We start from the raw sequence: 57,671 nt of genomic DNA, 5'->3' as shown, positions 1-57,671 counted from the left end.
TTACTACACGCGATCGAAACCAAAACGTTTCATCCGGTAGGAAGTGATATACCAGTAGGTAGCAATTTTCAACTCATCACAGGGACCAATCGCGATCTCAACCTAGAAGTCAAGCTGGGTACTTTCAGAGAAGACTTGCTGGCACGAATTAATTTATGGACGTACCAATTACCTGCATTAAAAGACAGAAAGGAAGACATCCCAGCAAATATAGACTACGAAATTGAATTATACGCACAAAAATCTGGACTAAGAGTACAATTTAATAAAGAAGCGAAAACGACTTTCGTCAACTTCGCAACGTCTGGTCAAGCTATATGGTCAGGCAATTTTAGAGATTTAAGCTCCTCAATCACACGGCTATGTACTCTTGCCAGTTCATCAAGAATATCTGTTGACGATGTTAATGATGAGATCCAGCGTTTAAAATGTATATGGCGTCAAAAGGAGACAAGTGCAACTCGGGATACTTTAGTCAATTATTTAGCGAGTGAACAAATAGACCATCTTGATCATTTTGATATCAACCAATTAGGTTACGTACTGTCGGTCTGCCAAAAACACTCTAGTATGGCTTCTGCGGGAAGGGAGCTGTTCAATGTAACCCGAACTCTAAAAACTCAAACAAATGATTCGAGTCGACTACAAAAATATTTGGCTAAATTTGGCCTGAAATGGGCTGATATCTCATCCAAATAGTCGCTTAGTGTTTTACACAACCTAGCAAATATATAGGCGCTTTATTGCAATAAAGCGCCACAATGAGAGTAGTTAAGTACGCTTATAGGGACAAAAACTACTTCGCACCGACGATTTCAAATTCGTCAGCCCTTAGCTTAGCTGAGCCGTCATCTTGCACCACCCACAACTCCTTGGTAATAATCCCGTAGGCTTTATTCATCTCCCAAGAAGCAGAGAGCACAGCGGCGTTAGTATCAATCACTTCAATTTGGGTGTTTTTATACTCTACGTTTTTGTAACCGCTGCCAATAATGAAGTCCCATAGTCCTTGCGCAGCATCTTTACCCATATAAATACCAAATGGAATTGCAGTGACAACACTGTTTGTTTCATAGAAACTCGCTGCCGCTTTTGCGTCCCCGCGGTTAAACGCCGCTTTCCAACCTTCACTGGCCTTGCGAACCGCTCGTAATACGTTTTGTTTCTGGCTTTCACTAATCACTCGATCCGCTGGTGCTTTATAAACACTGACGACATTTGCAGGTAAGATTGGTTGAGGATTGGCATCTTCTGTGGTTGCAGCTTGAGGGGCTGCTGACACTAGGGCTAATGACACTAACGCTATTGCTGGCTTAATCTTGATTAAATTCATAATGGCTCTCCAAGTTGAAACGAATGTGTTATCAAGGTAAAGCCAGATTAATCGAATAAATTGAAACGAAAAACAAACATAGTAGAAAACATTGTTCTTTAATACAGAACAATAAACCTCAATACGTCACCGCCTCATAATTATTCAACTAACTCGTAATAACGCTGAACATTTGTGGTGACATTTCCCCATCGAGAAGCTTTGACTCTTTCTTGGTGATAGTCAAAAGCAGCCCTATCGATAAACTCTTCATAAACATCAAAACGCAGTGGATTTTGTGGATCTTCAGTCACCTGAAAAGTGATGCACCCTCCTTCTTCTAACGTTAGACGTTTATGGTTGGTGAGCTCACTTTTAACCAACCCTAATTCTGATTCAAGGACCAAAATAAAGCCCTTTAAAACAACTTTTGACATCAAGATCCTTATTATTTATTTCGAGATTGGCCTATATAAGCTTGGCTCAGTGCTTGCTATCCACCCACTTTATCAGCAAGATCTACAGTTCTACCAGATTACGCATTTTTTGACAGTTTTATACAAATATGTTTTCTCTATTGTTCTTAAATTATTGAGTGACGTGCGAATATGTTAGAAACTGAGTTTTGTTAATAGCCATGCCACATTGTTAAAACGAATCTCCCAATATCCATCATCACCCGGCAAGAAGCCTAAAACTCCAGATATTTTGCCATTTTTTGATTCTCTATAATCTAGAGTTGTAATTTCTAAACAATTTAAAGAGGTACTAGAAAAGCTATTTTCCATACAATAATCAAGCTCCCCATCAAGTTCAAGACGATAACTTTCATACTCCTTAGAGCTTTCATTGAATGGGCATAGCGTAAGTTTTAAGCCTTTTGAACTAAACATGACTTCTTCAACAGAAAGATCATGCCATTCAAATTCACTCAAACTCACATGACCCAAACTACAACTATCATCGCAAGTATGTTCCGTCACTCTATCACCTTATTCCTTAATTGGACGAAACAATATGAGTGGCACACAGCTTATTGCCAGCAGGGTCTCGCAGGTAAGCTAAATATAATGTCCGCCCTCGGCTTTCACGAATACCGGGAGGGGCTTCACACGCTGTGCCGCCATTTTCTAGACCCGCTGCATGCCATGCGTCCACCAAGTCAGGGCTGCTGACTTTAAGCCCGATTGTCATTCCATTACCATGAGTAGCGACTTCACCATTGATAGGTTTAGTGACACCAAGAACACCATCTTTTGTTACATAGAGGCAGCGGCCTTTGTCATCCATCACACCTTCTGAATATCCAAGAACGGCCATCACGGCATCGTAAAAAGTCTTGGATTGATTAATATCATTTGCGCCGACCATAACGTGACTGAACATCGCTATTCCTTTTTTGTCCATTAAAGTAGCACTCACTGTGCAATATTAAACACAGAATGTCGAGTGCTAAAAAGACAACTGAAAGTACCAAGTGTTAGAAATCTTAGACGTTGGTGTGTGCTCTACTCACCCTCTTCGGTGTTCACAGGTAGTTTGGGTGGGGCACAACTTTTCTTAGGGTGCCTGTCCTATTTAAGTACATTGACTTTCAATAATTGGCTGGTTCAAACAAGGCTCTCTGCCAGATGAAACACAGCAAGTACCAGGTTACTAATCAGGGTAATCCCTGATAGGGTTTTAGCAGACCTTTATTACAATGGCTACCATTTTGAACATTACTCATAAAGTTACAGTAAGGTCTTTAGGACAAAAAATGAAAATAGATTTTAATCCCATCAGCATGCTGATTCTTTTTTATGCTATCTCTTTTCCATCACTAGCTGGAAATGACGATAAGAGTCCACCAAAACAACAAAGGGGTGTTGTTACTATCACCCCCTACGTGACGGATGATTACTTAGTGTTAAATGAAACACGGCTTCCTCACCACCAAGCTTTACTGGTCGCTAAATTTGCATATGAAGGAAAAAATAATCCCAAGTTTAATCAAATAGTAAACTATGACGGTGAAGGCGGCACACCCATTAGCTCGATTGATTCTGGATTACTTTTAGAACGTGCGTATAAAAACATAGATGACACAGCCAAAGAATGGGGTATGTCTCGAGAAGAAGTAATGGTGATACTTGGTGGTGACCCAAGTCAACAAGATCCTGTCTGCGGTGTTTCAGCCCAAAATATAATCAGACTTTTTTTAGATACAGTGACTACAGGCAGAGCCAAAGTAGAACTTCCTTTTACTGGAAAAGAGGAACTTTTAAGGCAAGTTGAAAATAGAGACTCCTCAAAAAATTATATTTTAATGATAAACGATCCCAATATGGGGCATGCTTATACCGTCGATATTCCCGCTCAATCAAGTGAGAATACAAGGGTTTACCTTTATCAATCAGATGCAGGTTTTGGTGTAACGAGCGAGTTAAGTTTGTCGGACTGGATGAGCGTGAAAGGTAAGCAAGCGATACCTCTTGACCGTTTAATTGATGCTATTGATGAATTTAGAGCTGGGGTATGTAATCAACAGCTCATCGCCGATGTCTTTGATATAAATTCCGACCCAAATGCTATTCATTCGGAGAAACAAACTAAATTCGGAGAGGAAATTAGATTTTCCATGGATGCGTATGATCCTAGTAATGCAAAACTGAATATGGATATGATAGAAAGTAATCTGTACTAATTCAGACCTGATCTGACAGCTATCCATTTGAACAATGCCCGCTACACTTAAGCGGGCATTTTTACATACCTAGAAAAGGTTTTAATCTTCTTCATCATGCATCTGTGCCCAGACTTGAGCACATTTCACTGCACGCTTCCAACCTTTATATCGACGGCTACGCTTTTCTTCATCATGATGTGGGACAAAGATCTTATCTACTTCTGCTTTATCTTCCAGTTCATCTAGACTATCCCAAAATCCCACCGCTAAGCCAGCAAGATATGCGGCTCCTAAAGCGGTTACCTCGGTTACTTGTGGACGAAGTACTTGAGTATCCAGCACATCAGATTGAAATTGCATAAGAAAGTTATTGGCAACTGCGCCGCCATCGACTCGAAGCGCCTCAAGCTTTATGCCTGAGTCGGCTTGCATTGCATCCAGTACATCACGCGTTTGATAGGCAATTCCTTCTAAGGTAGCGCGAATGATATGATTGGAATTAACACCTCGAGTCAAACCAACAATGGTTCCTCGCGCATACGCATCCCAATACGGAGCGCCAAGGCCCGTGAAAGCTGGTACCACGTACACGCCATTCGATGTCTCTACCTTAGTCGCAAAATACTCTGAGTCTTTTGCATCGGCCAGTAACTTCATTTCATCTCTAAGCCACTGAATAGATGCGCCTCCCATAAACACCGCACCTTCAAGAGCATAAGCAGGAGCGCCAGTTGGCCCACAGGCCAGTGTGGTAAGTAAGCCATTCTTTGACGTTACCTTCTCTTGGCCTGTATTCATTAACAAAAAGCAGCCGGTACCATAGGTATTTTTCGCTTGCCCTGCATGGACACACATTTGACCAAATAAAGCGGCTTGCTGATCTCCTGCGATACCTGAAATAGGAATTCGCGTACCACCTTTACCACCAATATTGGTCTGCCCATACACTTCTGATGATTTCTTAACTTCTGGCATCATGGATAAAGGAATATCCATCTCCTGAAGCAGCTTTTCGTCCCACTGAAGTGTGTTGATGTTAAATAACATAGTTCTAGAAGCATTGGTATAATCGGTGACGTGAACTCGGCCCTGAGTCATTTTCCAAAGCAGCCAAGTGTCAACTGTACCGAAGAGAAGTTTACCTTCGTCTGCTTGTTGTCGGGCGCCGTCAACATTATCGAGAATCCATTTAATTTTTGTACCTGAAAAGTAAGGATCTAAAACAAGCCCTGTATTTTCGCGAACATACTCTTCCAATCCGCGATTTTTAAGCTCCTCACATATTACAGCCGTCCGGCGGCATTGCCATACAATCGCGTTATATACGGGCTTTCCTGTCTCTTTATTCCAAACTATGGTGGTCTCACGTTGGTTGGTTATGCCGATAGCCGCAACTTCGTCACTACGAATACCCGATTTACCCAAGGCTTCTACCAACACTGAGCTTTGGGTAGCATAAATTTCCATTGGATCATGCTCAACCCAGCCCGCCTGAGGATATATTTGCGTAAATTCTCGCTGAGAAACACTGACGATGTTAGCATCATGGTCAAGTACAACTGCGCGGGAGCTGGTCGTTCCCTGATCGAGCGCGACAATATATTTTTGCTCCGTCATGATCATTTCCTTTCTATTTCAATATATAAATCAAAAATTTTTTATTAGCTATGAGCTTCGACGCTCTCTTTAACATCATCACACTGATTAGGAATCGTGCAGCCAGTTCCCGTTGTGGGTAAGTATTGGGCAATGACTTTCGGGTAAACCCATGCGCCGAAGCATGCACCAGCAATAGGCCCCAAGATAGGAACAATGAAATATGGGATATCCTTAGCACCCGTTAGTGCAAACTCCCAACCCGCTAGGTAAGCAAAAAGTTTCGGTCCAAAATCTCGTGCTGGGTTCATAGCAAATCCAGTGAGTGGACCAAGTGAGCTACCAATGACCGCAATCAGTACACCAATCAATAACGGGTTCATTGGCCCTCTTGCTGCTCCATTATTCTCATCACCCAGTGCTAAGATAGCGAACATCAGTACGGCGGTAATAACAAACTCCACGGCCAAAGCACCAGAAAATGACAACGAAGCATTGGGATAAGTTGAAAATATGCCTGCCGTTGCTAACGCCTCTTGACTACTGCGAATAAAACCATGGGTAATTTCATAATCAATAAATAAGTTGCTATATAAGCCATAGACCAAAGCAGCTGAACAAAATGCACCCAGCATTTGCGCTATGATATAAGGAACCACTTTCGCTTTATCAAATCCATGAAAAACTGCCAGCGCTATTGTTACCGCGGGATTAATATGTGCTCCAGAAACGCCTGCGGTACAGTAGATTGCGATTGCCACACCGAAGCCCCACACGATGCTGATTTCCCATTGGCCAAACTGTGCACCAGTTAATACCAACGCTGCTACGCAGCCCACACCAAAGAATATCAGTAATCCAGTCCCTATAAACTCGGCAATACATTCGCCAAGCAAACTGGTTTTTCTGTCCGTCATAGTAAGAGTCCTTGTTTACACTAATGGGTACATTGGTTTTATTAATATTGCGATTGGTATTCTGCACACCTAACCAAGAGATGAAACGTCCACCATTCATTAATGAGCGTTCGAGCGCATTTTGTTGCATTTATGTTCTTTAATTTGTTAATTAACTCCAATTTTACACTTTGTGTTAACAATTAAAATCAAACTAAAGCTAGGGTCACTTATGAGTGAACAGAGTCCCCCCCCCTTAATTCCCCTTACTCTTGGATACGATAAAGCCATAGTTCGCACCGTTAGCAATGAATCGTATATAAGTGCCAGCGACTATGCCAAATCTTCATTGTGTGTCTCACTTTGAACTATTGATGTCGAATTCAAAATGAGCGTTAACGAAAAATATCGAAAGTATTACTGATGTACAGATGGTGATTAGCGGTAGTTAAGGTGAACGTTTAGAATAGATTGCAGAGCGCCATTCGCTTTTATTACTTTTAATCCCTCATTGAATAACACCATATTATATTGGCTTTGAGGATTTGCTTTCGGCATCAGCAAGTGGACGGAGTTGGTAAATAGTGGTTTCGGGTGATAGGTGAACTCAGCTCTTCGATCACCTAAGCCTTGTGTCTTTAAAACATAGTTGAAGCTGGTGATATACAATGGCGCAAGGTCGATTGAGCCGTCGACAAGCTTTTTGACATTTTCTACTTCATCATAAACCCGAACCACCTTTATCTCTTGAGTCTTTTCTGCTGCCTCAAAAGCATCACCATAATAACCACCAGTGAGTGCACTGATGTTGTACCCTTTTAAGTCACTGACCCTGCGCCAATCGAAATCCATTTTCCTGTTGTAAAAGAAATGGGCGCTAATTTTATACACGGGATCACTGATTAAAAAATCTTGCTTATGAGCTTGGTTGTATTCCCACAAAGCGGCTGCGTCTGCCTTTCCTTGCGCTGCATAATCAAACGCTTCCTTCCATGTGCTCATTTGGATGTATTCAATCTCTACGTCTTGGCTTTCAAACGCTGCGGTGACAATTTGAGCGTTAATGCCAAAACTCGGCAAATCTTTCGAATGGTATGGGGGATATTCGCTCACCGTAATGGTCAACGGCTGAGCAGCAACGGCTAAAGGTGATAATAATAGCAATAGATAAAGAAGTATAAATTTTGATGTAGTATCTACACAGTCAGACATTTGCTTTCCACATTAAACCAGACAAACAGCTAAGGCTACAAAGCAAAGTCTAGTTGTGGCTTTATTGAAGTGCGAATTTTATCTTTAATTCGATACGATGAATAATACTTCAACACGGCGATTACACGCTTTTCCAGCACGGGTACCGTTTGAACAGGCAGGGACATATTCACCATACCCACGAGTGAAAATAGAGTCCATAGAAACATTATTACGAACCAATTGCTGTTTTACCGCCTTTGCTCGTTTCATTGATAACACATCATTATTTGAGGGTGCACCTGTGTTATCCGTGTGGCCATCAATCACAATATCAATGCCTGGCTGAGTCGACAAATAACTGCCCATCATATTGAGCCAGTGCGCTGAGTTAGGCTCAACCATCGACGACCCAGTACTAAATTTGATGGTATCTTTAAGTTTGACCATCAGATGATCACCGGGGAGCACTTCATGCTCAACACCGTTTTTCATTAAAAAGTTTTGTAAATCGCTATAATTTGCTTCACGCCCTGATGACCCCATGACACTGGAATACGTGACCATTCTTGGCCCATCTCCCCAAGACGGATGACGAACATCCATATCGGATTTGGGCGCGGTTTCCAACATATCGTCTGACAGATAACGCATTTCTTTCGCAAGGTTGCCACAACCGGTAAGCAACAAAAGAAGCGGTAAAGCAAGGTATTTCATCGTCCCACCATTCTTTTTTGTTTCGATACATCATTTATATCGGCGAACTGGGAAATACTTTAATTATAAATGAAGACTTTGCTTATGACAGAAATACGCCACGTAAAGTGTTTTTTTCGCAGCTATTGCAAGGTAGAATCATCGACTTAACCCTATAGATTTCTCTCGATAGCAAAAAAGTGCTGAATATGAAAACAATACCGGCTTTAATAAGCGCTATTCTGATATCCCTGCTAGCAGCTTGTGGTCAGAGCAACCTTCCTCAAGAGGGCAAACAATTTGAACGCTTACCTACCGATTTGTCCGCTTATCAACTACCCGTCGTCACCGAAGTGTTCTCTCTCAATTGTGGTCACTGCGCGAATATGGAACCAGCCATTCCGCAACTTGAGGCCGCAACCAATCAAACGTTTGGTAAGGTCCATGTAATTTTTAACCAAAGTGCCCAAGTCAGTGCCATGATCTACTACAGCGCACAAACTCAGCTAGGAAAAACGCCGAATAGCGAAATGATGAAAGCCATGTTTGATGCAATACAAATGGGTTACGACTTAGCACCTAAACAGCAAGAGCAAGCGATCAATAATGCGTTTACGGCGCATGCTTTAGCCAGCCCCGATAAATTAACGGAGTCGCAGAAAAAAGCCGTCTTGGATGCAATGGAAAAAGCCGCCGAAATATCACAGAAAGGCCAGATTAATGCGGTTCCTACCTTTATTGTAAACGGTAAGTACATGGTACTCCTTGCCGGACACAAAGATCTTGATGGCATAGCAAACACCATCAACTATCTTATCCAACAACCCTAACAATTACGGAAAGCCTCATGTCTAAAATTATTATTCCCATCGTCATCTTGGTACTCGCAGGTTTTATGATTTATCGTACTCTGGTGTCGAGTAAGGCGGGTGAAGAAAACTTCGCAGCGGGCCAAGCCTTCCTAATGGAAAATGGCAAACAAGAAGGCGTTATTACCACCGAAAGTGGCCTGCAATATAAGGTGCTATCCAAAGGTGAAGGCACAAGCAATCCTAGTCCCAAAAGTAAGGTAAAAGTGCATTACCATGGTACGCTTATCGACGGCACTGTCTTTGATAGCTCGGTCGAACGTGGTGAGCCGATTTCATTTGGTTTAAATCAAGTTATTAAAGGCTGGCAAGAGGGCTTAACTTATATGGTTGAAGGCGACAAATTCCGTCTATTCATTCCGAGCACCTTGGCATATGGAAAAAAAGGCACGGGCCCTATCCCGCCAGCTTCGACCTTGATCTTTGATGTAGAACTACTCGAAATCCAATAACTGGCTTATGACCCTTTCATGGGAAAGTGAAAGGGTCAGATCAAGGATGATCCGATTAGACCATTTCTCCCACTTCTCTTTGTAAATGCTTGGCTAAATGCTTACGAATGAAACTCACATCGGCTTTGTGAAATTCGTCAATGGGTAAATTGTCCAAACTAAGCCAATGAAAAGTCTGCCGGCGGCTTGAGTCGCTTGCGCTTGGTTCATCAGCGTTACTGGCATGTAACACCACATAATAGATACGGCCACCGTACTCATTGATATCGCTATAAGTTGCAGCGTGAGATAAACCACTCATGTGCGTTTCTTCGTATAGCTCGCGGATAGCAGCGTCAGTACCCGACTCATTGGTTTCTACTTCACCACCGGGAAACTCAAACACCATACCTTGGTTAGAGCGATAACGTTCTTGGATCAAAACCTTACCATGTTTGATGACCACCGCCATCGATAAATACTTCATTAAAGACTCCTTGAGAATAAGCAGACATTATCGGCTGAGCGACAAAAATAGGGACAAACGACTAGAAATACACTTCCCTTGCGATGTTACATCTTCGTCCAAAGCGCAAGATTAGCGAAATATGTCGCTGAGTTCTGATACTGCGTTCAAAAAACACGATATCCATAACAAAAACGGCACCTTAAGGTGCCGTTAAATGATGAGTTTTACTTTCAAACTGCCTACTTGTGCTTTTTCTGCACAAACTCTTTACTCACATCGACAATCGCCACGTCGGTGACAAAACTTCTACCCAAAAGTAAGGGGTAGTTAAGATGTGTACGGTCGGCCAAAGTAAACTCGGTTTTTTCTTTTAGATCCCCAAGCTGAACCCAAGATTCGACCACAGCGCGGCGCTGAGACTCTTCAGAACTGGACTGGCGAACCTTAACCCATCGCACCACAGGCAACGCCATCTGTTTGCTCTTTTTGCCGTCATGTTCGATAGTGAACTTGACCCAATCTTGTCCGTCGCGCTCGAATTCGACCACATCTGTTGCACTTATCGAAGAGGTCGTTGCGCCAGTATCAATGCGTGCTTTGAAGTTCTCTTCAAGACCAGGGACATAAACCCATTCCTGCTGGCCTAAAATCAACTTGCCATCCGCGGTTTTCTTCGGTTGAGGTTGAGGTTTGACCGGTTTGGGCTTTTCAGCAGTTTGCTTATCTTTTTCAGCCTCTGGACTTTCAGGCTTATCTTTGGGCTCTTCAATTGCGGGCTTAGGTTGGGGCTCCTCAGGCTTCTGGCTTGTGGTGGAACAAGCCATCAATCCTCCACTGAGTAGCATGGCTATCAAAGCCTTTGACGTTCTATCCATTTGATCACCTACTCTCTAACAAGATGTATCTGACAGAAAGGCCCACTCGAATGTGGGCCTTAGCACAAAACTTAAGAGACTTTCACGATGGCTTCAGCGACATAAGCAATGTCTTTTTCAGTCAAACCAGCGATATTAATTCGCCCGTCACCGACACCATAAATACCATATGTCTCACGAAGTTGCGCCATTTGGTCTTGGCTAAATCCTAGCACAGTGAACATGCCTTTGTGGCTCTCAATAAAATCAAACTGTGACGTGTTATGAGTATTTCGAAACTCTTGGCATAAACTCTTTCTCAAGCTAACCAATCTCTGCTGCATTTCGCTCAGCTCTTGTTTCCATATTCCTGTCAGTTCATGACTTTGCAAAATGGTTTTCACTAAAGCTGCGCCATGATCAGGTGGCATAGTGTAAGTTGAGCGAGCAAGGGTCAGTGCTCTACCTTTTGCATTCGTAACCTCTTGCAAAGATTTGCCCACTACAATAGCAGCACCAGTTCTCTCACGATAGAGACCAAAGTTTTTCGAGCATGAGGTCGTGATCATCATCTCTTCGACATTATCAGCCATAAAGCGTAAGCCTTGAACATCTTGCTCTAAGCCATCGCCAAAACCTTGATAAGCCACATCGACAAACGGCACAAACCCATTTTTTTGTGCCAGCTCAGTGATGGCTTGCCATGCAGCAAAATCAATGTCTGCGCCCGTTGGGTTATGGCAGCAGCCATGCAGTAAAACCACATCATTTGGACCAGCCTGAGCCAACTCTTCCAACATACGAGCTGTGTCTACTTGCTTGGTTTGCGGGCTAAAGTAGGTGTATTGCTTAACTTTTAAACCTGCCGCTTCCATTACCGGCCTGTGGTTGACATAGCTTGGGTTAGATATCCAAACGCAAGTATCAGGCTGCGCAACTTTGATTAAATCGCCTAGCATTCTTAACGCACCACTGGCCCCCGGCGTCTGAATCGCAGCAACTCTCTCCATCGCAGAGGTCCCTGATAGCAGCAGTTCAACCATACTTTGATTAAACTCCTCACAACCGGCTAGGCCCACATAAGATTTTGTTTTTTGGGTCGCCACGACAATATCTTGTGCTTGAGAAATGGCCTTCATAACAGGGGTTTCACCCGCACTGTTTTTATAAACACCTATGCCCAAGTCCACTTTATCGGGTCTGGGGTCATTACGGTAGGCGACGGATAACGAAAGAATAGGATCAAGAACTGGCGTGGGTAGATGAGAAAACATGTGACGAAATAATCCTTTGCTATTTTGATTGCAACGCTCAACTTAGCATTGAACCTAAAAATGTCGAAATAAAATTTTAACCTCGACTCACATTACCGAGCAAAAATCACCGTCAGAATACAATGAAGGTTATCAATTAAGCATTATCTATTTCTACTATTCCAAGTAAAAAGCCCCGCTTGTGCGAGGCTTCGAAATAGGTAGTAACTCTATAGAGCACCCGCTACTGGGTGAATATCGGCAGCTGCTCCTCAGTCAATATGCTGTCTTTAGCAAAATCGGTATGCTCAGTCACTTGGCTAACATTCCAGTTGCTTAAGTCTTGTGAAAAGATGGTGTTACCTTTAAACGTTTTGTTCATATTGGTGACACTAGACGTATCCCAGTAGCCTATATCTTGGTTAAACGCCACAGCATAAGAAAACATGCGCTCCATATTGGTCACATTCGACGTATCCCAATGACTTATATCTTGATTAAAAGCTTTAGCCCAAAGAAACATGTGAGACATATTAGTCACTTTGGAAGTATCCCAATAACCAATATCTTGATTGAAGGTACTTGCTCCACCAAACATATTGAACATATCACCTACTTTTGAAGTATCCCAGTGACCAATGTCTTGGTTAAAGGATTTGGCATTGTTAAACATAGCGCCCATATCATAGACATTCGAGGTATCCCAATGACCTATATCTTGGTTAAAAGCAACAGCGTAATAAAACATGTAAGACATATTAGTCACGTTAGAAGTATCCCAGTGACCGATGTCTTTGTTAAAAACCCATGCTTCATTAAACATGTACGACATGTCAATTACATTAGACGTATCCCAGTGACCGATGTGTTGATTAAAGGCTTTCGCACCACCAAACATTTTGCCCATATACTTCACATTAAAGGTATCCCAATGACCGATATTTTGATTAAAAGCATCAGCCCTATAAAACATGGACCGCATGCTAGTCACATTCGAGGTGTCCCAATCACTGATATCGGCATTGAAGGTGGTTCTTTCAGAGAACACTCCATCCATATTGGTGACTTGGGTAGTACAAAAGCCAATATGGCCTTGCTCTAGGTTATCGAGCAGGGTTTGGTTTCTAATCAAATCGTTGTCGACCACCACATACACTTTACCATTTTCCATTAGCACGGAATTGACAGGCTGATCTGGGCATTTGACTGAAATATCTATGGCGTACGCCTGCTGACTGGCAAGCGCTGCCGCCCCGACAAGCAGTGACAAAAGGTTTTTTTTCATGGTTAGTTCCTAGGTTGAATAGACATTATTAACAGAAATTAGTGTTGAAATTGCGGCAGGTAATAATCAGGCAGGCCGCTTTGCAGGGCGAAATCTTGATGGCGAGTGACCTTTTCCACCGACCAATTGGATAAATCTTGCTTAAAGCGCTTTGCTCCTTTAAACATGCGATCCATATTGGTCACGCGGCGCGTATCCCATTGACTGATGTCGTAATTAAAATACGGTGATTGAGCAAATAAATCGCTCATATCAGTGACATGACTTGTGCATAGCTCTATCTTGCCGTTGATAAAGTTTTGCCAGTAATCTTCTTGGCGCAATAGCCCATTATCGACCACCACATATAAACGCTCATCGATAATCACCACACTGCCCGGAGGATTGGCATCACAACGAATGGTATGATCTTCTTCGGCAAAGCTGGCTGCACTACCCAAAGCCATGCAGGCTAAAATAACAGACGTTAATTTCATGATGTATTATTTCTATATTTTTATTTTAATGAGAGGAAATAATACTAAAACCCGATTTAAAAGTAATCATTAATCAATGACAATCATATATAAAACAAAAACATATCGAGAAAAATCACACATATGTGCGATTTATAATGATAGTTTTAAATTTAAATCCATCATTTATTTAAAACTACGTAATACAAATATTAAAAGTGAGAAAATAAACCGTTTATGAAGAAAATATAATAAAGCCTCGCTATGCGAGGCTCAAAGCTAAGTAATAAATCTAAAAGGATCACCCGCTACTGGGTAAATATAGGCAGCTGCTCCTCAGTCAATACGCTGTCTTTAGCAAAATCGGTATGCTCAGTCACTTGGCTAACATTCCAATTGCTTAGGTCTTGTGAAAAGCGAGTGGCTTGAGAGAACATCTCTTTCATATTAACCACATTGGAGGTATCCCAATGGCCAATATCTTGGTTAAATAGAAGCGCCGCGTTGAAGGCACCTGACATGTCGGTCACCTTGGAGGTATCCCAGTGACCGATATCTTGATTAAACGCATAGCTACCCAGAAACATTCGGCTTATATTACGAACGTTCGACATATCCCAATGACCAATATCTTGGTTAAAGCGATAAGCGACCATAAACATTCCTTGCATACTGGTGACTTGGGAAGTGTTCCAGTGGCCGATATCTTGGTTAAACGCTTCTGCACCATTAAACATGTAGTCCATAGTCGTGACTTTGGAGGTATCCCAACTGCCAATGTCGGTGTTGAATACGCCAGCGCCTTGAAACATGTTATTCATATTCGTTACATTGGCGGTGTCCCAATGACTGATATCTTGATGAAAAGCGTCCGCTTGATAAAACATCCCAAACATGTTGGTCACTTTGGATGTATCCCAATGCCCGATATCTTGATTAAAAGCTTGGGCTTTATGAAACATTGACTGCATGTTTGTGACACTGGCGGTGTCCCAGTGGCCGATATCTTGATTGAATGCTTTGGCGAAAGAAAACATTTGCATCATAGTGGCAACATTGGCCGTGTCCCAAAAGCCAATATCTTGGTTAAAGGCCTCTGCATATAAAAACATCGAGTGCATACTGGTGACATTTGAGGTGTCCCAATCGCTGATATTGGTATTAAAGGTTGCTCTCTCAAAGAACACCATATCCATATTAGTCACTTGGGTAGTGCAAAAACCTATGTGCCCTTGCTCGAGTTTATCCAGCATGGTTTGGTTGCGAATAAGCGCGTTATCCACGACAATATACACTTGCCCCTTTTCTATAAGCACAGAGTTAATTGGCTGTTCTGGGCACTTCACTGAAATATCGATGGCAAATACGCATTGGCTAGCAAGCACGAAGGATCCAGCAAATATGGAGGTGACCTTTTTTATCATTATTATTTCCTAGTTTGAATAGACGCGGTTGGATAAATCCTAATAAAAAGATTTATTTCAGCTTAAGACTCATTTTAGTTTATTATTTTTACGGAGATTATATTGAATCCAAGCCTAAGAAATAAATATATTATTCTAAAATAATCCACTTCTAATAAAACAAATAGAATAAAATCACAATAATGACCAGAATCTATCGATAGTATTAAATTTTATTGGCGAAAGCACTATTGGTTATTTCAATAATCAGATTTATTATGATAAATTAAACCCAATATTAAAGCTCTTGTAATATATCGACTCTCTGAATGATCAACAAACAACAGCAAACTGAACACGTACCGCAGGTTTAGCCATTCAATTGGGCAATAGATTCAACACTGATCGCATCATGACGCCAGTATTCAATATCACAATCAATAAGTTCACCATGTTGATTGTAGTTCAAGCGTTCTATCACCATAGCAGGCGTTCCAGACGTGGCTCTTAATGCCTGCGCAATATCTGCCAGTAAACTACTCGTGCTAATTCGGTATCTGATTTTTTGGTACACAACCCCAAATTTATCACGATAGATATCTGTCAGCGACTGAGACAAATCAAAATCGAGAAGGTTTGGCAACAATTCAGGTCGAATATACTTGGTGACAAATGCCACAGGTCTATTTTCTAAATAGCGTACTCTGTCTACTCTATAGACATCTGAAAATGGTTGTAGCCCTAATAAACTTGCGGCTTGCTTATTTGCCAGTATACCTTTTGCTGCCAATAACTCCGTAAGAGGCGTACGTTTTTGAGCTAAGGCCAGATTGGTGAAATTCAGTGTCTGCGTCGGATCATATTTAAGAGGCTGCGGAGAAATAAACCAACCACGGCGATCTTCTCGATAAATACGACCTTCTGACTCCAGAAGTGACAAAGCTTCACGCAACGTCACTCTGGTTGTATTAAAGGAGTCGGCCAGTTTGCGCTCCGATGGCAATTTTTGTCTAGGCGATAACAAGCCTGACTCTATTTGCTCAACAACCGCATCTTTAATTTTTACGTACTGCACTCGTTGTCCTTATTTTCTGCGCCAAGTTTGTCATTATCTGCATAAGTATCGCCGCTGCACCAACATAACCTACTTTATTTAGGTTATCACCGGAACCGATGCAAGAAGGGTTTATGCTGACTCCCTATGTTACACAGATGAATACTAGCGCAGAAAGGGGAGTCAATGCATTAGTAAACTGGTAAATAGTGCCTTCAAATTGCTCTTTACGTCGCCTAGATAAGGTCAATTTGAAACAAAAACTAACCTGGCTGTGCGGCAACCTCCCCTACCAGCCAGTAACTGGAAAATTGTTACTGGCCGTATGTTAGATAATATTAATACCAGCTAAAGTAACTTAATGGTTATGCGTAAAGTATCTCTGCTGCGCTTGCTTTTTTTCCTCAATAAAGTCAGAGCCAGTGAAATAAGGCTGCTGGACAGACGCCAATGCACTACCAATTGCAAACTCACTGTAGTCCCTTACCTTAGATACGTTCCAACGGCTTAAATCTTGTGAGAAGTTACTCGCATGATCAAACATCTGTGTCATTTGAGAGACGTTTGAAGTATCCCAATCGCCAATATCTTGGTTAAACGATGTCGCGCCGACAAACATCCGATGCATAGATGATACCTTCGACGTATTCCATTGACTGATATCTTGATTGAATTTTTTGGCTTTGTAGAACATCGAGTACATATTCGCCACATTTGAAGTATTCCAACCGCCAATGTCTTGGTTAAATGTCTCTGCTCCGCCAAACATTGACTGCATCCATCTCACTTTAGATGTATTCCAATAACGAATATCTTGGTTAAACCGTTTAGCACCAAAAAACATCCAAGCCATGGTCACTACTTTGGAAGTATTCCAATAACCAATGTCCTGATTGAACGAGCTTGCCCAAAAAAACATGGAATCCATATTCGTTACCTTTGCGGTGTCCCAATAGCCTATTTTCCGGTTAAATGATCGGGCACCATAAAACATTTCCTGCATGGAAGTCACCTTTGACGTATCCCAATGACCGATTTCTTGATTAAAAGACTCAGCCCAATAAAACATCGAGGACATATCGGTCACATTTGACGTATCCCAATTCGCAATGTTGGTATTAAAACCTTTACGCCCTTTAAATAGTGATGCCATGCTGGTGACTTGAGTTGTACAAAAATGGAGGCTACCCTGCTCTAAGCCATCAAGTAAGACTTTGTTGCGAATAAGGTCATTATCAACCACTACGTAAATTTGATCGTTTACCAACTTTAAAGAGTTGATAGGTTCATCTGGGCATTTCACCGCTATATCAATAGAGTAGGCACTATGGCTCGTAAGCGCAGCGGCACCGAATATGACTGACGTTATTGTATTTATCATTTTTTTTCCTAGTACGAATCGACGTTGTTGAGAAAATACGAGGATATGGTTCAGGCAAACCGTCCAATGCACCCATCGATAAACGGCACACGTCGTAAGTTCTGTTCATGCGAGTCACACCAGAGAATGTGCGTTTACTATTGGTCATTCGACGAAAAATGCCCTGACTAAAAACCTGTCTTTGATGAATAAGCCACTTATGTTTGTGACCTGACTGCTCCACGGTAAGTGAAGTCATTGTTATATGTTGGGCAACTTAATGCCCATAGCACCTTGATTCAAACGCAAGTTGTTCTATTCTTTCCAAATCAACTGTTTGAAATTGTGCGCATTTTTTACAAATTTATGCATCTATTAGAACACAACACCAGATAGCAACAATGTAAATAAATGTATTTTTGTTTCATTATTGTTAAATTAACGTGTTTGAATGTGACGTGGATCGGTTATATTTATACCTAGCAAAAATGAAAGCCCTATTTCACATTTGCCAAATCGAAGCATAAAATGTAGGGGGTTAATCACGATCGTAGACTGAAAAGTTTGACAGTGAAAAGCGAACAGAAGTGATGGATTCCGTATCATTAAAAATACGTGGGTCGTTACTCAGGAGATGAATGTTGCGTTGATTTTAATACCATACAACCGAGAGACTCACGTCAGTCGCACAGGCAAAATGTGCTTCACCTTGAGCGACTGAATCGATCATATCAATCTAGACTATGGCGTATACCACCAACGGCTATCAATTTGGCTAAAACTTTCTTTTGTATCAGGGCTGTCGATGTTCACCCTAACCCGATTTGTCAAATCTGCCTTATCAAACGCATCCTGAGAAAAAGGATGTTGCTTGAGTAGCTTAAGCAAGCTACCATCTGCGAGCGCATTTTCCATTCCTGTTGTAATAGCATCAGCAAGTTTAAGATGATTCTGGGTCACATAAAAAAATCGGCCATACGGATAGACAATGGTGACATTAGAATCTACGACTAGGTTTTTGCTATCGGCACCAAATTTTTGCAAAAACTGATAGACTTCCGTTGCCCCCAAAGGAAATAAATCAAAGCGCTGACCATCAACCATTTTTATCAACTTTTCGATCTGGGAGGCGGTCACCACTTTAAAGCCCGCATTCTCTAATATGGGTATATCTCCCCAACCTTGCCCTTGCCCAACACTGAATTGAGTCAGTTGATTGAGATCTTTGACATTCGCAAGCTTCGCTTCTGTATCCTTGTGTACAATCGGAACCCTCCAACCCAACAATCCCATTTCAAGTGGCAAGTAAATCGGCAAAAAGCGTTGTTCAAGCTCTTTTTGAAAGCCGGTGTCGAACACATCCAGCTCACCAGCTTCGACCATACTTCGTGCGCGATTTTGGTTCACACTTCTTTTATCTACGGTGACCGTGTAGTCAGTACCTGATTTACTTAGTGCCAATTCCAGCACCGCCAAACCTATTGATTCTTTGCCTATTCCATCTATATTGGGATATTTAATTTCTTGCCCAAAAGCAAATGTCGTCGTCATACAAACTGCAACCATCAAACCAACTCGAAATACACGCTGTATCATAATATTGCTTCCCTTCTCTTCGATATGCACTGTTAAGTGTAGTCAGCAAATGTCGGCTAACATCCAATTTATAAACACTTAGGTACGGTTATGGTATATTGCACACCATTTCCAATATCAGAACCTAACAATATCTCTCCCTTAAGTTTCTGATTCACTAAGTTATAGACTAAAGTCAGACCCAAACCAGACCCGCCACTGCCACGTTTAGTGGTAAAAAATGGCTCAAACACTTTTTGCTGGTCTTCGCTGGCGATGCCTTGGCCATTATCTCTATAGGTAAAGATAATTTGTTGGTCAGATTGCTCGTAATGAATCACTATGTTGGCTGGTTTTGTACTTTGCTCAAATGCATGATGAATACTATTGAGAACCAAATTAGTCATCACTTGCGTCAACACACCGGGTAAGCTATTCATAGTGAGTTCTTGATCACCGATAAGCTCTATATCAACAGGCACCTTTTTGGTCTCTGCAGTTAGACTAACCAAAAGTGCATTGAGCACACGGCAAATATTGAATTCAGATTGGTTTTCTGAAATCTGATCGACAGCGGTACTTTTGAAGTCTTTGATGAGTAGAGAGGCGCGCTGCAAGTTCGCTTTAAGCATAGAAAGCCCTTTGTCCATCACCTGACTTTCATTGGTAAACTCCGTGCTGGTTAACGTCTGATTGTCAAAGCTGTCACTGAGTTTATTTAAGCTCTCTTCAACTAGCGAAGTCGCGGTAACCGCGATACCAAGAGGCGTATTCACTTCATGTGCCACCCCAGCAACTAAGCCCCCCAAAGCGGCCATTTTTTCCGATTCAACCAATTTCTCTTGGGTGGTTTCAAGTTCCCTTAAACTTTCTTGCAATGCGTGAGTTCGTGCTGCAATCGTAGCTTCTAGCGAGTGATTGAGCTTTTCTAACTCAAATTGAGCTTGCTTGAGCTCAGTAACATTGATCGCTGTCCCTCTATAACCCAAAAAAACACCATCACTATATCTGGCAATCGCCTGAAAAACGAAGTAGTAGTCTTTCCCCTCAAACTCAATCTTATCTTGGCACATGGAAAAGCTCCTCTTTTGTTCTAACTTTTCAAGCAGCTTTGATGATTTTTTTAACCCTTTGATATTGTACACCACAGGCATTTGATCATCAGTAATGCCGAGCGCCGCTTTCATGGGATCAGAGCAAAAGCTTAGCCGATGAGCATGATCGGTTTCCCATAACCAATCCGATGATACGTAAGTGAAGTCTTGTAGCTTTTCTTGTTCTGATTTAATACTCTGGTATAGCTTAGTAAACGTACTCGTCAGCTTATTTATCTCATCAGCGACCCAGCTCAATTCGTCCCTGCTTTCTATGGTCCAATGCTTGTCATTCATTTGCAAACTCGCCGTAGCATAACGAGGAGAATAATGACGCAAGTATTTGACAATGTTGATCACTCGAGTATTTATGCTCTTATGGAACACCCAAAATAATATGCTACACACAAGAAATGTTCTTATTGCGTTGAGTATGAGACTGATAAAAAACTGCTGAAGTAGAAAGTGGTAGATTTTTTCTGAATTTGACGTAACCGCCAGCTCTCCCACTGTCGCTTCGAGATTGGTATTTTGATCATAATACTGAATATTGAATTGACTAGTAACATGGCTGCCTTCTGGCGCGATACCCGCCGAAATTACCTCGCCATCAAGACGCACCTCAAGATAATCCACTTTTGGCAAAGTAGCCAGCTCTTCAAGTCTCTTTTGCAGTGATGGTATGTCGTAAAACCATAACGACGTGGCAAGCAATCCAGAATAAACTTGCCTTATTTCCCTATGGGTTGACTCCACATCATCAAACTCACGATCGTAGTCTAAATAGAGCTGTAACCCCGTCGTTGTCAGAGTTATCACACTACTAACAGCCACCAAAATAAGGAGTACACGACGACCAATCCTACTGACGTACTTTTTGCTCATTGAATATTCTCTGCAAAACCGTACCTCAATTATAGTGGCAGCTGGAGTGCTAGTAACAAATAACTATACTAAAATTCAGATTCCTAGGCAGAGACTCCCGTTATGAAGGTATATTTTTTATTGCTGCTGAGCGTGCTCTCCAGCGCTATTTTTGCCAGAGAAATACGCTACCCAAACCTTGACGGTATTGGAGAACAATCGATTGGCCTTGCCATGTTGAAACTGGCGATTGAAAAGTCAGGTGCCGATATGACTGCCGTGGTGGACTCTAATGAAGTCAATCAAAACCGTGCTCGGCAACTGGTCGAAAACGGCCAGCTCGATATTTTTGATACCGGTTTTGACGAAACACTCGATGGACGTTTTAAGCCTATTTATTTACCTATTGACTTAGGCCTAACGGGTTGGCGATTGTTTATCATCCACCAAGATACTCAGGCCAAGGTAGAAAATGTGAAAGATGTGTCGCAACTCAGTCAGTTTGTTATGGGTCAGGGTCAAGGTTGGGGAGACATTCGAATTTTGGAAGCTGCAGGACTGAAAGTCACTACCGCACCGCGTATTGAAATACTAATCAAAATGGTCGGTGGGAAACGATTTGACTTGTTTCCTTTGGGGGCAACAGAAGTCCATCAATTTTTGCAAACGTACCGAGGCAATCAAACACAGTTAATGGTCGAAAATCAATTAGTCTTGATATATCCCTATGGTCGATTTTTCTATATACGCAATGAAGACCAAGAATTGGCCGCAGTAATGAACAAGGGCTTAGAAGCTGCATTTGAAGACGGTAGTCTGCAGCAATTGTTGATAAATCACCCATTTTCAAGCGATGCCTTTACGAAAGCAAACCTTGCAGAACGAACTCACATTCGTATTCCTAGCCCAACGCTGACTGAAGGTTTTAAAGCTATCGACAATAAGTGGTGGTATGTACCATAAGTTAATAAATTGGCCTTTGATATTCACCTCATTATTAGTATCAAGTCGTTTACAATTTGTGCAAAAATAACGACTCTCACTCATTGCAAGCTATTAAAGCTATATTACTGATAGTATGTAGGAAAGTATCGCTTCCAAAGGATGATGACCTTCAGAAGAAAATTCTTGAAAGGTGAGGGAATGACGGATAACCGTGACGGCAGAATCGATGCCATCGATATGCTGCGAGGCTTTGCTCTTGTCGGCATATTAATGGCCAATATTTTATGGCATAGCGGATTTTTAGATAGCCCAATGTCTGTCCGTATAGAGCGGCTTAACGTTACATTTTTAGATCAAGCGCTGCTCTTTTTCACCCGTTTATTTGTTCACGGAAAATTCTATTACATTTATTCCCTCTTATTTGGGCTCGGATTCTACATTCTTTACAGCAGATACAAAGGAAACGAACGGGTCTTTCCTTATTACTTCGTCAAAAGACAGAGCATTTTATTTCTAATCGGCTGTATTCATGCGCTGTTTATTTGGTGGGGCGATATTCTGAGGTACTATGCCATCTTAGGTGTATTACTGATGCTGGTGCGTGACTGGTCCACTCGCTCTCTACTGATCCTATCAGCAACCCTTCTATTGCTGCCTGTGGCGCAGGACATTGCCAAATATTATGGCATTTCGACACCCACGATAGATCTCGCCCATGGTTTTAAAAAAAGTCAGCTCTATTCGCTCTATCAGCAAGGGGAGTGGTTTTCTGCTAACTTTCAGAGGCTTATCTTTGCAATAGAGAGCAACTTTAATACCGGACGTTTGTACAAAAGTACCTCCATGTTTCTTTTAGGTTATTGCTTTGGACGCACTGAGTTTTTCTCATCCAGCGATGCTAAACAGCGCATGAAAGTCCAGCTTATGATCGCCGCTATTATTGTAGCTTTTCCTGCTGGAATACTAAAAGCCATGATGCAATACACAGCGATTTCAATAAAGCCTGAATTGAGAAGTATTGCCTTAGAGCTTTTATATCTGATATCGGTCACGGGTATGGCACTTGGGTATGCGGCGGCTATCGCTTATTTTTCTGAACACTTAAAAAGGGCAAAACTCGGCAATGCTTTTTGTATATTAGGGCGCTTACCTCTAACCAACTACCTGATGCAGTCATTGATTGGCTTACTATTGTTCCATGCAACTGGTTTGTTCTCCAAGCTATCATTGAGCTGGGTTTATCTGATTGCACTCGCCATCATTCTCGGTCAGCTACTTTTTTCACACCATTGGCTGAAAAGCCACAAAACCGGCCCAATAGAAGAAATCTGGCGAAAACTTGCCAGCCAGTAAGCCGCCAAATCTTTGATTGAGAGATTTTCAATAAATAGTGTAGATATTGATACATAATAAAAAGGCCTCGCATGTAGCAAGGTCTGGGAGTTGAGGTTTAGCTGGGCACACTGCCAAGAATAGGAATGTGTTCCTAACATTCTACTCCCTAAAATAGTGTTTTGCTGCCTTTTCCCATCCATATTGTTGAATTGAGTTCCACTCAATGTTTTCAGTCTCAAAACCTTCTTCAAGACTAAGGAAACTTTTCGCCTTTTCACTGGCTTCTATTAATATCAGAAGAAATTGTATTATTGTGAATATGGATTACTTTACTATTGGTTAATATATATCCTGAAAATCTTTACTGTGAACGAAGCTTATATACCGTCCCTGTCATTGTTATACAATTAGGACAATCGTTAGAATTCCCCAGCTGCTGATGATCAATTATTAAAATACTTGCACCTATCTGTGCAGATTTATTGCGTAGATCATCTCGACATTGTTTTATATTGTCTGATGAAGAACGAAAGTTAAAACCAAAGTTACAAGAAATTGTACCGACTTCATCATAAGAGTCTAGCTCAGATATAGATAGGTGCTTTAAGATTTTTACTTCCTTACCTGCGTTGGATAGCGTTGTGCTAGCACACCCTAAGGTTACTGAAGAAAGAGTAAGTAGAGTTAATAGCATTAGTATTTTTTTCATTTTTATTTCAGGCGCTTGTATCTATAAAAAACGTATGCCCAATATATATTATTTTTTATAAAAAACAATATATTAGTCCATAGATATGAATCCGATGGGTGATTTTTTTAAAGTGGCATCCCCTTATTTGGACTGCGCACCAATTTTGGAAGTCTCTTCATCAACAATAGAAACAAGATCCTTCATCCAATAAATCATTTGGTTTGAGCTGCCGCGCCATTTTAAGGTAAGATCTTTTTTGTCTTGTTCAAACTTACCGTCAATAAGTACATCGACTTGCTGAGCAATAGCGCGTTGTTGACCATTGAGATCGCCTAAAGTGTAGCCCGTCCAAAGCCATATATCTTTATCAGGGCATTCTGATTTTACTCTTTGAATAAGTTCATTGATGGCGAGAAGATTTACGGGATGAAGAGGGTCTCCGCCAGATAAAGACAGTCCTCGGCGGTAAATTCGACTGTCTTTGAGATCAGCAATAATGGTGTCTTGAAGTGCTTGAGTAAAAGGCTGCCCAGAGTCTGGGCGCCAAGTTGACTGGTTATAGCAACCTCGACATTGATGCTCACAGCCTGAAACGAACAAAGTGCAGCGCGTTCCCTCACCGTTAACCACATCCACTGGGTAATAGGCGTGATAGTTCATGGCTTAGAGGTGTTTCACGCGGCGAATGACCTCTTGTTGCTTGCCTACATTAAAAGGTCTTGCATCCGGGCTGCCTAAATAACCACATACTCGCCTGGTTACAGACACTGTGGAGGAATCGTGATTGCCACAGTTTGGACAGCAAAACCCCTTACTTGTGCAATCAAATTCCCCGCGATAGCCGCATTCATAGCATTCATCAATCGGTGTATTGGTGCCATAGTAAGGTACTCGTGAGTAACTGTAATCCCAAACATTTTCAAGCGCTTCAATGTTCGATTCCATATTGGGAAATTCGCCATAACAAATAAAGCCACCACTTGAAATTTCAGGGTACGCCATTTCAAAGTCAATTTTATCGTAAGGGTTAACCTTCTTTTCCACATCAAGATGAAAACTATTGGTGTAATAGCCTTTGTCCGTCACGCCTTTGATTACGCCGAATTCTTTGGCATCAATACGGCAGAAACGATGACACAAGTTTTCACTTGGTGTGGCATACAAGCTGTATCCGTAGCCTGATTCTTGAGTCCACTGGTTAACCGCCCGTTTAAGATATTTCACTATCTTGATTGCTTTCGCTTGCAGGCTAGGACTGTCAAAAAGGTGCGCCGCGGTTCCATATAAGGCGTTAATCGTCTCATGAAGGCCGATATAGCCAAGCGAAATAGACGCACGACCATGTTTAAATATGTTTGCGATAGGTTCATCACCACCGAGCCTCATTCCACATGCCCCTTCCATGTATAAAATCGGCGCAACACGAGCTTTAACATTTTCTAACCGAGCAATGCGTGTTTCTAATGCTTTGCGCGCAACGAGCAACTTATCATCGAGCAAAGTATAAAAAGTCTCTTCATTTTGCTTAGCTTGTAGGGCAATTCGCGGAAGATTCAGACTCACAACCCCCAAATTGTTACGTCCATCATGGATAAGCTCTCCGTTTTCTTGATACTCATTAAGAAAACTGCGACAACCCATCGGGGTTTTAAATGACCCTGTCACTTTCACTACTTGATCGTAGTTAAGAATATCTGGATACATACGCTTTGACGCACACTCTAACGCGAGTTGCTTGATGTGATAATTGGGATCGTTGTGACTACGGTTTAGCCCTTGTTTGATGGTAAATACTAGCTTAGGGAACACCGCCGTCTTGCGGTTTTTTCCAAGACCTGCCAAGCGATTTTTTAATATGGCTTGCTGAATCATACAAGATGCCCAGCAAGTACCTAAACCAAAGCCAAAGGTGACAAAAGGCGTTTGTCCATTGGCGGTATGCAAAGTGTTTACTTCATACTCCAAAGATTGGAATGAATCAAAACATTCTTTTTCTGTACGATTTTTTGCAAAGCGTTGTGCATCTTCTATTCCCCATTCTTTTGCCACCACAAGATGCTTGTGGTAACTTGCCATAACATAGGGTGCAAGCACTTCATCAATACGATTTACTGTCGTACCACCGTAAATATGGCTCGCAACTTGAGCAATAATTTGTGCTGTGACCGCAGTGGCTGTGGAAATTGACTTAGGGGTGTCAATTTCAGCATTACCCATTTTGAAACCGTGAGTCAGCATGCCTTTTAAATCAATCAGCATACAGTTAAACATGGGGAAAAATGGAGCGTAATCCAGATCATGATAGTGAATATCGCCGAGTTCATGTGCGGTAACGATATCACGTGGGAGAATGCGAGTTTTGGCATAATGCTTCGCCATGATTCCCGCCAGCAAATCTCTCTGCGTAGGAATAACTTTGCCATCCTTATTGGCATTTTCGTTGATCAAATCAACGTTACTCTCGGCAATTAAACCCTCGATTTCTCGTGTCAGAACACTTTGTTTTTCTCTCGCAACATCACGATCATGGCGATATTCAATATAGGCTCGAGCAAGGGCTGGATAGGGCCCCTGCATCAATGTATTTTCAACTTGAGTCTGAATCTCTGCAATATTAACGTGCTGATGTTCATTCAATTGCGTTTCTACCGCTAGCGCAACATTCAGTGCGTAAACCGCCACCTCTTTACTGCTACTCTCATCCGCAGCTTCAATGGCTGATTGAATACGCCCGCGACAAAATGGCACCTTGGAACCATCACGTTTGATTACAATTGGCTTCACCGTTTCTCCTTAATTTCGGCCCACTAGAAGATCGTTAAATTCACAATATAAAGGAACATTTAACATCAACAGCACCACATGTTGTGGTGAATTTAACGAGACTTGGTAAATGCATGTATTGACGTCGATCAACAAACTTCTGCGCTTGGTGAACAACACACCGATCTTTCTGGCTGAGATCGCAAGTTAGTGAAAAATCATGATCTGAGTTTGAAGCGTTTATCACTGAATCAGGTGTGATTTCATATAAACTATGCTGTTTTGGCGTGATGAATCTATTTTTGTATGACTATAAGCCGCCCTAATTGGCAGAACTATACCTTTGCATTGATTCTCTTTTTCGTATCGAGCGCGATTGCCGCCGCTCCTCTTGCAGTGACAACTTGGAATATAGAGTGGTTAACCACTAAACCATCAGAGCAGTTTGTTCAGTCAAAACGCAAACAAGCCGACTTTGATGCACTTGCCAAACATTTTGCCACCATAGGTACAGATGTTCTGGCCTTTCAAGAAGTTAATGACTTGGAGGCGATTGGTAAAGTGGTCGGCAAAGACTATGATATTTACCTATCTGAACGTGCAAATACCAAGTATCAGAAACAACAATTTAATGATATAAACCAATATACTGGCTTTGCGGTACGCAAGGGAATTCACTATAAAAATCAGACGGATCTCAGGCTTGATCCACGAGAAAACAGTAAACTTAGATTTGCCGCTTATGCTATCATCACGGTCAATCAAAGATCGCCTATACATGTATTGTCGGTACATCTTAAAGCACGTTGCAGCGGAGCATACAACAGCAGCAAAGATTGCCAAGTTCTGAAATCTCAGGGAAAAGTGCTCAACCAATGGATTCTAGAACGCGAAAAAGCCAAGCAGCAATATATGGTTTTGGGTGATTTTAACCATAACCTTGGCTACCAAGGCGACTGGCTATGGCGAGACATTGCCCAATTTTCTTCTGCCAAGCTAGCTACACGTTCTACACAAGCGAGTTGCAAGGTGCGTTCTAGGCATCAACCGAAACGACTTCATCAATTCCGCTCTTTGATCGACCATATAATCGTTAGTGACGATCTTTCCTTCAGCCCACCAAAACAAGTGGCATTTCCCAGCGAACAGGTTCTTAACTACCATTTAAGTGATCACTGCCCCTTGAAAACATCGCTTAATTGAACGAGCTTAACCTCGCGTTAAGCGTTTAGCCAGCAAAGAGCCGATTATCATTGCAACAATAAATATAGCGATATCTAGATTACCAAAACCTAAGCTTGCCACAGCAGGTCCTGGACAGATTCCCACCAGTCCCCAACCGACGCCAAATATTCCCGCGCCAACTATTAGACGAGTGTCTATGGTCTTGTTGGGTGTAAAGCAATACGTCGCCCCTGACCAAGCATGTGTTTTGTGTTTTAGCCAAAGATGATAAGCAGGTGTGTACACTGCTAACGCCCCACCTAATACAAACGCCAAACTGGGGTCCCATTGCCCTGTAATGTTCAGAAAACCAATAACCTTATCAGGGTCAATCATACCTGAAAGCGTCATCCCCAACCCAAACAATAACCCACTAATGAAGATAGACATTTTAACCCATGCTTGCGTCATAACTTTATCTCTATAGTCAGCCACACTGTTATGATGGCAACCAAAATAAATGTACCGGTTGCGAGCAAGGAGCGAAGCGATAAACGCCCAATTCCACATATTCCATGCCCACTTGTGCAGCCATTCGCCAATCGGGTCCCAAAACCAACCAGAAATCCCCCCAAAACAAGTATATAAATGGGAATACTATTGGTGTCAGGTGCTTGAATCCCCATAGTGATTAAGCCAACCAGACCTCCTATTACAAGGCCTGACAAAAATAGAACTCGCCAAATGATGTCCCCTTTGGTCGGGGACAACAAACCGTTAATAATCCCACTAATCCCTGCCACTTTTCCACTAACCAAGAGCAAAAACGCAGCCGATAAACCTAGTAAGCCACCACCAATTAAGGAAAGCCATGGTATGTCATTCGTCATGTATTACACCTTTGTTTGCCACCCTGTGTCGCTCTACAGAATTTTGCCTTCCACTAAATAAGCATTTACTAATATACTAAGTGCTCACTCTAAGTTAGTCAACGACTAAAAGTTAATACAATTCAATGGATAGATAGGAGTTTAGGATGTATATGATGGTACTCATCTTCCGAGTCTACCATTTATCCAGTGAAGCGCGCTTTATTGATGATCATCTATAGTTTTTAACTTTATTCAACGGTGCTAGTACATGTCAGGGGCGTCGCCCCTGAACAAATTTGGCATTACCGTGCAATATCGTATTTATCGAGCACATCGTCGGTTAATGGCGGTGGCAAAATACTCCATGGTGTGAGCAAACCATCTAAATACCCTGACTGAGAGAAAAGTTTTAGCGCAGCTTGATTAAAGCGCTTAACTAAGTTGATGTCTGTTTTTTCTTTTGGAAATGCAACAAAATACAACAGCTCTTTGTCTTTCCATGCATAGCGAATGTCTTCGTTCAACTCTTTCGCTCGATACATAGTCACCGCCTTATTGTTGTAGATTGCATCGATTCGACCATGGTTGACCATTTTAACCAATTGTCCTTTAGGATCGGTTTGCAGTTTGATTGTTATCGGCTTTAGACCATCCTGTTCCATCTTTGCTTGCAGCTTATCAAGAGACTTCGACGTATTTGATGGACCGAATACGCCAACATGAAATCCCTGCATATCTGACAAACCTGATATCTGTGTTTGGTTCTTGTTAGACACGAACACACCATACTCTGTCAGCATAAATGGTACTGAAAAGTACAACGTTTTTGCTCGCTCAGCATTCCACCCATAAGGAAAGCCACCGGTGACTTCACCATTTGCAACCTTCATTTTGAGACGACGATTCGGTACCATTTCAAAAGTGCAAGGTTCATTCATTTCCTTACATATATCTTTAATAATTCCAACAAAAGGACCGGAGACCTCCCCACTCTGATCTTGCTGCGAGAAAGGTGGAAAGTTAAAGGTTGAAAAGTCTAATGCGTATGAAGGAAACACAGCCACAAGACATGTGCCCATCATAACCCGAGAAAACATTGCTGCTATACGTTGAACTACCATCCTTAGTTACCCTATTCAATCAACTAGTGATTTTAGTATAGCCATCTCTCAGATTTTGACGAACGTGATTTAGGTATTACAATGCCATAACTCATTCAATACATTAGTAAATAAGCACTATAGGATATAAGTAAACAACCGTAAGCGAATCACCGATGAGATCGTCTAACTACACTACTTAGTGGCACTTTTTAATCCATCAATGACAGATTGAGGCGCTAGCTTTGCTAATTCACTTAAGCACTGATCCGTTTTAGGATTGTTATAACGGATATAGATATCACATACTGCATAAAGCTGCTCTGGTGCGCCAGAAATCAAATATGCATGTTCGAACGACTGCACAGACTGGTCCAAATCATATTCTTCCTGTAACACTCCATTTAAATACCAATAATAACTATTATCCTCCGCCATCTTTGCTGCCTGCTCCATTTCTTCGGCGGCCCTTCTCTTATCATCAAGTCTTACTAATGCAAGCGATTTGGAATAATGCAGAGCAGCGTTGTCAGGATTGAATATGATCGCTTTATTCAAAGTTTGGATTGCTTTGGTGTTTTGCCCTTGACCGCGATAGTTATCAGCTAAACTCAACCAAACCTCTGGAGTATTCGGCTGCTTTTGGATTAAAGTTTGATAGATTCTATCCGCTTGACTCCAGTCACGATGCCAGCGATAAACATCTGCAAGCAGTAACTGAGAACTCTGATCTTGCTCGGATTGTAGGTAAGTGATCAGTTCAGCTACCGGCTTTTGCAAAATCTCTTGCTGCTTGGGACCTAGATTTGAATAATCCCGTACTAAGTTAGTTGCGGCAGCAATTCGTACCTTAGCCTCACTGTCATTTAGTAGCGGCTCAATAATACGCCAACGATGTTCAATAGAGTAAGGAGCGGCACCGACAATGGCCGCTTCTCGAATATTGGTGTTATTGTCTTGTAAACTACGCACGACAGCCACAAGTGCATTTTGACTGGGATAATTGGCCAGCTCATGAAGCGCCTCAATGCGTTTTTCTTGAGGTTGCTTGATATCCTGTGCTTGATAAGACAGTCGAGTAACTCTTTGCTGTGGCGTCACATTCTGTGCTTTTTCATCTGAGATACCCATAACCTCTTGCTCCGACAGCATAGGACTTTGGTTACTGGCCGCAGAAGTTTGCATAAACGACATCCCCATAATAGCAACCAGAAGCATCTTAGAAGATAAACCGCTATAAAGAGGAACATACCGCTTAGTGCCTTTTGCTAACATTTTCATCAACCCCACCTTAAAACTTAGTTTCAAATCTTGGGTGCTTGGCAAGATGTTCGCGCAGCAAAGCATCACTATATTTTCCATGAGCGACAGGGTTACCCGTGGCACGAAGGACGTACGCAATAGCCTTGTCAGCATGAGTGAAAAACTTCTTCCAGCCTGCACACAAATAGTTCAAACCAGACTCGCCATCCTGACTGCGGACAAACCGGTTTTTCGGACACTCTCCGTAACAAGCGAATTGATAGTCACATCTTTGGCATTGCAAAGGCAATGTGCGCTTTTTAGCAAAGCCAAACTTTTGCTGCTCACGGCTGTAAGCCAATGTCTCTAATTTTTGATGATGGATATTGCCGATTTTATATTCCGGATAAACATAGTGATCGCACGAAAATACGTCACCATTGGGCTCCATGGCCAACCCTTTACCACATATCTCACCTAAGGTGCATAAAGGATTTTTCCGCCCCATCCAAGTCTCTATACTGGCTTCGAAATATTGTACAAACACTTTACCTATATCGTTTTGAATCCATTCGTCAAAGATTGCAATCAGAAAGTTTCCCCATGCTTCATCTGCCACACACCAAGGTTCAACAACGGATTCTCTATGGCCTGGAATCAAGCGTTTATCGCCTTGTTTTAACTGCTCTTGCGGCTGCCAAGTTTGAGGGGCTTTTGTGCGAAATGTTTTCTGCTCTACAATCGGAATAAACTGCATTTGCGGAGAGCGCACCTCATCTCGCAGAAAGCGGTACACTTCCAGTGGATTACGACTGGTTAGGTTGTTGACACAAGTCAAGGTGGCGAACTTGACATCATGTTTATGTAACAGCTCAACCGCATTCATCACTTGCTTAAAAGTTCCACGACCCGCACGATTGGTTCGATAGGCATTATGCAGCATTTCTGGACCATCAATACTCAGACCGACCAAGAAATTGTTCTCTTTCAAAAAGGTACACCACTCATCATTAAGTAAAGTGCCATTGGTCTGCAAATCATTGGCGATAGTGACACCAATTGGCTTGTACTGAGCCTGAAGTTCAACAATCTTTTTAAAATAGTCCAAACCCAGCATTGTCGGCTCACCACCTTGCCAAGAGAAAATGATTTCAGGTGTATTTTGACCTTCAATATACTGACGGATGTAAGCTTCTAATGTCTCATCGTCCATAATGGGTGAACAGCCTTGTTTATACTCAAGCAAGTCCTGTTTGCTGAGGTAATAGCAATAAGTGCAGTCAATGTTGCACACGGCCCCAATGGGTTTGGCCATCACATGTAAGCGTTTAGATGCTTTACCGTTGAACTGAGGCCCTTGAGTAATATGCATAAATCACCTTTATTCGATATGAAAGTCTGGCGAGCACATTTAAACCATTCCACTCTCGCCTAATTGAACTCATCATAAGTGCCATTAATGCAACAGGCTTGTTATACCCGATATAACCTTTTTTCATGGCTATTACTGCTAACCTGAGCCTTCACTTTTTGAGAGAGAACTTATCGATGACACAACTCAAAAGCCAATACCTATCTACGTTGTTTATTGTCTCATCGGGCTTTTTAGTCAGTAGCTGTGCGACTCAGCCTCCCCATCCTATTGCGGCCAATATTGACCAAACTATGGTCCTAGTAAGCGGGGGGACCTATATTCAGGGCTCGAATGACAACTTGGCAAGCAAAGCGGAAAAGCCCGCCAGAGAAGTGGCAGTGCATAGTTTCTATATGGCTAAGTTTGAGGTCACACAAGAGCTGTTTGAATCCGTCATGGGCTCCTCTCTGAGTTATTTTCAAGACCCAAATATCCCCGTAAATAACTTAAGTTGGCAACAAGCAAATTACTTTATCAATAAACTCAATCAGTTGACTGGTGAGCACTACCGGCTTCCTACCGAAGCTGAATGGGAATTTGCAGCTAAAGGTGGCAATGAGAGCCTTGGCTTCACCTATTCTGGCTCAAATAATATTGACGATGTCGCTTGGTATGCGGCCAATTCAAACAATCAAGCCCATGCTGTTGGGCAAAAACAGCCTAACGAACTCGGCCTTTATGACATGACGGGCAATGTGGGTGAATTTGTCATTGATTCGTATGACGATACTTTTTACCGATTTGGCCCAGCGGATAACCCAAACAACGCCAAAGACGAAAAGGCAGGTTTAGCGCACAAGTCTGTTCGAGGTGGAAGCTTTGCCTATGATGCAAATGAATCAGAGAATTACCGCCGAGATTTTGCCAGTCAGTCTATTATTATGTCGGACATGGGACTTCGCTTAGCTAAAGACATCGATTAGCGACACATCGATGGCTTAAGCTCCATAGCATCAATCTAACGTCTTGTTGAACGCATGAGAAACTCGCCAAATACAGAAAACCTCAAGCTTTCCATTTCTGTGTTTGCATCGATAACAACAACACATAGGTAACCAATAATATGAAAAAACGTCTCTGTACCCTAGCCGTCTTATCCGGTCTATCATTCTCCACCATGGCTTTAGATTGTGATCCAAATATACTGCCTTCATGGAAAGATGGCGCTAGCAAAAGTGAAATCACTCGATTTGTCTCCCAAGCCACCGATAAGTCGCAAAACACCTTTATCCCAGAGCAGGACCGTATTGCTGTGTTTGATAACGACGGGACACTTTGGTCAGAAAAACCCTATTATTTCCAACTCGTTTTCGCCTTCGACCAAGTCAAGTCAATGGCAAGTGCCCATCCAGAGTGGAAAACGCAGGAGCCATTCAAGTCGGTCCTGAACAACGATATACCAGGCGTTTTTAAAGGGGGTGAAAAGGCACTTTTAGACATAGTGACAGCGACACACAGTGGCATCACCGTTGACGAGTACCAAAACCGCGTGGCAACATGGCTAGAGGCGGCAAAAGATCCGCGTTTTAACAAAGCGTATACAGACCTTACCTATAAACCCATGCGTGAAATGCTCACCTACCTTCAAGACAATGGCTTCAAGACATACATTGTGTCAGGTGGTGGCGTTGATTTCATGCGAGTCTGGGCGACAGAAGTGTACAATATCCCAAGTGAGCAAATCATTGGCAGTGCACTCAAATACCAATACGACTTTAACAAGGGTAATCCAACCGTCACAAAGCTCAATGACATCTTAAGTATCGATGACAAGGCCGTGAAGGTTGAAAATATCCAACACGTCATCGGCAAAAAACCGGTACTTGCGATTGGTAATTCAGACGGCGATCAAGCCATGATGCAATGGGCCACAAGCCAGCCTAACGCTATGGCGATGATTGTGCATCATACGGATAAAGACAGAGAGTGGCAATATGATAGAGAATCAAGTGTCGGCCACCTAGATAAGGCCATGGATGAGGCCAACCAACGTGACAATTGGCACCTTATTGATATGAAAAAAGAATGGTGCACTGTTTACTAAGCTATCCGCTAAACTCCCCTTTTTTGGGGAGTTTTGATAGTAGAGCTTACCCTTCGCTCTACGATTTTTTTATCGCCTTTCCTGCCTGTTTAATTTGCAACCTCAACCATTGGTGCGCACTTTCATTGGTGCGACTCGAGTGCCAAATTGCGTACAAGTCATGAATACTGTCACTAAACGGTAAAGGCAGCGCCTTAAGGTCATAAGTTTTGGAAAAATGCTCGATGGTCGATTGTGGCAGAGTACCGATGATCTCACTGTTATTGATCACAGGTAGCATTTCCATGGCGCCTGCGGCTCGATAAACAATGTTGCGCCGCGCCAAATCTTCAATGTCTTCACCAGTGAGTAAACTGTCTCTTGCCTGCCACCGAGACACAACCGCATGCTCCTCTGCTAAAAACTGTTCAACGCTACACGATTCTTTGATACGAGGATGTTCGGCGCTGCATACCACCATTAAACGCTCTGAGAAAATTACTTCTGTTTTCAATACAGTACGCCCACGCGGGGGCAGATCTATGATCAAGTCATAGCGCTGTAAGCGCAGATCACTTTCATAATCTTTAGTAAATAAAGGGTGAACTTCCAAAGCAATGTTGGGCGCTTGCTGACGAATCTGACTCATAAGCTGTGGTACCAACTCGTAACTTGCCACCGACAAACAAGCAATCGAAAAAATTCGATTTGATACTTTAGGATCAAATCGACTTGAAGCCGATAACGTCGAGTTAAAATTCTTTAGCGCTGCTAACATTGCAGGATAAATATCAGTAGCAAAACTGGTCGGTTCGACACCCGATGTACTGCGATGAAATAAAGGCTCATCATAGATATCTCTCAGTCTAGCCAGAGCTTTGCTGACGGCAGGCTGACTAATATCCAGACGAGCTGCGGCTTTGGATAGGTTCTTTTCTTCGTATATCGCCACAAATATAGGGATAAGGTTTAAGTCTGTACTTTTCATTGTGCCAACACAAAATCGAACATGGCCTTATTCTAACCAACTGGCCCAAACATAACGACTTAAAATAAAAAAACTGCGCTGCGATACGTGTTTTGGACAGATCAATCGTTCGATTAACCCAAGATTTCTTCACTTTGTTGACAGGTCACTCGTCATCCCGATGGCTTACGAGCTTCTGGGAAAGTTTGGGCAGAGCTTTGGGAAATGCTAGCCTCTGCCGTGCGGATTTCATTCTGGAGATGGCTTTCCATAGTGATTTGAATAAACGTTTATCTTGATAGCCACCTTGAAGACGGCCGCTCAGTGTTTGCCAGTTATCTGAAGAATCTGCTTTTGTCAGCTCTAACTTATTGGTATTTATCCATAAATGTTTATACAACAGAGTCCGAGCGACGGCCCAATGCTGTTGTCTTAGCGTCTTGTGGAAAACCCACCATGATGGCATTGGGTGAGCGCGATAGTATCGACGCGCGATAATGGCTACAATAATAATGGCTGAGATTAACGTCACGCTAGCCCACAACCACCATGCGTAGGCCAGTAAAAATGACTTAAGGGTATGTTTCACAGTGAACATTTTTCCAGCAACAACCTCTGTTTCAAGCTGTTTGGTCTTGCTATTCCACCATTGAAACCTGTACTCAGGGATACGAACTTCACCACCTTGTTGGAGCACGTAAACCACTTCTTCAATGCGACTTGACTGATAATTGCCTCGAGTTTGCGTGTCTGTCAGAGTGTTGGGTTTCGAGTATGTTTGGTACTGGGGAGTCGCTTGCTTGGACAAAAGTTCCGGAAGCAACACCGAAAGGCTATCTTTGACGTCGATAGCGACACTTCGCGTAATCACATCTCCCACTTTGAGATCTTCATGTGACGTTGACCAGTTCTGTTTCAGCTTCACATCCGTTGCCGTAAACCACGGTGTGTTATCACTGAGAAGGCCCGAAGGAACACTCGCTAAAAAATGAATTGGCTTGGTATACAAAGTCCCCGTCACTTTTTCTCCATTGGGCGCTGAAACTTGAATACGGACAGGGATAGACGGAACAACAAACTTACCAGAAGATTGAGGGTAGAGAGTAACCTCCCAACGTTGCCGAGACCAAGTTTTACCTAGTTTTTTCTCAGTGTAATTGGTGGCCAGTTGATTGCGCTGCTTGACAATAACATTGGGTATTTCAATACTGCCAATACGAGTCCCGCCAGTAAACCAGCGTGGTGTAGCGACTTCAATGTATAAAATCACTTGCTCATTAACACTAAATTGGGGTGTTTTCGAGCGATTTGGTTCTTTAACTGGTTTACCTACCCATACCAAAAGCTCAACGTCATGACTACGTTCAAGATCCAGTATATCTTGTGCGCGAGCAACACTTGAAGCCATGATAGCAACAGACATCAATAGCCAAACTAGGCCGCTGGACAAACAGCATTTCAACGAAACGTTCATTGGGTTTGCTCCTTTGGCGCCGAATGAGTAGACCGTTGACGTGTTTCACGTAACTGAATCTGAAATTTAGTCCGCAAAAAGTGTTTGGGATCGGCTTCTACACGCTTTAACCATTTATCAGCAAGCGCTTGATCTGCCAGAATATCACTGGCCGATAGCGTCTCTTTAAGCAGTAGCTCCGCCGACGTTTTCTCATCGGCTCCCTCAGCCGTTTGTGGGTTTTCACCTAACTCTGTCGATGTATCGTTCTCGGTTCCAGCTTGGCTTTCACTCATTTGATTGATTTCTTGTATTATCCCATTGATAACGTGCAAGTTATGCTCTGCATCCGCGCGTAATTTTGGATGCAACTCGCCAGTCTCGACAAGAGATTGAAGTACATCCCGGGCAGCCAAATATTCTCGCTGACGCGCTAGTGCGCTGGCGGCGTTATATAATCCTATGTTTTGCATTGCTTGCGACGAACCACTCTGCATCTCCAAAAATGCGCTATGAGCAAGCTTATATTCCCCAGCATAATAGTACGCCGTGCCTTTTCTTAAAGGATCGGTAAAATGTTTAGCCGCCTCCAAATAATCATAATTATTAAACCACCGCTGACCTTGTTGGTTGGGAGTTAGCCATAAGTCCCACCACCATTGAGACACTTTATCTGACATCGTTCGCACTGCCGCTTGCTCCGTCGTCTTAGCTTTCAGTGACACCGTTTCTGCCACCGCTTTGTGAGGCAACACAATTGTGGCAGAAATAGCAGCAACCAAACACCATTGCACCAACCAGCCTCTACGAAACCACAGCAACATCAGCAAAGCTATTGGGGCCAACAATGGATACCCCATATCTTGCCATGGCATCGACGATTCACCATTGAGTTGCATGTTACGTTCTATATAGCGATTTAATGTTTCGATATCTGAGTTATCAATGGTCACCTCAATTAGGTGTCCTGAGGTTACTTTGGCAAGTGCGCTGAGAGAGCCCATGTCAACTGGGCTATTAGAGACAATATCAGTATTTCCTGCCGCCAAAATCAACAGTTGATAAGGTTTATCAGCGAAATAGGTTTGGTAAGCCTCGATGGTCGTCGGATTGACGCCATCGGTGACCAACAGTACTGTCGAGCCTAATTCACCTTTTAATTGCTGCTCAATTAGAGGTAATGCTTTTTCGGCCATTTTACCTTCAATTGGCATAATTTCAGGTGAAATAGCGCTAAGAAAAGGGGTAAATACCTTGCTATCTTGAGTAATGGGCATAGCAATATGAGCAGACCCTGCAAATACAACAAGACCCGTATTGCCACCATTTCTTCTTGACATCAAGTCTTGAATTTTATGTTTAGCTCGCTCTAAACGATTGGGAGGTAAATCGGTTTGCATCATAGAGTCGCTAGCATCCAAAATAACCAACATGGATGCTTTATCTTCTCCAAAAGGCGAAGCTTGGCGTTGCCAACTTGGTCCGGCACAAGCAATGACGGCTAATCCAATGATCACAACCAGCAGCTTAAGTGGTAATTGTCTACGCCAGCCCTGTTCACCCAACGTCAGGGCTTGGCGCAAATGTTCAGGCAATACATCCTTCCAGCTCGGCTTGTTTTCTTCTCTCCATCTTAACCACAATAAAAAAAGCATAGGGATAAACGCCAGAAGCCAAAGCGGACGAATAAAGTGAAACTGAGCCAAAAGCGGCTCTATGTTTGAGGTATCAACCATGGTGTTCACCTAAGACATTCGCCTCCTTATCTTGAGCACTGGACAATCGCTTGGGACTTAAAAGACGCTTGCGTTTTATCGTTGCGAGTGAAAATGCGGTTAAATACATCAACACAACCAAGGCAATCAGATAATGATGAATACTTTGTTTTGGTCGAAATGTGGTACTGTCATAAAGTTGTGGCTCCAATTGGCTGATTGCCATATAAGCATTGTTCAGTTCTTCTCGATTTAGTGCTTCAAACGCCTCACCGCCAGAATCCTTTGTAATGCGCGTGATCGTCTCTTGATCTAATGCATTTTCCCCAACCGTTTTAGGATTACCCATTGCAATCACATGAATACGAACACCTTTTGCTTTCGCGACTTTCGCCGCATCAATCGGCTCAACAAAACTGCCAGTATCATTGCCATCGGTCAGCACTATGGCCACCTTTTGACGATCACTTTCTCGCTTACCACGAGATTGACCGCTTTGCTGAAATACTTTTATCGCCAGTCCAATAGCATCGCCAAGATGAGTACTTTGCCCTGCCATCGCAACATCCGTTTGCTGAAGTAATTCCAGCCACACTTGTTGATCTGGAGTAAATGGTGTTTGGACAAAGGCAGCATCCCCAAAGAGAATCAAACCAAGCCGATCACCTTGGCGTGATTTAATGAAATCCGCCAGCACTTCTTTAACCGCATCAAGGCGAGTTATTGCATCGCCCGTTTTAGACATAAAATCTTGCTCGGCCATTGAACCAGACAAGTCGACAACTACCATAATATCGCGTCCTAAACTCTCGCGAACTTGCACCGGCCCCAGAATCGTTGGCTTTGCAAGAGCAGTAACCACGAGTACCCAAGAGAGTACTAAGGCTGCGCGTTGCCACCAACTCGGCGTCAGTTGGCTTGCTCCCTCTGAAGGTGTCTCACCAATCGCATTGACCAGCAATTTAAAAAAAGGCACTTTGATTGCCATTTGTTTGGTGCGATAAGCTGGCACAAAATAATAAATAGCGATCGGTAAAGGCAGAATGAGAAACCAGAATGGGTGTTCAAACTCTCCACTGGTGAGCGTAGCGATTAAGGTGAGCAACTCATTCATTTTTCTCTCCCCAAAATTGCCGAAAAGTGTTAATCAAGGATGGTTTTTTTACCATGTTGTCATGAGTGTTAACCCAGTTGATCGCACGCTCCATCAATAGCTTACGTTCTGAAGATTCCAAGGCCATATTTGGATTGAAAACACTCCTAACCCAACGTGTGCTGATATCACCATTAAATTGGACGCCATTGGGGTTTAATTCATCGAGCTTTTTTAGAAATTGCTCATCAAATAGCGGTGCATTGGTATTGTCGAGATAGATAAGAACAATTTTTAAAATCGAGAATAGCTGTTTGGTATCATTCGCATCATTTACTTGTAATTGGGCTATGGCTTGAATGGCCTCACTACGATAGCGGTTCTTCCACCAATGAGAGACAAAGCGGTATACCCCATAGAGAAACAAGACAAAGCAGAGAACCGCGAATATTTTCCAACCCGTTGTCTGAGGCCACCAACTGACGCTCTCTGGCACAGCAACATCGTGAAGATCACGTAGAATATAGGTGCTTGGAGGTGTATGAGTTTGAGCCATTTATCGTCTCCCCACCTGCTTTTTAAATTGAGCGATATGGTTACCTGAGGTATCCAGCTCGATATGAGGAAGCCTTTTCATAGCCATTAACTCGGTTAAGGATTGACGCTGCTTATCCGTTTTCTCAGCTAAACTAGCGCTTGCAACATCTACCTTGGTTTTACTGTCAAGGTTTAACTGATGACGACCATCCCCAATCACCCATTTCATTTTTCCTAAGTCTTTGGGTAAAGCTTGCTCAAGCGGATCACTGATTGTCACCGCCAACACATCGTTGTGTTGCTGAAGCTGTTTTAAATGGTCAAGATGGTGCTCTTCACAATCTCGCCAATCACTAATAATGACAAACGTTGATTGCTTAAGCTTTATTCGCTTTATCAGAGTGAGCCATTGACCAAAACTCACCTTATCTGAATTTAGGGAATGAACATTTAAGCGCTGATTTTCTTGCGACAATCGCTTCAATTGGGCGAGAAAACCATACTGTGATCGCTCAGGCTTGCTTTGGTATAACGCCTTTTCACCGGCAATAACAAACCCAACCCGATCGCCATCTTTTAATACCCGCCATCCACACATAGCGGCCAATTCAGCGGCGACAACCGACTTCATAACTTGGGTCGAAGCGAAAAACATACCGCTGCGCTGGTCGACACAAATAATCACATTACGATCTTTTTCTTCTGTGTAGCTGCGTATATGTGGCTTACCGGTACGCAGAGTCACTTTCCAATCGAGATGACGAATATCGTCCCCGATTTGATAGTGGCGTAATTCTTCAAAATTCAACCCACGACCGCGAAAAAGCGATTGATGCCGCCCTGAAAGCGCACTACCAGAATTCAAATGAGGCAATAGACTGAACGATTCTACTTGCGCTTGCAAACGGACCAAGCGCGCATATTCACAATACAAGCGAGGATCAAGACCTTGCGCCTGAGGAGCCATTTTTGGCTGTGCCATACGAGTCTCCGTCCTACCCAATTGCTACGCAATTTAACAGCTCTTGGACAACTCTCTTGTGATCGACACCATCTGCAAGGGCATCATAAGACAGTGAAAAACGATGACCCAGTACCGACGGCACCATAGCACGCACATCATCTGGCGTTACGTGGTCACGCCCTTGTAACCATGCATAAGCTCTGGAGCATTTATCCAAAGCAATCGAAGCCCGCGGGCTGGCCCCTATTTCCAGCCATTTTGTCAACTGAGAATCGGGATAACGCTCCGGCTTACGCGTTGCCATCACAAGTGCAACAATGTAGTTTTCAACCAACTCTGAAACAGCCATTGTAGGCAACTGACGACGTGCCTCCATGACTAAATCAGGATCAATATGCCACAAGTCTTCAGTTCCAGTTGACGTTTGAGTCCCACATTCTTCACTTCGCACCAAGCGAATAATATCACGCTCAGCTTCATCTTCCGGATATTCGACCGTGACCTTCATAATGAATCTATCCATCTGCGCCTCTGGCAGTGGATACGTGCCTTCTTGCTCTACTGGATTTTGTGTTGCGAGCACCATAAAAAGGTCAGGAAGGTGATGTGTTTTATCACCCACTGTGATAGTACCTTCTGCCATCGCTTCAAGGAGTGCCGCCTGCACTTTCGCTGGTGCTCGGTTTACTTCATCGGCTAATACAATATTGTTAAAAATGGGGCCGGCTTGAAACGTAAGCTGAGGTTTTCCCTCAACCTCTTGATATACCACGCTTCCCGTTACATCAGAGGGCAGTAAATCAGGAGTAAACTGAATACGACCAAAACGGGTGTTTAATCTTTGTGCTAAAGACTTTACTGAGCGAGTCTTCGCTGTACCGGGAAGCCCTTCAAGTAATACATGCCCATTGGTGAGCAAACTGATGACCAAGGCTTGAACCACATGACTCTGTCCGATAACGCTTTCTTCAGTGCGTTTTATCAACTCATTCATCGCTTTCTGTACATGATTCATCGAATTCCCTCAACATTCATAGTGTTCGCTGTGTACATCCTACCCACAAGCGCCATAACTATTAGTTATAAACATAATACCCAGCCGCCCGTAAACCTCGCCTAATGCTCAATTTATCTACCATCGGCCGATACTTTCATCCTCAATTGCTCAATCACGTCGGGCGGAGCCAATTTGCTGAGTCGATTCATGCACTGTTCAAAGGCGAACGCGATGCTCCCCGATTTATAATTGCGCGCCAGTACCTCACACTCAGCATACAAATGCTGGGGCTGTCCCCCAATCTCATAAGCTGTATTTAGCGCTTTACTGGCTGCTAGAATATTTGTTTTCTCTAAAGCAAGCCCATAAACATACCAGTAGTGTGGATTATGTTCGGCTACTTCAGCGGCTTGTTTTAGAGACTCAATCGCTTTGACATCTTCTCCCATTCGAAGCCAAGCTAAGCCGGCGCTGTAGGGTAAAACACTCGACTTTGGCTGCGCTTTCATCCCGGCGACAAGCGTCTCTATTGCTTTAGTGTCCTCTCCTTGTGCGCGATACAAATCAGCCAAATTGGCGTAACTGTTTTCGAAATATGGCTCAATTTCTATCGCTTTTTGATAGGCATAAATTGCCTTGTCTAATTCACCAAGATCACGATAGAGATTGCCAAGATTGGTCCTGCCAAAACCTCTGTCCGAATTAAAAATCTGAATATTTTTATACTCTTCAAGGGGGGATTGAAGCTTCTCTCTTTGTAGCGGATTCATTTCAGAATAGTAGCGAACCAAAGCACCCGCTGTTTCAGCTCGAACAGAAAGCACAGGATCGCTCAACAAAGGTTCTAGAATTTGCCATCTATCACTCAATGAATAACCTGACGATCCGGTAATAGCGCCCAGTCGAATCATTTCATTATCATGCTTGACCGAACGTGCCAAGGAAACGAGAGTATTTTGTCCGGTGTTACCTGCCATCCGCTCTAACGCTGATGCTCGGATAATTTGACTTAACGAAGAATCTTGAGCAGAAAACGCCAAAGCATCGGGTGCCCCCCGATGACCAATACTGTCCGCATAAAACGCGAGCGAAAAATGGCGTTGATTACGATACTTGGAATCTGGATACCATTTGCTGATTTGCTTATCGGCCCATTGTGCCGATTGATCGTCATGGCAAGAGGTACAGACATTCGGTGTATTGATATGCTGGCTAAGGTCAGGACGGGGAACATGCCAACTATGGTCACGACGAGGATCAATTTGCATGTACCGTGTTTCAGGCATGTGGCAAGTGGTGCATTTTGACGCCTGTGTATCTGCTGCGTGAAAAGTATGCGTTTCAGAAGCATAATTGGATGCAGAGTGGCATTGTAAACAAACCTTCTCTTGCGCTACTTTAAGCTTAGCGCTGTGAGGATCATGGCAATTGGTACAAGTAACCCCTTTTTTGGCCATTTCAGATTGCAAAAAGGAGCCGTACACATACACTTCATCATAAATTTGGCCATCATGGTAATAAAGCTCTGGAGTAATCAAGCTCAATCGATATTTATCAAAAAAGGAACCCTTGATATGATCGCCCGTCTCATTAAGCTGAGTTCGGCGGCTATGACACTGCCCGCAAGTCTGAACTTGCTGTGTCAGCATAATCTCTTTAGGTTGCAACGTGCTGTGGCCTTCTTTTTGAATCCATTCTTTCACCGCTGTAGATAAGTCACGCTCAAAGCCTAAGTGCACTGGTTTGTCCACAGCAAGCTTGTCAGATTGCATCCACTCAACATGCTGGCTCGCTGGACCATGGCAGGCCTCACAACCGACATTGATTTCAGACCAAGTGGTCATATAGGCGTTGGATTGAGCATCATAGTTCTTTTTGACATTGGTCGAGTGGCAATCAGCGCACATAAAATTCCAATTTTGCCCAGAGTTAGTCCAATAAAATTCATCGGTTGGTGTTGTATCCGGGTATAGATGGAACCATCGTTGGCCGCCTTTTTCTCTACGTCTCGAGTCCCATGCAAAAGGGAGTAATTGTACCCTTCCATCTTCAAACTCAACCATATACTGCTGAAGAGGCTGCCAACCAAAAGTGTAACTGACCTTGTAATCATGCCAGTCTCCGTCAGGTCCTTGTATATTGACCCAATACTCTTCATTTTTGCGATAAAACCGATTTGCCTTACCTTGATGAGTCAAAATATGATCGCTAAAGTCACCCAGTACCGATTGTGAGTCAGCCTGTTTCATCGCCATATCATGATGAGAGCCCTTCCACCCATCAAACTCTTTTTGGTGACAAGCTACACAGGCCTCACTGCCGACAAAACCAAAGCTGGCCGTTCTTTTCAACTCCGATGTTTCTGAGGATATACTTTGTGCGGATGCTAAAGAAATGACGAGTACAATTACACCTTGAATCAACTGACGACCACTTGCCCACAGAGTCATGATTACCTTTATGCGAGTTGTTATTATTTTATAAGCAAAGATAGAAGAGCTTTTCCTTAAAATACAATAAATTGCATATATCGAAAGATAAAAATCTTATCAAGATCAAATAAGGGGCTATCGCCAGCCCCTTAGTAGAAGATTTATCAATTTACTTATTATGACTTTCCTGCAATTTTTCCATCACTTGATCAAGTGAAAAACTGGCTGCTTTTTGTCTTGGCGGGAATTCTTTAAAGGTTTCTAAGAATTTTCCAACATATGCTTGCGCTGGTACCAACATATAAGCCCTATCGATCATCCAATCATAATAGGTATTGGAGGTAATGTCTGCGTTTTCATATGGGTCCATTCGTAGATTGAAAATTTTAGGCAACCGCAGTGCGACAAAGGGTTCTGCCCAGATACGTAACGTTCCCTCGACTCTCTGCTCCATAAAGACTATTTTCCAGTTGTTATAGCGAAGCGCAGTAAGATCACCATCATCAGAGAAATAAAACACTTCTTCACGAGGGCCTTTTTGCTCTGCACCAGTCAAGTATGGTAAGAAATTGTAGCCATCCAGATGGACTTTGTAGTTGGTTCCACCCACAGATTCGCCTTGGACTAGTTTCTCTTTGACATCACTTTGTCCAGCCGCGGCGAGGAAAGTCGGCATCCAGTCCATATGGTGCATAATCTCATTGGAAACCTCTCCCGCTTTGATTTTACCCGGCCAACGAACCATAGCAGGCACACGGAACGCTCCCTCCCAGTTAGTATTTTTCTCACCGCGGAATGGTGTAATACCCGCATCAGGCCAAGTGTTCATATGTGGGCCATTGTCGGTTGAGTAAAACACTATTGTATTGTCTTTGACGCCCAGTTCATCGACTTTTTTCAATAGCTGACCGACATGATTGTCATGTTCAACCATGGCATCAGCGTAATAACTGATACCGGTCTTGCCCAATTGGCTTTCTTTGACATGTGTACGAAAATGCATGCGAGTCGAGTTCCACCACACAAAGAAAGGCTTATCGGCTTTGACCGCTCGACTCATGAAATCAAGCGCCGCGTCCAACGTTTCTTCATCGACGGTTTCCATTCGCTTACGTGTTAACGGACCTGTGTCTTCAATCTTACCGTCAGCAAAAGATTTTATTACGCCACGAGGACCAAACTTTTTTCGGAACTCTGGATCTTTCGGGTAATCAACATTTTCAGGTTCTTCTTCTGCATTCAGGTGGTAGAGGTTGCCAAAGAACTCATCAAAACCATGCTGAGTCGGAAGATGCTCATCTTTGTCGCCAAGATGATTTTTACCGAACTGCCCCGTCATATAACCATGAGGTTTGAGCAGCTCAGCAATAGTCACATCTTCTGCTTGCAGTCCTAAATCAGCACCAGGAAGGCCCACTTTACTTAAACCCGTTCTCAGTACCGTTTGACCAGTAATAAAAGAAGCGCGGCCAGCGGTACAAGATTGCTCACCATAATAATCGGTAAACATCATGCCTTCTTTGGCAATGCTGTCGATGTTTGGTGTCTTGTAACCCACTAAGCCAAATGTGTAGGCGCTGATATTAGTTTGGCCAATATCATCGCCCCAAATGACCAAAATATTGGGCTTGTCTGCTGCGACACTACTTGTCGTAACGCTCAATAAAGCAGCGGCAAGGATCGCTAGCTGGCGTTTGACGCCATATTTGATTGTCATATAAACCTCTGTTTGTTGGAGAAAATTAATCCTGCAATCAAATTTATAGTTGACAATACCTCGCAATGCGAGCCTAGATGCATAATTAAATCAAAATTCAAACTGCGCTTTCATTTTAGTAGTGCCTAAATCAATTAATGTGATTTATGTCCAATTCGATATCCGACATAAAATGAGCCAGATGTGAAAAAACCACACAAAAACAATCTATTATAAAATTCATAACTTATGGTTATAAGCAGTATAAAGCGACACCGAATAGGCGCAGCATTATGTTAGTTACCAACGAAGCACGCGATACAGCACTCGTTTTCAACTTACTAACCAATTTGGAGTTCTTATGGCTAACCAAATAAGCAAGCTGGCTGTTGGCATTGGTATACTGGCGACCTCTAGCGCCGCAATCGCCGCCGACAAGCCCAATATCCTCGCGATATTTGGCGATGATGTGGGTTACTGGAATATCAGCGCATACAACCAAGGTATGATGGGTTATGAAACCCCAAATATCGACCGTATTGCCAATGAAGGTGCCTTATTTACCGATCACTACGGCCAGCAATCCTGTACCGCAGGACGCGCTGCCTTCATTACCGGTGAAGAACCCTTTCGAACAGGGTTGCTCACGATAGGTATGCCAGGCTCGACACATGGAATACCCGATTGGGCACCCACTATCGCTGATCTTTTAAAACAGCAAGGCTATATGACAGCGCAGTTTGGTAAAAACCACTTGGGCGATCAAGATCAACACCTTCCTACTAATCATGGTTTTGATGAGTTCTTTGGCAACCTCTATCACCTGAATGCCGAAGAAGAGCCCGAAACTTACTATTACCCCAAAGACCCAGAATTTCGTAAAAATTACGGCCCTCGCGGTGTAATAAAATCTTTTTCTGACGGTAAGATTGAAGACACTGGCCCTATGACGCGCAAGCGTATGGAACATGCTGACGAAGAATTCCTAGAAACCTCACTCGCCTTCATGGAGAAAGCAGTAAAAGCAGACAAACCTTTCTTCATTTGGCATAACACCACCCGAATGCATGTTTGGACACGCCTACAAGAAAAGTACCAAGGTAAGTCTGGCGTCAGTATTTATGCGGACGGCATGTTGGAGCATGATGACCAGGTCGGTATCTTACTTGATAAGCTTGATGAACTCGGCGTTGCAGACAACACCATCGTCATTTACTCAACCGATAATGGCGCAGAAACCGTGACATGGCCAGATGGTGGCGCAACCCCATTTCACGGTGAAAAAGGCACCACATGGGAAGGAGGAATGCGTGTCCCTCAATTGGTTCGCTGGCCTGGTGTGATCAAACCCGGCTCCAAGTATAACGATATGATGGCGCATCAAGACTGGTTACCAACCCTTCTCGCAGCCGCAGGCGTGCCCGATGTTAAAGAAAAACTCGCTAAGGGATATAAAGCCAATGGTAAGGATTGGCGTGTACACATCGACGGCTATAACTTTATGCCGTATTTCCAAGGCAAACAAGAAAAAGGTCCACGTGAGTCTCTGATGTACTTTTCGTCAAATGGTGAGCTCAACGCGGTGAGATGGAATGATTGGAAGCTCAACTTTGCCACAATGGAAGGTAACATTTCCGACGCAACACGAGCGACACCTAATTGGCCTCAGATCATTCATTTGCGTGCCGACCCATTTGAGAAAGCGCCTAAAGAGTCTGGTATGTATCTAAGATGGATGGCAGACAACATGTGGCTATTTGTTCCAATTCAAGATGTCGTTGGTCAGTTCACTGGTACGCTGCAAGAATACCCTCTTCAACAAGGCGAAACCATGAACCCTGCGGATATGAGCTATCGTTCGCTGTCTTTGCAGCAAAAACTCAAGCAGCTTGATCAACTCAAAAAGCAGTAATCCAAGAATAGGTCCTAAGCGCAGGGACGCGCTACCTCTAGGCCTAAGGCGACACCTTACATTTAGTGGCTGTCGCCCTAACAATGTCCATTAATGGTATAAAAAGTTGCAGGTTTACCATGAAAATCAGTCATAAATTCATTGTCTCAACGCCAATATTATTTCTTGCTACCGCTCATGCTGGTGGCCTCTATCTATATGAAACCTCCACCACCGATATCGGCCTCGCATCAGCAGGTATGGCAGCACGGGCTCAAGATTCATCCGTTATTGCAGCTAACCCAGCAGGGCTTGCCAATGTAGAGGGTCAGTCTTTTTCAGGAAATTTTATTAACCTCTATGGCGATGCTACCTTAGATACGATAGGGGGTGGCAACGCAGGTAATACTATCCAATATGTTCCGTTAGGCTCTGCATTTTATAGCCAAAAACTCAACGACAAGTGGACCATTGGCGCAGGTCTATATGGCAACTATGGTTTAGGTTTGCAATACGAACATTTGTTTTCTCGCTTAGAGATACCAAGCGCAACCACACAAGCCCTAACATTCCAGCCGTCGGCGTCATATCGTATTAACGAGCAGTTATCGGTTGGCGCTTCTTTGGGCATTCACTACGGTATCTTTGATCTCGAAGCACATTCAACCAATTCCAATGCAATCAATATTGATCAACACGACACTGACGTTCAAGTGAATGGCAAGCTTGGACTGCTTTATGAAGTCAACCAAGATACTCGAATTGGTTTAGCTTACACCAATGAAACAGAATTTGAGTTTGATACCACCAACGCCCTCGCACCTCAGCAATTTATCGTTAGTGCCTTCCACAATATCAATGACAAGTTGGCGATAATGGGCAACCTAAACTGGCAGGATTGGAGTGATTACCAAACCATAATGGGCGCAGAAACCCAAGATACCTATCAAATCGCGCTTGGCACTCAGTACAAAATTAATCCACGTATCACTTGGAATGCAGGTTTTGCCTACGATTCAAGCATGTACTCCGACCAATCACATGGTGATATTACTCTTCCTGCGGGTAAAGCGTATCGAGTGGGTTCAGGTATTGATTATAAGCTAGATAACTCAAATACTATTTCAATCGCGTTGGAAGCCACATTGATTGACTCTTCAGAGTTTCAAGGACCGCAAGGTAAGTCAGTGGCACAGTTTAATGATCCAGCATTGTATTTTCTCAGCTTAGGTTACAGCTGGGGCAATCATTAGTCACAACTACCTACCAAATCATATAAACTTCCCTCTCCACCAATGCCAGTGACTATTGAAATTGAAGTCACTGGCAGAACATTCCGATTATCATCTCCCTCATAGTAGATTAGAAAATGACATATGCCCTCAACCGCTCATACGACTCGCCTTAGACAAGGCATAACTATTCATAAAAATCCTGAATGCAAGCATTAAATTCACAAACAATGACAATTTATTCACACAAGTCTGACAGAGGCGCTAGATTTTACATTATAGTCTCGCCCCAGAAAAACCTAATAAAAACCTAATAAAAACCTAAAACGGCTAGGTTGTAACTTCTAAATACTAGGGGAGTAAACATGACATCCTATTATAAAGTGGGCAACCTGATACTTGATGAAAGCTCACTATCCATACTCAATATTGAAACTAAACAGAGCAAACGAATCGGCACACATGATTTTTGTGTGCTTTTAGAACTTTGCAAAAATGCTGGAAACATAGTGAGTAAAGAACAGCTTCTGGAAAATGCTTGGCCGGGCAAAATTGTCGCCGACAGTTCAATCACCCAAGCCATAAGTAATGTAAGAACATTGATCGGTGACGATGGAAAAAAGCAGCTATGGCTTAAAACGGTATCAAAGGTGGGATACAGACTTGAAGATGGTATAGTCACACAAGCTAGTATCGAAGAGTTAGGTAGTGAATTACAAAACCAGACTCAGTCCCCTTTATTAGAAGTAAGCAAAGAGCTTACTGATAATAGTTGCAAAACCGAACAACAAAAAACTAATGTCCGAAATTTACCAGTTATCAGCAAAGAGAACCTTATTTTCGTCTCCATTTTTCTGCTAATAACTGCGCTATCATGGACTGGTATTACCTATTTTCAAACAGCCAATGAAGATGGACTCGTAAATACCTTACCTCCAGTTATTTTCAAGGATGACAATTGTGTTATTTATTCCTACACGGATGATATCCCTAAAACTTTGATAAATGGAGTTCAGGAATCTGCCAAATCTCATAACACAAAGCTGGTTGCATTAATGATTAAGAAGAACGACTTTTCTCTGTCGTTAGTAAAACAAGATGGTTCGCTCTATAACAAACTTATATCTACCCGCTCACCTAAATCTCAACAAGGTCTAATAAACTCTGTGCTGAAGGAGATCGATAATGCGTATTATTAAAATTTTTTCATTTACGGCGTTATATCTCATTGTGCTGTTGATTTTGACCAAAAGTGACAACTCTAAACATGCTTTTTCTGCAGAGTTTAATGTAACGAGTGTTGATGATCCGTCTTACTATGGAAAAGGAACTTACGAAATCTTTCGAAAAGGAAACTCTGTTGAATCTAAACTCTTCATAGATGAACAAAGTAACAAAGGGAAGATATCTGGTGAAATTTTAAAAACAGGTGAGATTAGCCCTCTAACGGGTGGAGGTTATAGCTATAGTATTGACGAATTCACCGCAAATTTTTCAAACTTTGGCAAAAAGAATTTTCCTATGAGCAAAATTGCGAGTAGTTCAAAAAAAAGACTGCACAAGAGACACCCAGTTGACATCATATCATCAACGGACAAGTATATAGTGATCGCTACCTATCTAAATGGTGGGCAAGTCATTGCTCTTGAGCGGCATTAGAGAGAGTTCAAACCTACGTCAGCTACAATTCTCTTTCTAAATATCCTCACAATAAACAGCCGAGTATACATACTCGGCTTATTCCGTTGTTTAACATCGTCAACTCAAGACACTTTTTATTACTGAATGAAAATCTTCAATAACACTAGAAAATTCATTCACATCATCTATGCATCTTGGGTTTATTAACGCTTTAATTTCAAAGCCATCTTCACATTCACCAATGACTGGCTGAGAGGTCTCGACATTTAACATAGGCCTAGATAGCAGCTCCAATATTGATTGGGAGAAATGAGTAAGATCTGATACTTTTGTATTGAATCTACTCCACAACCAAAGACGGTCATTTTCTAGTGAAATATGAACATCTTTACAGTCATCGAACTCCATTTTGATCGTTGAGTAACTATCAAAGCCCGACAGTAATTCTTCACTACAACCAAGTTGCTTTAACGCATATCTAACCGACTCAGCTAAATCTTGAGTCGTATTTTGTGAAAATGACAATGGATCTCTGTACATATTGTTTTCCTTTATATTATCAATTTATAGGTTTATTTGGCTTATAGGCTGAATATTGATACTTTCATTCAATTCCTGAAATGAAAGTACTGGTAGCTCAGGAAAGCGCGGTTCAATCAATTTTTTCACATAGCGCCGTATATCCATCGCTGTAATAACAACTGGCATATGAGGTCTACTGTCCAAGTCACCAACAGTCGACACTAAATTTTCCAACAAAGACTCAGACTGTCCAGGGTCCATAGCTAAATAACTTCCTGACGATGTTTGACGAATAGCACTTCGAATAGCTTCTTCTGCATCTTGTGTTAGCATAAACGCCATGAGCATGTTGCTATCATTGCTGTACTTGTGACTGATAAACCGGTTAAGTGAAATTCGTACATACTCAGCCAGTTGAATTGTGCACTTTTCCTTTTGGCTCCATTCGACCACTGCCTCAAGAATCGTTCTTAAATTCCTGATTGGAACTTGCTCAGACACCAATCGTTGCAGTATCTCCGTCAATTTAAACACCGGAAGTTGACGCTGAACCTCTTTGACCAATTCCTCATATTCTGACTCTATATGTTCCAGTAGTAATTTGGTTTCCTGAACACCAATAAACTCCTGAGCGTGCTTACTAAGCAAAGAATGAAGATCTGACACAAGAGCATCCAATTCATCTACACTATCCAACCCCATAGTTCCTATAGTTTCAACTGTTTGGTCCTTTATCCAAAACAAGCTTTTATTGAGAAAAGTAGATTTCTCATATGACATATCTAACATTTTCAACTGCTGCTCATCCGAAGTAACAAGTTTATCGTTTTTCGCTATGTATCCTGACAGCACAGGAACTTCGTGCACGAAAAGCTGGTAGTGTGCATTGAGTGATTCGCTATTATCTTTTGCAGGCTGGCTGTAGAGATGGATAGTTGGAAAGGGAACACCAAGCTCTGTAGTTAACTTCTGACGAAGATCTGTCAGCGCGGGAACCAACCTTTCAATGGTCATACCTTTTTCTGGTAACTCTCTAATAGAAAACGATAACGGTTGTGTTAGTGAAAAACCTTCTTGTTTGTCCGTTCCAGGCCCATCCCCTTCGGTAACAGTGTCTACTCTATCGCTGTTAGAAGGAGTCTTTTTCGCAGCTCTATTCAACCAATATGCTGCAAAAAACAATAATGTAGACAGGCCAAGGAAAGTAAAAGTGGGAAAACCAGGTAACAATGCAAACAACAATAGAATAACACCACCGATTAACAACGCATTTGGCTGTTGTTTGATCTGAGTACTGATATCCTTACCTAAGTCTGCACTTTTCTCTGATGAAACTCGAGTTACGATCATTCCCGAAGTAATGGCAATAAAAAGCGCTGGAATCTGAGAAATCAAACCATCACCTATTGTCAGTAATGCGTATATAGATAGCGCGTCACCAGCAGACAAGCCATGCTGTGACATTCCGATTGCAATGCCTCCCAGTAGGTTTACTACGATTATGATGAGTCCAGCAATTGCATCGCCTTTGACGAATTTCATTGCTCCGTCCATGGCACCGTACAACTGTGATTCCTTTTCTATTTTGCTTCGACGTTCTTGAGCTTCTTCCATATCAATGGTTCCAGCACGCATGTCGCCATCTATACTCATTTGCTTACCAGGCATGGCATCTAAACTGAAGCGCGCCGACACTTCAGCCACTCGCTCAGCACCTTTCGTGATAACCAAGAACTGAACTATCGTTATTATCAGGAAGATAACGGCTCCAACGACCAGATTACCTCCCACAACAAACTCACCAAAGGTGTATACTATTTGACCAGCATCAGCTTGAAGTAATATTAGTCTAGTTGTGGTGATAGAAAGAGAAAGCCGAAACAAGGTCGTTAATAGGAGAAGGGATGGGAATACTGTGAACTCTAAAGGTGTGTGTATATAAATGGCCATCATCAACAATATGACGGCGATCGTTAGATTAGTAGCAATAAGGACGTCAACCAAACCCGTAGGCATTGGTAAGATCATCATAAACACGACTGCGATCAATAGCATTGCTAAGAAAAGGTCGTTCCGGCCAGAGAGTTTCGCTAATATATTCTTCACTTACAACTTCCTCACGGATTTAAACAATATTTGGTTCTTTATCCAAACTGAATAGATAAATTTTCTTGGCGAGAGCATTGTGACCAAGTGAAAAAACTGCTCGAGCTTCTATCCGCCTAACTTTTGCCATTTTTCGTATTGAAATTGGCAATCTAGTCAGCGTCTCCAAAGCTTCTGTGTACTGCTCAAGCTTTACCAATAGATCAACAAGCACGATACGTGCAGCAAGGTCACCTCGTTCTTCCAACCAAATGGCAGCCCACTTAGCTCGTCGCCACTGCTGTTGCTCCAAAAACAACACTAATAGTCGACGAACGGTAACAATATTTGGGCTATTCTCTTCTACGAACACTACGCACCTACCAAAGAAGACATCATTAATCTCAAACCACGCGACAACAACCAAAGTCTTTCTGCTTCTTTTAAGAGATTCTGACTGGCTTCGTCTTCCTCCAGTTGCAAGAATCGACCTAATTTCTGCAATTCACATTCATCAATTATTTTTTCAGAGAGCTCAGCTTGAGCTCTATACCATGAGCCCAAGTCTTCAAAGTTGAGCTCTCCAGTTATTCCTTCCTCTGAAAAATCTGGTCCCCTAGAATGAGAAACAACACTCGGATCTTTATCGTTTCGCTTCTCTACTGCCTTTACAGTTCTAGTGTCATAACTATCAATTGATGAATCTGACGGTACGACCGGATAGAGGCCGATGTCAGTCGGTCTTTGCGATGCTGGTTTTAACATGCTACCCACTCACTTTCGCTACTCTGAGTTTCTCTAATATCTGAACGAATTTCTGATAAAGCTGTTCTTGCCTCACCTCAGCACGCCTAAACTTAGATAGAATGTGTACTCGACCACTGTTATCGGTTGCGCATTGCAAGTGGCTTACCGACTCTAGAAGTAAACTTTGCAACGCTTTTGGCGTTAGCCATGATGCAGAAATGCAAGTTCCAAGTGACAACCAAGTTCCGTTCCAACTCAAATCGACATGAATTTCGTTTTCTGGCAAACCAAGCTCTTCTGGAACAATCGTAAAACTTAAACAGCCTTCTTTATCATTAAGACTTAACAGCAGTTCCTCATGACAATGATAATTGAGCAAACGTAAAAAACCGGAAATAGCATCATATTCACTACTGCGCATCCAGCCATTCCTCCTCTTTATTAATCGCCTGATCGATGCAATCTTGTAAACTGGTCGTCACCCTTACACGATGTTCAAGTGTGGGATACATCCCTTCTGGTAATGCCATAGCAATTCTTCGCATCTGTTGAGCTGCAACCACTTTTGCATTGGGAAGAGTTATCCCCATATCTCTCATGCTGTTGTCAAACCGACTCTGACCAACATATTGGCTATCAGCAAAAGTTAGAAGATGGTCCATTAAAGAGGAGCTATCAATTGGCACAAAGCAAAGTTTCTCAATAAGTTTGGCAACGCTTTCAACCAATTCAAAAACCGTCGTAAGCTGCTTCAACTGACCAAGGTTTAACATTACTTGACCAAGTACAGATCTATCATCACTAGGCTTTAGTGAATGATAGTCGGCAGAGAGCGCTTTCTGATGAATGTCGATTGCTTTCTCGATCGACCCATAGTCTTTCGCCATGATCTGTAAATCTTGCCATGCCTTGCTATGCGCTTGATACTCGGTAAGAGTTCGGTATTCTGATCTTGCTTGCGAGATATCTTCCACCGGAAGTTGCTCTGCAAAAGCAGCGCTAGTATTAAGCGTAATTGAGATCGATTTTTGATGCTGCTGAAAAAAGGTGTCCAGTGCCTTGTTGAAATGTCTTTTGTCATTTGGATCACTTGATTCAGCTAGTACTTTACCAGCAAGATACTGAAGTCCTTCGTCGTCACTGAAACTTTCCAAACATAGTAAGAACTCATCTGCAGTTTTGGATTTACCAAGATTAGCCGACACAAAAGAGAGCAATTTTTTTTGCTTTTCCAAATCTGGAACCTGCTGAAGATATTCTTGGATTTCTTCGATGAATTTCAGTTGGTCTCTGTCTGCCCTTTGGTTCGCTTTAGTCTCATCTTTACTGCGGTTACGACGATCAGCAATTGCCGAACCTAATTCTTCCAGAGAACTAGCCAAAGAACTTTGAGGAGAAGCCTTTACCTTGGAAATAGCACCATTTTCAGATATTCCTTGAGCCATTATCCCTGGATTCAACGCCGTATTAATTACGTTACCTGACATGCCTGTATACCCTCTTCTGCTAGGAACGATCCCCTAAGACAACAAAATAAAAAGCAACGAATTAGTGCTCATCACCCGATGTACAATAACAATTCATCACTATGAAAAGCTCAAAAAAAGGCAAAAAATTTCCATTTTATCCAGAATCAGGTAGGTGTTACCCTAACTCCTAGCATTATTGCCATTATTTTAGAACCAACGTTTTTTATTTATGTAAAACAAAGCCACTCACGTTATGCGAACCCAAATTCGCTTTCTGTCCGTATGACTTCTTATTTAGATGGGGTCAATATCGAAGGAATGGTTTTGAAAACAAACTTAACGATTCAATATTGGGGTATATGGCTGAGCGAAAAAATGAAGTGTCACGTAAAAAAGTGCTGAAAAAGGCCAAACACAGTCCTTTTATCAGCACAATTTATCAACTTTTTAGAAAAAGTAACTTATCCCTACAAACCCGCAGCACGAGCTAAAACGACGCCAAATTGCCAAACCCCAGGTTGTGTCGTCGTTGAACTCCCTCCAAGCCTTGCGTCCCTAACAGAAGCTAAATCATCTCCCGTACGCCGGTAAAGCGTATCCGAAAGCCTAGGCTCATGGCTCCTAGGTTGCCCAACAGAGGCAGGATTTGTCCTTCTAGAATCAAACACATCCCTGAAGGTTGTCCTTTGTATTGGCCTATAGCGACGGCCAGTTTGACGCGCATGAGGAGCTTCTGGACCACCATTTCCCCCCAATCTTCTAGCCGTCTTGTTTCGCCTCTAAAACCTTGCCCGAACGTATTTTGCCTTCTAGGTTGCACACTCGAAGAATGATCCGATGCGCTTCCATTAGGCCTAAAAGATCCACTTGGTGTGGGGGCGTCATCTAAGTTGTTAGCAAACGCACGATAAGCTTTAGCTCCTTTCCCAAGAACACCTTTTAACGCTTGACCAGCTACCTGACCACCAACCTCAGCCCCTGCACCAATTAAGCCTTCTATAATATAGCCGTCTTTTTCCTCTGGAGAATCTGCTATGGCCGCTTGCGCAAAAGCTGGGCCAGAACCCATAACAATACCTAGTGGAACAGCAATAGCTGGGTTGGCCAGTGCTAGGGGAACACTGGCTACTATTAACAAGGGCTTAACCATTTCTAAAGCCACCAAAGCTCTTCTTTCGCCATTACTAGTCGCTTCCCGATCTGCGATATCGACTAGACGATCTTGCATGACATTTAGTGTGTTTTCCGCAATATGAGACGGATTCACTTCTGTTAACTCTATACCATGCCTAAGTGTAGTGGTTTAATGATCCCGGACACCAAATTAGGTGGTAAAGTTTCCACCGTAAAATGAGG

General features: G+C 42.6%; 56 protein-coding genes (1 of these 56 running past the window's edge). 13 read left to right on the top strand and 43 right to left on the bottom strand.

The window, feature by feature from the left end:
* Positions 1-699, top strand: partial view of an RNA repair transcriptional activator RtcR gene (rtcR, locus tag QQK21_RS18650; RefSeq protein WP_284193687.1) — the final stretch only. Its footprint begins 900 nt before the window's first position; only the last 699 of its 1,599 coding nucleotides appear in the window; the start codon falls outside the window, past its left edge; its stop codon occupies positions 697-699.
* A gap of 97 nt (positions 700-796) precedes the next feature.
* Here the strand turns inward: rtcR and QQK21_RS18645 are convergent, their stop codons facing one another.
* The 4 genes from QQK21_RS18645 to QQK21_RS18630 form a co-directional block, all read right to left on the bottom strand.
* Positions 797-1,333, bottom strand: coding sequence for a Cif family virulence factor (locus QQK21_RS18645; RefSeq protein WP_284193686.1), 537 nt, complete (start codon positions 1,331-1,333; stop codon positions 797-799).
* 140 nt (positions 1,334-1,473) lie between these two features.
* The gene (locus QQK21_RS18640; protein WP_284193685.1) at positions 1,474-1,749 is read right to left on the bottom strand and encodes a putative quinol monooxygenase; all 276 of its coding nucleotides are present in this window, start codon (positions 1,747-1,749) and stop codon (positions 1,474-1,476) included.
* A gap of 174 nt (positions 1,750-1,923) precedes the next feature.
* The gene (locus tag QQK21_RS18635) at positions 1,924-2,295 is read right to left on the bottom strand and encodes a hypothetical protein (protein ID WP_284193684.1); all 372 of its coding nucleotides are present in this window, start codon (positions 2,293-2,295) and stop codon (positions 1,924-1,926) included.
* Between the two features lie 16 nt (positions 2,296-2,311).
* The gene (locus QQK21_RS18630) at positions 2,312-2,698 is read right to left on the bottom strand and encodes a VOC family protein (RefSeq protein ID WP_284193683.1); all 387 of its coding nucleotides are present in this window, start codon (positions 2,696-2,698) and stop codon (positions 2,312-2,314) included.
* A gap of 373 nt (positions 2,699-3,071) precedes the next feature.
* Here QQK21_RS18630 and QQK21_RS18625 point away from each other — a divergent pair, with 373 nt between their 5' ends.
* Complete coding sequence (locus QQK21_RS18625; RefSeq protein ID WP_284193682.1) at positions 3,072-3,998, top strand: cycle-inhibiting factor; 927 nt, start codon at positions 3,072-3,074, stop codon at positions 3,996-3,998.
* An 81-nt stretch (positions 3,999-4,079) separates the two neighbouring features.
* Here the strand turns inward: QQK21_RS18625 and glpK are convergent, their stop codons facing one another.
* From glpK to QQK21_RS18605, 4 genes are all read right to left on the bottom strand, one after another.
* Positions 4,080-5,597 carry a glycerol kinase GlpK gene (glpK, locus tag QQK21_RS18620; RefSeq protein ID WP_284193681.1) on the bottom strand — a complete coding sequence of 506 codons (1,518 nt, stop codon included), beginning with the start codon at positions 5,595-5,597 and terminating at the stop codon, positions 4,080-4,082.
* A gap of 44 nt (positions 5,598-5,641) precedes the next feature.
* Complete coding sequence (locus QQK21_RS18615; protein ID WP_284193680.1) at positions 5,642-6,493, bottom strand: MIP/aquaporin family protein; 852 nt, start codon at positions 6,491-6,493, stop codon at positions 5,642-5,644.
* Between the two features lie 417 nt (positions 6,494-6,910).
* Positions 6,911-7,684, bottom strand: a complete 774-nt coding sequence (locus tag QQK21_RS18610; RefSeq protein WP_284193679.1) for a substrate-binding periplasmic protein — start codon at positions 7,682-7,684, stop codon at positions 6,911-6,913.
* 84 nt (positions 7,685-7,768) lie between these two features.
* Positions 7,769-8,380, bottom strand: coding sequence for an OmpA family protein (locus QQK21_RS18605; RefSeq protein ID WP_284193678.1), 612 nt, complete (start codon positions 8,378-8,380; stop codon positions 7,769-7,771).
* Positions 8,381-8,568: 188 nt separating this feature from the next.
* Between QQK21_RS18605 and QQK21_RS18600 the strand changes: the two genes are divergently transcribed.
* Positions 8,569-9,189, top strand: a complete 621-nt coding sequence (locus QQK21_RS18600) for a thiol:disulfide interchange protein DsbA/DsbL (protein WP_284193677.1) — start codon at positions 8,569-8,571, stop codon at positions 9,187-9,189.
* Between the two features lie 17 nt (positions 9,190-9,206).
* A complete protein-coding gene (gene bamJ, locus QQK21_RS18595) occupies positions 9,207-9,680 on the top strand; it encodes a BamJ family beta-barrel-assembly machinery protein (protein WP_284193676.1) in 474 nt (157 codons plus the stop codon).
* Between the two features lie 55 nt (positions 9,681-9,735).
* Here bamJ and QQK21_RS18590 read toward each other — a convergent pair whose 3' ends face one another.
* The 11 genes from QQK21_RS18590 to QQK21_RS18540 all read right to left on the bottom strand — a co-directional run bounded on the left by QQK21_RS18590 (position 9,736) and on the right by QQK21_RS18540 (position 21,346).
* The gene (locus QQK21_RS18590) at positions 9,736-10,146 is read right to left on the bottom strand and encodes an NUDIX hydrolase (RefSeq protein ID WP_284193675.1); all 411 of its coding nucleotides are present in this window, start codon (positions 10,144-10,146) and stop codon (positions 9,736-9,738) included.
* 221 nt (positions 10,147-10,367) lie between these two features.
* On the bottom strand, positions 10,368-11,003 hold the full coding sequence (locus QQK21_RS18585; protein WP_284193674.1) for an ATP-dependent zinc protease family protein: 636 nt from the start codon (positions 11,001-11,003) through the stop codon (positions 10,368-10,370).
* A gap of 71 nt (positions 11,004-11,074) precedes the next feature.
* Positions 11,075-12,256, bottom strand: coding sequence for an amino acid aminotransferase (locus tag QQK21_RS18580; RefSeq protein WP_284193673.1), 1,182 nt, complete (start codon positions 12,254-12,256; stop codon positions 11,075-11,077).
* A gap of 223 nt (positions 12,257-12,479) precedes the next feature.
* Positions 12,480-13,520: a BspA family leucine-rich repeat surface protein gene (locus QQK21_RS18575; protein ID WP_284193672.1), complete on the bottom strand. Its 1,041-nt coding sequence runs from the start codon at positions 13,518-13,520 to the stop codon at positions 12,480-12,482.
* 38 nt (positions 13,521-13,558) lie between these two features.
* Complete coding sequence (locus QQK21_RS18570; protein WP_284193671.1) at positions 13,559-13,996, bottom strand: BspA family leucine-rich repeat surface protein; 438 nt, start codon at positions 13,994-13,996, stop codon at positions 13,559-13,561.
* Between the two features lie 287 nt (positions 13,997-14,283).
* Positions 14,284-15,399, bottom strand: coding sequence for a BspA family leucine-rich repeat surface protein (locus QQK21_RS18565; protein ID WP_284193670.1), 1,116 nt, complete (start codon positions 15,397-15,399; stop codon positions 14,284-14,286).
* A 349-nt stretch (positions 15,400-15,748) separates the two neighbouring features.
* Positions 15,749-16,453, bottom strand: coding sequence for a phosphonate utilization transcriptional regulator PhnR (gene phnR, locus QQK21_RS18560; protein ID WP_284193669.1), 705 nt, complete (start codon positions 16,451-16,453; stop codon positions 15,749-15,751).
* A gap of 337 nt (positions 16,454-16,790) precedes the next feature.
* Positions 16,791-17,813: a BspA family leucine-rich repeat surface protein gene (locus QQK21_RS18555; RefSeq protein ID WP_284193668.1), complete on the bottom strand. Its 1,023-nt coding sequence runs from the start codon at positions 17,811-17,813 to the stop codon at positions 16,791-16,793.
* A complete protein-coding gene (locus QQK21_RS18550) occupies positions 17,758-18,051 on the bottom strand; it encodes a hypothetical protein (protein WP_284193667.1) in 294 nt (97 codons plus the stop codon). Before QQK21_RS18550 ends, QQK21_RS18555 begins: the two co-directional genes overlap by 56 nt.
* Before the next feature lie 482 nt (positions 18,052-18,533).
* Positions 18,534-19,388: a hypothetical protein gene (locus QQK21_RS18545; RefSeq protein ID WP_284193666.1), complete on the bottom strand. Its 855-nt coding sequence runs from the start codon at positions 19,386-19,388 to the stop codon at positions 18,534-18,536.
* 68 nt (positions 19,389-19,456) lie between these two features.
* Positions 19,457-21,346 (bottom strand): PAS domain-containing sensor histidine kinase, encoded by a 1,890-nt coding sequence (locus QQK21_RS18540; protein WP_284193665.1) that lies wholly within the window; start codon positions 21,344-21,346, stop codon positions 19,457-19,459.
* Positions 21,347-21,448: 102 nt separating this feature from the next.
* Between QQK21_RS18540 and QQK21_RS18535 the strand changes: the two genes are divergently transcribed.
* Positions 21,449-22,288, top strand: a complete 840-nt coding sequence (locus QQK21_RS18535) for a hypothetical protein (RefSeq protein ID WP_284193664.1) — start codon at positions 21,449-21,451, stop codon at positions 22,286-22,288.
* A gap of 180 nt (positions 22,289-22,468) precedes the next feature.
* On the top strand, positions 22,469-23,623 hold the full coding sequence (locus QQK21_RS18530) for a DUF418 domain-containing protein (protein ID WP_284193663.1): 1,155 nt from the start codon (positions 22,469-22,471) through the stop codon (positions 23,621-23,623).
* Positions 23,624-23,966: 343 nt separating this feature from the next.
* Here the strand turns inward: QQK21_RS18530 and QQK21_RS18525 are convergent, their stop codons facing one another.
* The 3 genes from QQK21_RS18525 to nrdD form a co-directional block, all read right to left on the bottom strand.
* Positions 23,967-24,299: a hypothetical protein gene (locus tag QQK21_RS18525; protein ID WP_284193662.1), complete on the bottom strand. Its 333-nt coding sequence runs from the start codon at positions 24,297-24,299 to the stop codon at positions 23,967-23,969.
* A gap of 138 nt (positions 24,300-24,437) precedes the next feature.
* Positions 24,438-24,956, bottom strand: coding sequence for an anaerobic ribonucleoside-triphosphate reductase-activating protein (gene nrdG / locus QQK21_RS18520; protein ID WP_284193661.1), 519 nt, complete (start codon positions 24,954-24,956; stop codon positions 24,438-24,440).
* A gap of 3 nt (positions 24,957-24,959) precedes the next feature.
* Complete coding sequence (nrdD, locus tag QQK21_RS18515) at positions 24,960-27,080, bottom strand: anaerobic ribonucleoside-triphosphate reductase (protein WP_284193660.1); 2,121 nt, start codon at positions 27,078-27,080, stop codon at positions 24,960-24,962.
* Positions 27,081-27,365: 285 nt separating this feature from the next.
* On the opposite strand from nrdD, the gene QQK21_RS18510 reads away from it, so the two are divergent.
* Positions 27,366-28,262, top strand: a complete 897-nt coding sequence (locus QQK21_RS18510) for an endonuclease/exonuclease/phosphatase family protein (protein ID WP_284193659.1) — start codon at positions 27,366-27,368, stop codon at positions 28,260-28,262.
* 6 nt (positions 28,263-28,268) lie between these two features.
* Here the strand turns inward: QQK21_RS18510 and QQK21_RS18505 are convergent, their stop codons facing one another.
* The 5 genes from QQK21_RS18505 to QQK21_RS18485 all read right to left on the bottom strand — a co-directional run bounded on the left by QQK21_RS18505 (position 28,269) and on the right by QQK21_RS18485 (position 32,809).
* Positions 28,269-28,694 (bottom strand): YeeE/YedE family protein, encoded by a 426-nt coding sequence (locus QQK21_RS18505; protein ID WP_284193658.1) that lies wholly within the window; start codon positions 28,692-28,694, stop codon positions 28,269-28,271.
* Positions 28,691-29,113, bottom strand: a complete 423-nt coding sequence (locus QQK21_RS18500) for a YeeE/YedE family protein (RefSeq protein WP_284193657.1) — start codon at positions 29,111-29,113, stop codon at positions 28,691-28,693. Before QQK21_RS18500 ends, QQK21_RS18505 begins: the two co-directional genes overlap by 4 nt.
* 284 nt (positions 29,114-29,397) lie before the next feature.
* The gene (locus QQK21_RS18495) at positions 29,398-30,216 is read right to left on the bottom strand and encodes a substrate-binding periplasmic protein (RefSeq protein WP_284193656.1); all 819 of its coding nucleotides are present in this window, start codon (positions 30,214-30,216) and stop codon (positions 29,398-29,400) included.
* Between the two features lie 174 nt (positions 30,217-30,390).
* Entirely contained in the window at positions 30,391-31,476 is a 1,086-nt protein-coding gene (locus tag QQK21_RS18490; RefSeq protein ID WP_431313142.1) for a tetratricopeptide repeat protein, read from the bottom strand.
* A gap of 10 nt (positions 31,477-31,486) precedes the next feature.
* The gene (locus QQK21_RS18485; protein WP_284193655.1) at positions 31,487-32,809 is read right to left on the bottom strand and encodes an anaerobic sulfatase maturase; all 1,323 of its coding nucleotides are present in this window, start codon (positions 32,807-32,809) and stop codon (positions 31,487-31,489) included.
* A 176-nt stretch (positions 32,810-32,985) separates the two neighbouring features.
* Here QQK21_RS18485 and QQK21_RS18480 point away from each other — a divergent pair, with 176 nt between their 5' ends.
* The gene (locus QQK21_RS18480; protein WP_284193654.1) at positions 32,986-33,774 is read left to right on the top strand and encodes a formylglycine-generating enzyme family protein; all 789 of its coding nucleotides are present in this window, start codon (positions 32,986-32,988) and stop codon (positions 33,772-33,774) included.
* 140 nt (positions 33,775-33,914) lie between these two features.
* A complete protein-coding gene (locus tag QQK21_RS18475) occupies positions 33,915-34,895 on the top strand; it encodes an HAD family hydrolase (RefSeq protein WP_284193653.1) in 981 nt (326 codons plus the stop codon).
* A gap of 58 nt (positions 34,896-34,953) precedes the next feature.
* On the opposite strand, the gene QQK21_RS18470 is transcribed toward QQK21_RS18475, so the two are convergent.
* The 9 genes from QQK21_RS18470 to QQK21_RS18430 all read right to left on the bottom strand — a co-directional run bounded on the left by QQK21_RS18470 (position 34,954) and on the right by QQK21_RS18430 (position 46,749).
* Positions 34,954-35,862 (bottom strand): LysR family transcriptional regulator, encoded by a 909-nt coding sequence (locus tag QQK21_RS18470; protein WP_284193652.1) that lies wholly within the window; start codon positions 35,860-35,862, stop codon positions 34,954-34,956.
* Between the two features lie 145 nt (positions 35,863-36,007).
* Complete coding sequence (locus QQK21_RS18465) at positions 36,008-37,315, bottom strand: hypothetical protein (protein ID WP_284193651.1); 1,308 nt, start codon at positions 37,313-37,315, stop codon at positions 36,008-36,010.
* A complete protein-coding gene (locus QQK21_RS18460; RefSeq protein WP_284193650.1) occupies positions 37,312-39,030 on the bottom strand; it encodes a vWA domain-containing protein in 1,719 nt (572 codons plus the stop codon). Before QQK21_RS18460 ends, QQK21_RS18465 begins: the two co-directional genes overlap by 4 nt.
* On the bottom strand, positions 39,023-40,123 hold the full coding sequence (locus QQK21_RS18455) for a vWA domain-containing protein (RefSeq protein ID WP_284193649.1): 1,101 nt from the start codon (positions 40,121-40,123) through the stop codon (positions 39,023-39,025). The genes QQK21_RS18460 and QQK21_RS18455 overlap by 8 nt, the downstream gene beginning before the upstream one ends.
* Positions 40,116-40,658 (bottom strand): DUF4381 domain-containing protein, encoded by a 543-nt coding sequence (locus QQK21_RS18450; RefSeq protein WP_284193648.1) that lies wholly within the window; start codon positions 40,656-40,658, stop codon positions 40,116-40,118. Before QQK21_RS18450 ends, QQK21_RS18455 begins: the two co-directional genes overlap by 8 nt.
* The gene (locus QQK21_RS18445) at positions 40,659-41,621 is read right to left on the bottom strand and encodes a DUF58 domain-containing protein (RefSeq protein ID WP_284193647.1); all 963 of its coding nucleotides are present in this window, start codon (positions 41,619-41,621) and stop codon (positions 40,659-40,661) included.
* Positions 41,622-41,634: 13 nt separating this feature from the next.
* Positions 41,635-42,618, bottom strand: a complete 984-nt coding sequence (locus QQK21_RS18440) for an AAA family ATPase (RefSeq protein WP_284193646.1) — start codon at positions 42,616-42,618, stop codon at positions 41,635-41,637.
* 113 nt (positions 42,619-42,731) lie between these two features.
* Positions 42,732-45,050: a tetratricopeptide repeat protein gene (locus QQK21_RS18435; protein ID WP_284193645.1), complete on the bottom strand. Its 2,319-nt coding sequence runs from the start codon at positions 45,048-45,050 to the stop codon at positions 42,732-42,734.
* A 151-nt stretch (positions 45,051-45,201) separates the two neighbouring features.
* Positions 45,202-46,749, bottom strand: coding sequence for an arylsulfatase (locus tag QQK21_RS18430; protein ID WP_284193644.1), 1,548 nt, complete (start codon positions 46,747-46,749; stop codon positions 45,202-45,204).
* A 340-nt stretch (positions 46,750-47,089) separates the two neighbouring features.
* On the opposite strand from QQK21_RS18430, the gene QQK21_RS18425 reads away from it, so the two are divergent.
* The 4 genes from QQK21_RS18425 to QQK21_RS18410 all read left to right on the top strand — a co-directional run bounded on the left by QQK21_RS18425 (position 47,090) and on the right by QQK21_RS18410 (position 51,510).
* A complete protein-coding gene (locus QQK21_RS18425) occupies positions 47,090-48,640 on the top strand; it encodes an arylsulfatase (protein WP_284193643.1) in 1,551 nt (516 codons plus the stop codon).
* 119 nt (positions 48,641-48,759) lie between these two features.
* Entirely contained in the window at positions 48,760-49,872 is a 1,113-nt protein-coding gene (locus tag QQK21_RS18420) for an OmpP1/FadL family transporter (protein WP_284193642.1), read from the top strand.
* A 344-nt stretch (positions 49,873-50,216) separates the two neighbouring features.
* On the top strand, positions 50,217-51,050 hold the full coding sequence (locus tag QQK21_RS18415) for a winged helix-turn-helix domain-containing protein (RefSeq protein WP_284193641.1): 834 nt from the start codon (positions 50,217-50,219) through the stop codon (positions 51,048-51,050).
* Positions 51,037-51,510 carry a hypothetical protein gene (locus QQK21_RS18410; RefSeq protein WP_284193640.1) on the top strand — a complete coding sequence of 158 codons (474 nt, stop codon included), beginning with the start codon at positions 51,037-51,039 and terminating at the stop codon, positions 51,508-51,510. Before QQK21_RS18415 ends, QQK21_RS18410 begins: the two co-directional genes overlap by 14 nt.
* Before the next feature lie 99 nt (positions 51,511-51,609).
* Here the strand turns inward: QQK21_RS18410 and QQK21_RS18405 are convergent, their stop codons facing one another.
* From QQK21_RS18405 to QQK21_RS18375, 7 genes are all read right to left on the bottom strand, one after another.
* Entirely contained in the window at positions 51,610-52,032 is a 423-nt protein-coding gene (locus QQK21_RS18405; RefSeq protein ID WP_284193639.1) for an InvB/SpaK family type III secretion system chaperone, read from the bottom strand.
* A 24-nt stretch (positions 52,033-52,056) separates the two neighbouring features.
* Entirely contained in the window at positions 52,057-54,120 is a 2,064-nt protein-coding gene (sctV, locus tag QQK21_RS18400) for a type III secretion system export apparatus subunit SctV (protein ID WP_284193638.1), read from the bottom strand.
* 19 nt (positions 54,121-54,139) lie between these two features.
* A complete protein-coding gene (locus QQK21_RS18395; protein WP_284193637.1) occupies positions 54,140-54,472 on the bottom strand; it encodes a tetratricopeptide repeat protein in 333 nt (110 codons plus the stop codon).
* A complete protein-coding gene (locus QQK21_RS18390; protein WP_284193636.1) occupies positions 54,472-54,864 on the bottom strand; it encodes a hypothetical protein in 393 nt (130 codons plus the stop codon). Before QQK21_RS18390 ends, QQK21_RS18395 begins: the two co-directional genes overlap by 1 nt.
* A gap of 1 nt (position 54,865) precedes the next feature.
* Positions 54,866-55,267: a hypothetical protein gene (locus tag QQK21_RS18385; RefSeq protein ID WP_284193635.1), complete on the bottom strand. Its 402-nt coding sequence runs from the start codon at positions 55,265-55,267 to the stop codon at positions 54,866-54,868.
* Entirely contained in the window at positions 55,257-56,333 is a 1,077-nt protein-coding gene (locus tag QQK21_RS18380; RefSeq protein WP_284193634.1) for a TyeA family type III secretion system gatekeeper subunit, read from the bottom strand. The genes QQK21_RS18385 and QQK21_RS18380 overlap by 11 nt, the downstream gene beginning before the upstream one ends.
* Positions 56,334-56,880: 547 nt before the next feature.
* Positions 56,881-57,582, bottom strand: a complete 702-nt coding sequence (locus QQK21_RS18375; protein WP_284193633.1) for a hypothetical protein — start codon at positions 57,580-57,582, stop codon at positions 56,881-56,883.
* Between the last annotated feature and the right edge of the window lie 89 nt (positions 57,583-57,671).

The sequence above is a fragment of the Vibrio zhanjiangensis genome (genome assembly GCF_030161235.1).
In the GTDB taxonomy this organism is placed as follows: Bacteria; Pseudomonadota; Gammaproteobacteria; order Enterobacterales; family Vibrionaceae; genus Vibrio; species Vibrio zhanjiangensis.
Note: the sequence above shows the minus strand (reverse complement) of the source record. Positions and strands in the feature narration are given on the sequence as shown.

Coding starts and splice junctions, on each gene's coding strand:
- QQK21_RS18460 (WP_284193650.1), bottom strand. CDS start 39,030: ATGGTTGATACCTCAAACATAGAGCCGCTTTTGGCTCAGTTTCACTTT.
- QQK21_RS18585 (WP_284193674.1), bottom strand. CDS start 11,003: ATGGATAGAACGTCAAAGGCTTTGATAGCCATGCTACTCAGTGGAGGA.
- QQK21_RS18440 (WP_284193646.1), bottom strand. CDS start 42,618: ATGAATCATGTACAGAAAGCGATGAATGAGTTGATAAAACGCACTGAA.
- QQK21_RS18510 (WP_284193659.1), top strand. CDS start 27,366: ATGACTATAAGCCGCCCTAATTGGCAGAACTATACCTTTGCATTGATT.
- QQK21_RS18570 (WP_284193671.1), bottom strand. CDS start 13,996: ATGAAATTAACGTCTGTTATTTTAGCCTGCATGGCTTTGGGTAGTGCA.
- QQK21_RS18425 (WP_284193643.1), top strand. CDS start 47,090: ATGGCTAACCAAATAAGCAAGCTGGCTGTTGGCATTGGTATACTGGCG.
- QQK21_RS18390 (WP_284193636.1), bottom strand. CDS start 54,864: ATGTTAAAACCAGCATCGCAAAGACCGACTGACATCGGCCTCTATCCG.
- QQK21_RS18525 (WP_284193662.1), bottom strand. CDS start 24,299: ATGCTATTAACTCTACTTACTCTTTCTTCAGTAACCTTAGGGTGTGCT.
- QQK21_RS18405 (WP_284193639.1), bottom strand. CDS start 52,032: ATGTACAGAGATCCATTGTCATTTTCACAAAATACGACTCAAGATTTA.
- QQK21_RS18410 (WP_284193640.1), top strand. CDS start 51,037: ATGCGTATTATTAAAATTTTTTCATTTACGGCGTTATATCTCATTGTG.
- QQK21_RS18500 (WP_284193657.1), bottom strand. CDS start 29,113: ATGACGAATGACATACCATGGCTTTCCTTAATTGGTGGTGGCTTACTA.
- QQK21_RS18555 (WP_284193668.1), bottom strand. CDS start 17,813: ATGATAAATACAATAACGTCAGTCATATTCGGTGCCGCTGCGCTTACG.
- bamJ (WP_284193676.1), top strand. CDS start 9,207: ATGTCTAAAATTATTATTCCCATCGTCATCTTGGTACTCGCAGGTTTT.
- QQK21_RS18535 (WP_284193664.1), top strand. CDS start 21,449: ATGAAGGTATATTTTTTATTGCTGCTGAGCGTGCTCTCCAGCGCTATT.
- QQK21_RS18470 (WP_284193652.1), bottom strand. CDS start 35,862: ATGAAAAGTACAGACTTAAACCTTATCCCTATATTTGTGGCGATATAC.
- QQK21_RS18495 (WP_284193656.1), bottom strand. CDS start 30,216: ATGGTAGTTCAACGTATAGCAGCAATGTTTTCTCGGGTTATGATGGGC.
- QQK21_RS18645 (WP_284193686.1), bottom strand. CDS start 1,333: ATGAATTTAATCAAGATTAAGCCAGCAATAGCGTTAGTGTCATTAGCC.
- QQK21_RS18430 (WP_284193644.1), bottom strand. CDS start 46,749: ATGACAATCAAATATGGCGTCAAACGCCAGCTAGCGATCCTTGCCGCT.
- QQK21_RS18565 (WP_284193670.1), bottom strand. CDS start 15,399: ATGATAAAAAAGGTCACCTCCATATTTGCTGGATCCTTCGTGCTTGCT.
- QQK21_RS18540 (WP_284193665.1), bottom strand. CDS start 21,346: ATGAGCAAAAAGTACGTCAGTAGGATTGGTCGTCGTGTACTCCTTATT.
- QQK21_RS18385 (WP_284193635.1), bottom strand. CDS start 55,267: ATGCGCAGTAGTGAATATGATGCTATTTCCGGTTTTTTACGTTTGCTC.
- QQK21_RS18610 (WP_284193679.1), bottom strand. CDS start 7,684: ATGTCTGACTGTGTAGATACTACATCAAAATTTATACTTCTTTATCTA.
- nrdG (WP_284193661.1), bottom strand. CDS start 24,956: ATGAACTATCACGCCTATTACCCAGTGGATGTGGTTAACGGTGAGGGA.
- QQK21_RS18605 (WP_284193678.1), bottom strand. CDS start 8,380: ATGAAATACCTTGCTTTACCGCTTCTTTTGTTGCTTACCGGTTGTGGC.
- QQK21_RS18455 (WP_284193649.1), bottom strand. CDS start 40,123: ATGAATGAGTTGCTCACCTTAATCGCTACGCTCACCAGTGGAGAGTTT.
- QQK21_RS18485 (WP_284193655.1), bottom strand. CDS start 32,809: ATGCATATTACTCAAGGGCCTCAGTTCAACGGTAAAGCATCTAAACGC.
- QQK21_RS18480 (WP_284193654.1), top strand. CDS start 32,986: ATGACACAACTCAAAAGCCAATACCTATCTACGTTGTTTATTGTCTCA.
- QQK21_RS18435 (WP_284193645.1), bottom strand. CDS start 45,050: ATGACTCTGTGGGCAAGTGGTCGTCAGTTGATTCAAGGTGTAATTGTA.
- QQK21_RS18490 (WP_431313142.1), bottom strand. CDS start 31,476: ATGAAAATGTTAGCAAAAGGCACTAAGCGGTATGTTCCTCTTTATAGC.
- QQK21_RS18550 (WP_284193667.1), bottom strand. CDS start 18,051: ATGACTTCACTTACCGTGGAGCAGTCAGGTCACAAACATAAGTGGCTT.
- QQK21_RS18590 (WP_284193675.1), bottom strand. CDS start 10,146: ATGAAGTATTTATCGATGGCGGTGGTCATCAAACATGGTAAGGTTTTG.
- QQK21_RS18625 (WP_284193682.1), top strand. CDS start 3,072: ATGAAAATAGATTTTAATCCCATCAGCATGCTGATTCTTTTTTATGCT.
- QQK21_RS18465 (WP_284193651.1), bottom strand. CDS start 37,315: ATGAACGTTTCGTTGAAATGCTGTTTGTCCAGCGGCCTAGTTTGGCTA.
- QQK21_RS18420 (WP_284193642.1), top strand. CDS start 48,760: ATGAAAATCAGTCATAAATTCATTGTCTCAACGCCAATATTATTTCTT.
- QQK21_RS18600 (WP_284193677.1), top strand. CDS start 8,569: ATGAAAACAATACCGGCTTTAATAAGCGCTATTCTGATATCCCTGCTA.
- QQK21_RS18630 (WP_284193683.1), bottom strand. CDS start 2,698: ATGTTCAGTCACGTTATGGTCGGCGCAAATGATATTAATCAATCCAAG.
- QQK21_RS18575 (WP_284193672.1), bottom strand. CDS start 13,520: ATGAAAAAAAACCTTTTGTCACTGCTTGTCGGGGCGGCAGCGCTTGCC.
- QQK21_RS18615 (WP_284193680.1), bottom strand. CDS start 6,493: ATGACGGACAGAAAAACCAGTTTGCTTGGCGAATGTATTGCCGAGTTT.
- QQK21_RS18445 (WP_284193647.1), bottom strand. CDS start 41,621: ATGGCACAGCCAAAAATGGCTCCTCAGGCGCAAGGTCTTGATCCTCGC.
- QQK21_RS18505 (WP_284193658.1), bottom strand. CDS start 28,694: ATGACGCAAGCATGGGTTAAAATGTCTATCTTCATTAGTGGGTTATTG.
- QQK21_RS18530 (WP_284193663.1), top strand. CDS start 22,469: ATGACGGATAACCGTGACGGCAGAATCGATGCCATCGATATGCTGCGA.
- QQK21_RS18475 (WP_284193653.1), top strand. CDS start 33,915: ATGAAAAAACGTCTCTGTACCCTAGCCGTCTTATCCGGTCTATCATTC.
- QQK21_RS18545 (WP_284193666.1), bottom strand. CDS start 19,388: ATGATACAGCGTGTATTTCGAGTTGGTTTGATGGTTGCAGTTTGTATG.
- QQK21_RS18580 (WP_284193673.1), bottom strand. CDS start 12,256: ATGTTTTCTCATCTACCCACGCCAGTTCTTGATCCTATTCTTTCGTTA.
- QQK21_RS18380 (WP_284193634.1), bottom strand. CDS start 56,333: ATGTCAGGTAACGTAATTAATACGGCGTTGAATCCAGGGATAATGGCT.
- QQK21_RS18450 (WP_284193648.1), bottom strand. CDS start 40,658: ATGGCTCAAACTCATACACCTCCAAGCACCTATATTCTACGTGATCTT.
- glpK (WP_284193681.1), bottom strand. CDS start 5,597: ATGACGGAGCAAAAATATATTGTCGCGCTCGATCAGGGAACGACCAGC.
- QQK21_RS18415 (WP_284193641.1), top strand. CDS start 50,217: ATGACATCCTATTATAAAGTGGGCAACCTGATACTTGATGAAAGCTCA.
- QQK21_RS18640 (WP_284193685.1), bottom strand. CDS start 1,749: ATGTCAAAAGTTGTTTTAAAGGGCTTTATTTTGGTCCTTGAATCAGAA.